General features: G+C 36.4%; 60 protein-coding genes. 19 read left to right on the top strand and 41 right to left on the bottom strand.

The genetic code is table 11. The features are described from left to right. Positions 1-218: 218 nt before the first annotated feature. Entirely contained in the window at positions 219-1490 is a 1272-nt protein-coding gene (gene serS / locus BELBA_RS02685; RefSeq protein WP_014771219.1) for a serine--tRNA ligase, read from the bottom strand. A 96-nt stretch (positions 1491-1586) separates the two neighbouring features. Next, positions 1587-2354, bottom strand: coding sequence for a hypothetical protein (locus BELBA_RS02680; RefSeq protein ID WP_014771218.1), 768 nt, complete (start codon positions 2352-2354; stop codon positions 1587-1589). 75 nt (positions 2355-2429) lie between these two features. On the opposite strand from BELBA_RS02680, the gene BELBA_RS02675 reads away from it, so the two are divergent. Next, entirely contained in the window at positions 2430-3410 is a 981-nt protein-coding gene (locus tag BELBA_RS02675) for an isopenicillin N synthase family dioxygenase (protein WP_014771217.1), read from the top strand. Position 3411: 1 nt separating this feature from the next. Beyond that, positions 3412-4608 (top strand): chromate efflux transporter, encoded by a 1197-nt coding sequence (gene chrA / locus BELBA_RS02670; protein WP_014771216.1) that lies wholly within the window; start codon positions 3412-3414, stop codon positions 4606-4608. 180 nt (positions 4609-4788) lie between these two features. Here the strand turns inward: chrA and BELBA_RS02665 are convergent, their stop codons facing one another. Both BELBA_RS02665 and BELBA_RS02660 read right to left on the bottom strand, forming a co-directional pair. Next, entirely contained in the window at positions 4789-5964 is a 1176-nt protein-coding gene (locus BELBA_RS02665) for an ATP-binding protein (RefSeq protein ID WP_014771215.1), read from the bottom strand. 123 nt (positions 5965-6087) lie between these two features. Continuing rightward, on the bottom strand, positions 6088-6447 hold the full coding sequence (locus BELBA_RS02660) for a flippase-like domain-containing protein (RefSeq protein WP_280956354.1): 360 nt from the start codon (positions 6445-6447) through the stop codon (positions 6088-6090). A 158-nt stretch (positions 6448-6605) separates the two neighbouring features. Between BELBA_RS02660 and tnpC the strand changes: the two genes are divergently transcribed. From tnpC to BELBA_RS19560, 4 genes are all read left to right on the top strand, one after another. Then, on the top strand, positions 6606-8048 hold the full coding sequence (gene tnpC, locus BELBA_RS02655) for an IS66 family transposase (protein WP_245531063.1): 1443 nt from the start codon (positions 6606-6608) through the stop codon (positions 8046-8048). Positions 8049-8420: 372 nt separating this feature from the next. Then, a complete protein-coding gene (gene istA / locus BELBA_RS02650; RefSeq protein WP_014771212.1) occupies positions 8421-9887 on the top strand; it encodes an IS21 family transposase in 1467 nt (488 codons plus the stop codon). A gap of 136 nt (positions 9888-10023) precedes the next feature. After that, positions 10024-10734, top strand: coding sequence for an IS21-like element helper ATPase IstB (istB, locus tag BELBA_RS02645; protein WP_014771211.1), 711 nt, complete (start codon positions 10024-10026; stop codon positions 10732-10734). A gap of 98 nt (positions 10735-10832) precedes the next feature. Then, the gene (locus BELBA_RS19560) at positions 10833-10997 is read left to right on the top strand and encodes a hypothetical protein (protein WP_157466046.1); all 165 of its coding nucleotides are present in this window, start codon (positions 10833-10835) and stop codon (positions 10995-10997) included. Positions 10998-11022: 25 nt separating this feature from the next. Here the strand turns inward: BELBA_RS19560 and BELBA_RS20310 are convergent, their stop codons facing one another. Together BELBA_RS20310 and BELBA_RS02640 are read right to left on the bottom strand one after the other, a co-directional pair. Further along, positions 11023-11154, bottom strand: a complete 132-nt coding sequence (locus tag BELBA_RS20310; protein WP_014771210.1) for a hypothetical protein — start codon at positions 11152-11154, stop codon at positions 11023-11025. 2 nt (positions 11155-11156) lie between these two features. Beyond that, a complete protein-coding gene (locus BELBA_RS02640) occupies positions 11157-12509 on the bottom strand; it encodes an ArnT family glycosyltransferase (protein ID WP_014771209.1) in 1353 nt (450 codons plus the stop codon). A gap of 85 nt (positions 12510-12594) precedes the next feature. On the opposite strand from BELBA_RS02640, the gene BELBA_RS02635 reads away from it, so the two are divergent. Next, positions 12595-14142, top strand: a complete 1548-nt coding sequence (locus tag BELBA_RS02635; protein WP_014771208.1) for an IS1182 family transposase — start codon at positions 12595-12597, stop codon at positions 14140-14142. Between the two features lie 211 nt (positions 14143-14353). Here the strand turns inward: BELBA_RS02635 and hpf are convergent, their stop codons facing one another. From hpf to BELBA_RS02605, 6 genes are all read right to left on the bottom strand, one after another. Next, entirely contained in the window at positions 14354-14659 is a 306-nt protein-coding gene (gene hpf / locus BELBA_RS02630; RefSeq protein ID WP_014771207.1) for a ribosome hibernation-promoting factor, HPF/YfiA family, read from the bottom strand. Between the two features lie 29 nt (positions 14660-14688). Then, positions 14689-15573, bottom strand: coding sequence for a tyrosine-type recombinase/integrase (locus BELBA_RS02625; protein WP_041779196.1), 885 nt, complete (start codon positions 15571-15573; stop codon positions 14689-14691). A 258-nt stretch (positions 15574-15831) separates the two neighbouring features. Next, positions 15832-16026, bottom strand: coding sequence for a 30S ribosomal protein S21 (rpsU, locus tag BELBA_RS02620; RefSeq protein WP_014771205.1), 195 nt, complete (start codon positions 16024-16026; stop codon positions 15832-15834). Positions 16027-16176: 150 nt separating this feature from the next. After that, positions 16177-16422: an ATP synthase F1 subunit epsilon gene (gene atpC, locus BELBA_RS02615; RefSeq protein WP_014771204.1), complete on the bottom strand. Its 246-nt coding sequence runs from the start codon at positions 16420-16422 to the stop codon at positions 16177-16179. Positions 16423-16509: 87 nt separating this feature from the next. Continuing rightward, positions 16510-18012 carry a F0F1 ATP synthase subunit beta gene (gene atpD, locus BELBA_RS02610; protein WP_014771203.1) on the bottom strand — a complete coding sequence of 501 codons (1503 nt, stop codon included), beginning with the start codon at positions 18010-18012 and terminating at the stop codon, positions 16510-16512. Between the two features lie 172 nt (positions 18013-18184). Further along, positions 18185-18679 carry a C40 family peptidase gene (locus tag BELBA_RS02605; RefSeq protein ID WP_014771202.1) on the bottom strand — a complete coding sequence of 165 codons (495 nt, stop codon included), beginning with the start codon at positions 18677-18679 and terminating at the stop codon, positions 18185-18187. Positions 18680-18761: 82 nt separating this feature from the next. Between BELBA_RS02605 and BELBA_RS02600 the strand changes: the two genes are divergently transcribed. Further along, positions 18762-19736, top strand: a complete 975-nt coding sequence (locus tag BELBA_RS02600) for a tetratricopeptide repeat protein (protein ID WP_014771201.1) — start codon at positions 18762-18764, stop codon at positions 19734-19736. Beyond that, the gene (locus tag BELBA_RS02595) at positions 19729-19977 is read left to right on the top strand and encodes a hypothetical protein (RefSeq protein ID WP_014771200.1); all 249 of its coding nucleotides are present in this window, start codon (positions 19729-19731) and stop codon (positions 19975-19977) included. The genes BELBA_RS02600 and BELBA_RS02595 overlap by 8 nt, the downstream gene beginning before the upstream one ends. A 15-nt stretch (positions 19978-19992) precedes the next feature. Here BELBA_RS02595 and coaE read toward each other — a convergent pair whose 3' ends face one another. The 7 genes from coaE to BELBA_RS02560 all read right to left on the bottom strand — a co-directional run bounded on the left by coaE (position 19993) and on the right by BELBA_RS02560 (position 25161). Continuing rightward, a complete protein-coding gene (coaE, locus tag BELBA_RS02590) occupies positions 19993-20598 on the bottom strand; it encodes a dephospho-CoA kinase (protein WP_014771199.1) in 606 nt (201 codons plus the stop codon). Next, positions 20585-21556, bottom strand: coding sequence for a YbbR-like domain-containing protein (locus BELBA_RS02585; RefSeq protein WP_014771198.1), 972 nt, complete (start codon positions 21554-21556; stop codon positions 20585-20587). The genes coaE and BELBA_RS02585 overlap by 14 nt, the downstream gene beginning before the upstream one ends. A gap of 8 nt (positions 21557-21564) precedes the next feature. After that, positions 21565-21882, bottom strand: coding sequence for a preprotein translocase subunit YajC (yajC, locus tag BELBA_RS02580; protein ID WP_014771197.1), 318 nt, complete (start codon positions 21880-21882; stop codon positions 21565-21567). Between the two features lie 2 nt (positions 21883-21884). Further along, on the bottom strand, positions 21885-22418 hold the full coding sequence (locus BELBA_RS02575) for a DUF1573 domain-containing protein (RefSeq protein ID WP_014771196.1): 534 nt from the start codon (positions 22416-22418) through the stop codon (positions 21885-21887). 6 nt (positions 22419-22424) lie between these two features. Beyond that, positions 22425-22727, bottom strand: a complete 303-nt coding sequence (locus tag BELBA_RS02570; RefSeq protein ID WP_014771195.1) for a YtxH domain-containing protein — start codon at positions 22725-22727, stop codon at positions 22425-22427. A gap of 7 nt (positions 22728-22734) precedes the next feature. Next, positions 22735-23919 carry a transcription antitermination factor NusB gene (nusB, locus tag BELBA_RS02565; RefSeq protein ID WP_014771194.1) on the bottom strand — a complete coding sequence of 395 codons (1185 nt, stop codon included), beginning with the start codon at positions 23917-23919 and terminating at the stop codon, positions 22735-22737. Positions 23920-24060: 141 nt separating this feature from the next. After that, on the bottom strand, positions 24061-25161 hold the full coding sequence (locus tag BELBA_RS02560) for a Glu/Leu/Phe/Val family dehydrogenase (protein ID WP_014771193.1): 1101 nt from the start codon (positions 25159-25161) through the stop codon (positions 24061-24063). A gap of 147 nt (positions 25162-25308) precedes the next feature. On the opposite strand from BELBA_RS02560, the gene BELBA_RS02555 reads away from it, so the two are divergent. Then, positions 25309-27099 carry an ABC transporter ATP-binding protein gene (locus BELBA_RS02555; RefSeq protein ID WP_014771192.1) on the top strand — a complete coding sequence of 597 codons (1791 nt, stop codon included), beginning with the start codon at positions 25309-25311 and terminating at the stop codon, positions 27097-27099. Position 27100: 1 nt separating this feature from the next. On the opposite strand, the gene BELBA_RS02550 is transcribed toward BELBA_RS02555, so the two are convergent. After that, positions 27101-27760, bottom strand: coding sequence for a hypothetical protein (locus BELBA_RS02550; RefSeq protein WP_014771191.1), 660 nt, complete (start codon positions 27758-27760; stop codon positions 27101-27103). Between the two features lie 33 nt (positions 27761-27793). On the opposite strand from BELBA_RS02550, the gene BELBA_RS02545 reads away from it, so the two are divergent. Next, positions 27794-28114 carry a hypothetical protein gene (locus tag BELBA_RS02545; RefSeq protein ID WP_014771190.1) on the top strand — a complete coding sequence of 107 codons (321 nt, stop codon included), beginning with the start codon at positions 27794-27796 and terminating at the stop codon, positions 28112-28114. A 16-nt stretch (positions 28115-28130) separates the two neighbouring features. On the opposite strand, the gene BELBA_RS02540 is transcribed toward BELBA_RS02545, so the two are convergent. The 4 genes from BELBA_RS02540 to BELBA_RS02525 are packed head-to-tail and all read right to left on the bottom strand — an operon-like array spanning position 28131 to position 30793. Beyond that, positions 28131-28442: a hypothetical protein gene (locus BELBA_RS02540; RefSeq protein WP_014771189.1), complete on the bottom strand. Its 312-nt coding sequence runs from the start codon at positions 28440-28442 to the stop codon at positions 28131-28133. A 3-nt stretch (positions 28443-28445) separates the two neighbouring features. Continuing rightward, positions 28446-28964 carry a DUF2589 domain-containing protein gene (locus BELBA_RS02535; RefSeq protein ID WP_014771188.1) on the bottom strand — a complete coding sequence of 173 codons (519 nt, stop codon included), beginning with the start codon at positions 28962-28964 and terminating at the stop codon, positions 28446-28448. Positions 28965-28978: 14 nt separating this feature from the next. Continuing rightward, positions 28979-30112, bottom strand: coding sequence for a hypothetical protein (locus BELBA_RS02530; protein ID WP_014771187.1), 1134 nt, complete (start codon positions 30110-30112; stop codon positions 28979-28981). A 27-nt stretch (positions 30113-30139) separates the two neighbouring features. Then, on the bottom strand, positions 30140-30793 hold the full coding sequence (locus tag BELBA_RS02525; protein WP_014771186.1) for a DUF2589 domain-containing protein: 654 nt from the start codon (positions 30791-30793) through the stop codon (positions 30140-30142). A gap of 392 nt (positions 30794-31185) precedes the next feature. Between BELBA_RS02525 and BELBA_RS02520 the strand changes: the two genes are divergently transcribed. Beyond that, positions 31186-33081, top strand: a complete 1896-nt coding sequence (locus BELBA_RS02520; protein ID WP_014771185.1) for an ABC-F family ATP-binding cassette domain-containing protein — start codon at positions 31186-31188, stop codon at positions 33079-33081. A 188-nt stretch (positions 33082-33269) separates the two neighbouring features. On the opposite strand, the gene BELBA_RS02515 is transcribed toward BELBA_RS02520, so the two are convergent. From BELBA_RS02515 to BELBA_RS02490, 6 genes are all read right to left on the bottom strand, one after another. After that, positions 33270-33857: a MarC family protein gene (locus BELBA_RS02515; protein ID WP_014771184.1), complete on the bottom strand. Its 588-nt coding sequence runs from the start codon at positions 33855-33857 to the stop codon at positions 33270-33272. Further along, positions 33858-34913, bottom strand: a complete 1056-nt coding sequence (locus BELBA_RS02510) for an aminotransferase class V-fold PLP-dependent enzyme (RefSeq protein ID WP_014771183.1) — start codon at positions 34911-34913, stop codon at positions 33858-33860. Beyond that, positions 34910-35341, bottom strand: a complete 432-nt coding sequence (aroQ, locus tag BELBA_RS02505) for a type II 3-dehydroquinate dehydratase (RefSeq protein WP_014771182.1) — start codon at positions 35339-35341, stop codon at positions 34910-34912. The genes BELBA_RS02510 and aroQ overlap by 4 nt, the downstream gene beginning before the upstream one ends. Positions 35342-35801: 460 nt before the next feature. Next, positions 35802-37487 carry a DUF262 domain-containing protein gene (locus BELBA_RS02500; protein ID WP_014771181.1) on the bottom strand — a complete coding sequence of 562 codons (1686 nt, stop codon included), beginning with the start codon at positions 37485-37487 and terminating at the stop codon, positions 35802-35804. 678 nt (positions 37488-38165) lie between these two features. After that, positions 38166-38795 (bottom strand): hypothetical protein, encoded by a 630-nt coding sequence (locus BELBA_RS02495; protein ID WP_014771179.1) that lies wholly within the window; start codon positions 38793-38795, stop codon positions 38166-38168. 4 nt (positions 38796-38799) lie between these two features. Further along, complete coding sequence (locus BELBA_RS02490) at positions 38800-39768, bottom strand: hypothetical protein (protein WP_014771178.1); 969 nt, start codon at positions 39766-39768, stop codon at positions 38800-38802. A gap of 92 nt (positions 39769-39860) precedes the next feature. Here BELBA_RS02490 and BELBA_RS02485 point away from each other — a divergent pair, with 92 nt between their 5' ends. The 4 genes from BELBA_RS02485 (at position 39861) to BELBA_RS02470 (ending at position 44434) form a co-directional block, all read left to right on the top strand. Beyond that, entirely contained in the window at positions 39861-40763 is a 903-nt protein-coding gene (locus BELBA_RS02485; protein ID WP_014771177.1) for a helix-turn-helix transcriptional regulator, read from the top strand. Positions 40764-40818: 55 nt separating this feature from the next. Beyond that, on the top strand, positions 40819-41538 hold the full coding sequence (locus BELBA_RS02480; protein ID WP_014771176.1) for a hypothetical protein: 720 nt from the start codon (positions 40819-40821) through the stop codon (positions 41536-41538). A 473-nt stretch (positions 41539-42011) separates the two neighbouring features. Next, the gene (locus BELBA_RS02475; RefSeq protein ID WP_014771174.1) at positions 42012-43073 is read left to right on the top strand and encodes a Fic family protein; all 1062 of its coding nucleotides are present in this window, start codon (positions 42012-42014) and stop codon (positions 43071-43073) included. A 245-nt stretch (positions 43074-43318) separates the two neighbouring features. Continuing rightward, positions 43319-44434 carry a Fic family protein gene (locus tag BELBA_RS02470; RefSeq protein WP_014771173.1) on the top strand — a complete coding sequence of 372 codons (1116 nt, stop codon included), beginning with the start codon at positions 43319-43321 and terminating at the stop codon, positions 44432-44434. 15 nt (positions 44435-44449) lie between these two features. Here the strand turns inward: BELBA_RS02470 and BELBA_RS02465 are convergent, their stop codons facing one another. The 7 genes from BELBA_RS02465 to BELBA_RS02435 all read right to left on the bottom strand — a co-directional run bounded on the left by BELBA_RS02465 (position 44450) and on the right by BELBA_RS02435 (position 48427). Next, positions 44450-45289 (bottom strand): agmatine deiminase family protein, encoded by an 840-nt coding sequence (locus BELBA_RS02465; RefSeq protein ID WP_014771172.1) that lies wholly within the window; start codon positions 45287-45289, stop codon positions 44450-44452. Beyond that, entirely contained in the window at positions 45276-45845 is a 570-nt protein-coding gene (locus BELBA_RS02460) for a hypothetical protein (RefSeq protein ID WP_014771171.1), read from the bottom strand. The genes BELBA_RS02465 and BELBA_RS02460 overlap by 14 nt, the downstream gene beginning before the upstream one ends. Before the next feature lie 148 nt (positions 45846-45993). Further along, on the bottom strand, positions 45994-46485 hold the full coding sequence (locus tag BELBA_RS02455) for a hypothetical protein (protein ID WP_014771170.1): 492 nt from the start codon (positions 46483-46485) through the stop codon (positions 45994-45996). Between the two features lie 67 nt (positions 46486-46552). Further along, a complete protein-coding gene (locus tag BELBA_RS02450; protein WP_014771169.1) occupies positions 46553-47278 on the bottom strand; it encodes a hypothetical protein in 726 nt (241 codons plus the stop codon). A gap of 132 nt (positions 47279-47410) precedes the next feature. Continuing rightward, positions 47411-47704, bottom strand: coding sequence for an STAS-like domain-containing protein (locus tag BELBA_RS02445; RefSeq protein ID WP_014771168.1), 294 nt, complete (start codon positions 47702-47704; stop codon positions 47411-47413). Between the two features lie 5 nt (positions 47705-47709). Continuing rightward, positions 47710-48099, bottom strand: a complete 390-nt coding sequence (locus tag BELBA_RS02440) for a helix-turn-helix domain-containing protein (RefSeq protein WP_014771167.1) — start codon at positions 48097-48099, stop codon at positions 47710-47712. 22 nt (positions 48100-48121) lie between these two features. Then, positions 48122-48427 carry a type II toxin-antitoxin system HigB family toxin gene (locus BELBA_RS02435; protein ID WP_014771166.1) on the bottom strand — a complete coding sequence of 102 codons (306 nt, stop codon included), beginning with the start codon at positions 48425-48427 and terminating at the stop codon, positions 48122-48124. 183 nt (positions 48428-48610) lie between these two features. Here BELBA_RS02435 and BELBA_RS18995 point away from each other — a divergent pair, with 183 nt between their 5' ends. Continuing rightward, the gene (locus BELBA_RS18995; RefSeq protein WP_014771165.1) at positions 48611-49654 is read left to right on the top strand and encodes a YbjQ family protein; all 1044 of its coding nucleotides are present in this window, start codon (positions 48611-48613) and stop codon (positions 49652-49654) included. A gap of 82 nt (positions 49655-49736) precedes the next feature. Here BELBA_RS18995 and BELBA_RS02425 read toward each other — a convergent pair whose 3' ends face one another. Together BELBA_RS02425 and BELBA_RS02420 are read right to left on the bottom strand one after the other, a co-directional pair. Further along, positions 49737-51026, bottom strand: a complete 1290-nt coding sequence (locus tag BELBA_RS02425; protein WP_041779195.1) for a YopA family protein — start codon at positions 51024-51026, stop codon at positions 49737-49739. Positions 51027-51055: 29 nt separating this feature from the next. Further along, a complete protein-coding gene (locus BELBA_RS02420; protein ID WP_014771163.1) occupies positions 51056-54886 on the bottom strand; it encodes a type IIG restriction enzyme/methyltransferase in 3831 nt (1276 codons plus the stop codon). 195 nt (positions 54887-55081) lie between these two features. Here BELBA_RS02420 and BELBA_RS02415 point away from each other — a divergent pair, with 195 nt between their 5' ends. After that, a complete protein-coding gene (locus BELBA_RS02415; RefSeq protein WP_014771162.1) occupies positions 55082-55339 on the top strand; it encodes a hypothetical protein in 258 nt (85 codons plus the stop codon). A gap of 140 nt (positions 55340-55479) precedes the next feature. On the opposite strand, the gene BELBA_RS02410 is transcribed toward BELBA_RS02415, so the two are convergent. Next, positions 55480-55755 carry a helix-turn-helix domain-containing protein gene (locus tag BELBA_RS02410; protein ID WP_014771161.1) on the bottom strand — a complete coding sequence of 92 codons (276 nt, stop codon included), beginning with the start codon at positions 55753-55755 and terminating at the stop codon, positions 55480-55482. Beyond that, on the bottom strand, positions 55752-56177 hold the full coding sequence (locus BELBA_RS02405; protein ID WP_041779194.1) for a helix-turn-helix domain-containing protein: 426 nt from the start codon (positions 56175-56177) through the stop codon (positions 55752-55754). The genes BELBA_RS02410 and BELBA_RS02405 overlap by 4 nt, the downstream gene beginning before the upstream one ends. 216 nt (positions 56178-56393) lie before the next feature. Here BELBA_RS02405 and BELBA_RS02400 point away from each other — a divergent pair, with 216 nt between their 5' ends. Beyond that, positions 56394-56765 (top strand): helix-turn-helix domain-containing protein, encoded by a 372-nt coding sequence (locus BELBA_RS02400; RefSeq protein ID WP_014771159.1) that lies wholly within the window; start codon positions 56394-56396, stop codon positions 56763-56765. Positions 56766-57671 lie beyond the last annotated feature (906 nt).

Here is a 57671-nt window from a genome sequence, read left to right as displayed (position 1 = left end):
GTTATCATGAAAAATGCAAAGACCGATTTATTCCAATAATCCAAATAATATTCTGAATTATAGCTCTATGTTTTTCTGATCAAAAGAAATTACTTCAATGAAATATTTCAAAAAATTTTATGTGTTTAAATTTTAAAATGTCAAAAAAATGAAAAATCCTTAGAAAAGCATCAAGAGTTTTCTAAGGATTTATGTTTTAAATCTGGGAAATTCCAGAGTTAGATCATGTCAAAACCTAAGTAAGGGACCAAGACATTTGGCATTTTTATGCCATGTTCTGTTTGGTTATTTTCTAATATGGAAGCAACAATTCTTGGTAAAGCTAAGGCTGAACCATTTAGAGTATGTGCTAAAATCGTTTTTTTGTCTTCGCCTTTATATCTCAACTTCAATCTGTTTGACTGATAATTTTCAAAGTTGCTTACAGAACTTACTTCTAACCATCTTTCTTGCGCGGCAGAATAGACTTCCATGTCATAAGTCAAAGAAGAAGTAAAGCCCATATCTCCACCACATAGTCTAAGAACACGGTATGGTAGTTCTAATTTTTGAAGTAAACTTTGTACATAATTACTCATGTCTTCCAAAACTTCATAGGAATTATCTGGGTGAACAACTTGCACTATTTCAACTTTGTCAAATTGATGCAGCCTATTCAATCCTCTAACATGTGCCCCCCAGCTTCCAGCCTCTCTTCTAAAACAAGGAGTATAAGCGACGTTCTTGATTGGGAAGTCTTGTTCGTTCAAAATTACGTCTCTATATAAGTTGGTAATTGGGACCTCTGCAGTTGGGATCAAAAAGAGCTTGTCTGCTGTAGCTTCATACATCTGACCTTCCTTGTCTGGAAGTTGACCTGTGCCGTAGCCTGAGTCTTCGTTGACAAGGATCGGAGGCTGTATTTCCGTATAGCCAGCTTTCATCGCCTCGTCCAAGAAGAAATTGATTAAGCCTCTTTGTAATCTTGCACCTCTCCCTTTATATACCGGGAATCCTGCGCCGGCGATTTTCACACCAAGATCAAAGTCGATAATGTCATATTTCTTGATCAATTCCCAATGGGGAAGTTTAGATTCAGGAAGATCAGGAATGCTGCCATGTTCCAATACGATCTCATTATCATCCGCTGATTTTCCTGATGGTACAGAAATATGAGGGACATTTGGGATTGTATATAAAATTTGCCTTAAATCTTCCTCGACGTTATTGTAATTGTCCTCAAGGATTTTGATTTGAGATTTTATCTCAGCAGTTCTTGATTTGATTTTTTCTGCTTCTTCTTTCCTCCCTTCACGCATCAAAGCACCAATTTCTTTCGATATGTTGTTTGATTCTGCTTGTAAATTATCCCTTTCTGTCTGTGTTTCTTTTCTGGTTTTGTCCAATTCCAAAACTTGGTGTAAGGTGGCCTCGGCATGGGTGAAATTCCTCTTTTGAAGACCTTCCAATACGGTCTCAAAATTGTCCCTGATAGTATTTACAAGTAACATATAATGTGTCTTTGAGTCTTAAATTTGATAGCTGCAAAGATAAGGATGTTCTTTAAAAGGCATCTTCCAAATCTTACAAGAAAGCCAAAAAACGATTTATTTTACAATTACTTTTTTTCTAATTGTTGAAAATGGTCCATCAAGTTCATTGCCATTTTGGTGCAAGAGTTTAATAGCAATGCTGTGCTCGCCTTTGGGGAGATTTGCGATCCTAACTGGGGTGACTTGTTCAATTTCGTATTTCATGTCATCTATTGAGATTTCAACTTTCAGTTTGTCTAATTTTAATTCGCCGCCAAGAACCAAAAAATCAATAGTCACTTCTTCTTCTGCGGTGAATTCTTGCCCTTCTGAAGGTAAATTTACAGCAATATAAGGCTCAGCAGAATAGGGGAAAGGTCTAGTTTCTCCAACTCGAAAATCTCTATCCACATAATTCCCAAACTCTTTGAGCATCAACCCTTCTTCATCGACTAGGTATGCAATTGCTCTGTATGTTCCTTCTTTGAGTTCTCTTTGAAATATCGGCATATTATAACCAATTGGATCTCCTGAATTGAGGATTAATTTGAGTTGAAAACCACTCAGCCCTTCACCGTAAGGATAATTCTTTATATTAAATTCGAAGGGGATTTTGCCAGGCTTAAACACTTGATTGCCCAATGGGCTGAACATCTCAATTATTGCATCGGGATAGTCATTCTTTTCTTCATAAAAATAAAAGCTAATCTCGGGCACTGGAGAAGAAATGGAGTCGCTTTTTGTAATTGGGATTTTAACCTCTTCTTTTTTTTCACGTCTCGACTCGCAAGAGCTAAGTGATAATAGAAAAACACAGAAAGTAAAGAGACAGAAGTTTTTCATAGTTTTTAGTGGTATAGCTAAAGATATTTAAATTTAGCGTAAAAAACCGTACCTTTCGAGGTAAATTATATCCGTATGACTGAGATTTTATATGACGAAATTCCATCTTTAGACTTAGCAGATTTCACTTCTGGAGATGTAAATGAAAAGGCAGCTTTTGTAGAAAAGCTAGGTCAAGCCTACAATAATATTGGCTTTGTTGCTATAAAAAACCATGGTTTAAGTAAAGAATTACAAGATAACCTTTATGATATTATTAAGAGATATTTTGCTCTTCCTGATGATGTGAAGGCAAAATATGAAAAACCAGAAATTGGTTATCAGCGTGGCTACACGGGCAAAGGTAAAGAACATGCCAAAGGAAGAAATACAGGAGACCTGAAGGAATTTTACCATGTGGGCCAAGATAGAGCAAGTATCCCTGATTCAGATCCTATCAAAGCCGAATATCCTGATAATATCTGGCCAACAGAGTTGCCCGAGTTTGAAGAAATTGCTTTGGAAGCATTCAAAACATTGGAAGCTGCTGGCAAAAATATGCTAAAGGCCATTGCATTGTATTTGGAATTACCAGAAAATTATTTTGAAGATAAAGTAAAGTATGGGAATTCAATCTTGAGACAAATTCACTATTTCCCAATTGAGAACCCTGATGAAGTTCCTGCAGATGCAGTAAGAGCAGCAGAGCATGGAGATATCAATTTGATTACTTTGCTTATGGGAGCAAGTGCAGATGGACTTCAGGTTTTGAGAAAAGACGGAAAATGGATTCCTATCACAGCACTTCCTGACCAATTGGTTGTAAATGTAGGGGATATGTTGGAGAGATTGACCAATAAAAAATTGAAATCAACCATACATCGTGTGGTCAATCCTCCAAGAGAATTGATGAATACAAGCAGGTTCTCCATTCCATTCTTTATGCACCCAAGGTCTGAGATGGACTTGACTTGTCTGGAAAGTTGTATAGATGAAAGTAATCCAAAGCAATTTACAGATGCAACAGCAGGAGAGTTTTTGGACGAACGTCTTAGAGAATTAGGATTGAAGAAATAAGGTGACAGTAAAGAAAGTAAGATATTATCTTTACCTGAAGGATGTTTTACTACTTTCTGTGACAGCATTTGGTGGCCCACAAGCTTTCCTTGCCATGGTCTTAGAACTCATGGTGAGGAAGCGAGGTTACATTTCTGAACAAGAGCTCTGGGAGCTCAATGCTTTATGTCAGATTCTACCAGGGCCGACTTCTACACAAACTATCTCAGCAATAGGTTATCGAATTGGAGGTCCAAATTTAGCTTATCTGTCACTTTTTTTATGGATTTTGCCTGCTACTATTTTGATGATAGCTGCAGCTTTCTTGATTGACTTTTTACAAGAAAATACACCAGGAGCACTAAACTTTGCCAAATTTATCCAACCCATGGCAATTGGATTCATCATTTACGCTGCGCAAAAGACTATTTTCAAAATGGTCAAAACTACAGAAGCTACAGTTTTGATGATGTTGGCTGCGTTTGTTTCATTCTTTTACAATTCTCCTTATGTATTTCCAATTTTATTGTTGGCAGGAGGATTGGTAACTTCCATGAACTACAGAAATCACCCAAAGGAAAAAGGGGATAAGAAATTAAAAATCGCTTGGGCTAATTTCTATTTATGGGCAGGGATATTGATTTTAGCAGCAGTTTTAGGTGCGATTACCAAAAATCAATCAGTTCTTCTTTTTGAAAATTTCTATCGAAACGGAAGTTTGATTTTTGGAGGAGGGCAAGTGTTGGTGCCTTATTTATTCACTGAATTTGTAGAGTTCAAAGAGTTTCTCACTTCTCAAGAATTCCTTACTGGATATGCAATCTCACAAGGAATGCCAGGACCGACTTTCAGTATCAGTTCGTATGTTGGAGCCTTGTCAATGAGGGAATATGGCGTGATGGGTTTGTTGACAGGTGGGTTTATCGCTGCTGCTGGGATTTTCTTGCCAGGTACATTTTTGATATTCTTTGTAATCCGTTTTTGGGATCAATTGAAAAAATATAGGCCAGTACGTGCAGCATTGGAAGGTGTTAATGCTGTGAGCTGCGGGATGCTAATCGCAGCGGCTTACTTACTGTTTGAGCCATTGGATGCGAACTTGTTCAATGTATTGGCTATTTTAGGTACTTACCTTTTGTTGAATTTCACCAAGCTTTCCTCACCTTTGATCATCATCATTGGAGTAGTAGCTGGGATAGGTTATAATTTGATTTTTTAAATCTTAGTTATTGTTAATTTAAAGATTAATACATTTATTCAGAATAGTTTAGGTAGGAAAAGCTAGATAGATTTGTGCGAGGTCTTTGGTTTCTGACGCCAAACACTAAATGGTTCAATTTAAGAGAAAGAAGGATTCGTGTTGCCGACACTTTTTTTATCCCACCAATCCTAGATCCCTTCAAGCCAATTTATTCACATAATCCATGATATTGGCTAAGGAAGTGGCAGTTGTTTCGTTACTTATGGGAAAGCTTTCGTTGCCGCTGTATACGATAAACTTATCTGTTGCCTTGATGTCTTCGCAAGAAATAATAAATCCTTTTGAGACTTTTGGACTCGAAGTTCTCTTAATTTCAAGAGCAATCACTTTCGTTTTAAATGTGATGACAAGATCGATTTCAGCTCCAGAAAACGTCCTGTAGTGCCAATATTCAGCTCCTTTTGGCAATATGGATAAAATGTTTTCAATGATAAAACCTTCCCAGCTTAATCCCAAAATTGGGTGGCTTAGTAGTTCTTCCATTTCTCCTATATTCAATAATGCATGAACTAAACCTGAATCTCGAATATATACTTTAGGACTTTTCACCAAGCGTTTGCCAACATTGCTAAACCATGGTCTGATACTTCTTAATAGAAGTAAGTCTTCTAATAATTCAATGTAGCTTTTGATTGTTGGAGAGCTAAGATCCATACTACTACCAAGTTGGCTCATATTGAGTTGAGAACCTTGTAGGTGTGCCAACATTGTCCAAAGTCTCCGAAGTCTATTTGCTGGGATAAATTGTGCGATTTGAGGAATATCTCTTTCTAGGTAGGTTGTGATGAAATTATTTCTCCATCTCAAGCTTGCCGGATTTGATCTTGCCAAGAAGCTATCGGGAAACCCTCCTCTCAGCCACAGTCTCTCCAGTGAATTATCTTCTTTTTGGACTTCCAAAAGATTGAGAGCGAAGAGTTCTTCATAAGCGATCCTTCCTGCCAATGATTCTGATGATTGCTTGATCAATTCTAAAGATGCTGATCCCAATATCAAGAATTGTCCATATCGATAGCCTTCTTTTCTTCTTTTGTCAATGACTCCTCGGAGTATTGGGTAAAGTTCAGGCAATCTCTGAATTTCATCTAAAATGATCAATTTGCCTCTGTGAAGGTAGAAATATTGCTCAGGTTCTGCTAGTTTGCTCCTGTCACTTGGACTTTCTAAGTCTAGATAGATAGCATCTTTGTCTAATTTTGCAGCGATTCCCTGAGCAAGCGTAGTTTTTCCTACCTGCCGTGGGCCTAAGATAGATACGGCTGGAAAGTCCTGAAGTAACTCTTCTAGTTCTAACGCAATATTTCTATAAATCATGATTGTAAAAGTAAATATTAAATTTAAATTTTCAATCCTTAAAAATCAAATTTACATTGAAAATTTAAAATGTAATTTTAAATTTTCAATGTTGTATTCTTCTAAAAATAGGTTTAAAACTCTTTAAATGCTTTTTATGGGTTTTTGTTCATTTTCAAAATCAATTTTTAAAAATGCACCAAATAAAGAGCTTATCGCAGAGATCAAAAAGAAGATTAGGCTGAAGGCAACAGCTGCATTTTTATCAATTCCGATGTATTCGTGACTATAGATGAAAACCAACTCTCTTGCACCAACTCCACCAATAGTGAGTGGCAAGACTGCTACGATAGATGATAATAAAAATACAAATTGATACTCGAGGATTTTTTGATCTATTCCTAAAGCGATTAGGATAAAATAAGCTGCTACCATTTGGGCTATTTGTCCGCCGATGGAATAGAGGTTTGCGGCTAAAAAAGAGGGTGTGAATTTTGAAAAAATTAATTTATGGATTAAAAAAAAGGTAACTACTCAGGTACATTATTTACTGACCGATATTCAAGTATTTGGAGTCTTGTTGCCCTCTGTGGTGTATTGATGCGTATTTGTATGTGAATGTACGAAAATCAGCTTTAAAGTTGGTTTATCCACATTTTTTTGTGGGGAAAAACAGCGTGGATTATTGGTATTCATGGGATTATGTGCTGATATTCAGGAAACATTTCTATAGTATATTGGACCACAGGGATACGCTTATTCAGGAACTGATCAAGATGAACCTCCAGCTTATGGAGCAGGTCAAGTCTTTAAAATCTAGGGTATCCGATTTGGAAAATGAGCTTGCCCGTTACCGTAATCCCAAAAACAGCCGCAACAGCTCGGTTCCCCCTTCAAAAGACGAGAACCGCCCCAAAAAAAATCAGAGTCTCCGTCAGGATACAGGGCGCAAAACCGGCGGTCAGCCTGGACACAAAGGCCATACCCTTGAAATGACATCCTCCCCGGACATAATAGAAAACCACATCCCTTTATTCTGTACCTGCTGTGGTGGTGATCTGTCGGCGGTTCCAGCAGAACTGTCCTCCAAAAGACAGGTCCTGGATCTTCCTGTGATTAAAGTGGTATGTACCGAGCATAGAATCTTTTCCAAAAACTGTTCCTGTGGAGAAAAGATCAGTGGGTCATTCCCTGACAATATCAATGCCCCCATACAGTACGGGAGCGGTGTTGAAACCATTGTCGGTTATCTGCATGCCAGACAGTATGTTCCCTATAGAAGGATGAAAGAACTTCTCAGGGACTGCTTCGGTATTAATCTCAGCGAGGGGAGTATCGATAACATTATCGGTAGGTTTGCCCGCAAGTCTGCACCAATATATGCAAAGATAAAGACGGCAGTCTCTAAAAGTCCTGTGATAGGAGCTGACGAGACTGGGGCTAAAGTGGATGGAAACAAACAGTGGGTCTGGACTTATCAGACCGAGGAACTCACCCTGTTAGCTATATCTGAATCACGTGGACTTAAGGCGATGAATACACATTTTCCCGATGGGTTCGGAAAGGCAGTATTGTGCCACGATGCATGGAGGGCATACTTCAACTATTCGGAAAACCTGCACCAGCTCTGTTGTGCACATCTGCTTAGGGAGCTCAACTACATTGTTGAACGCTATAAATCTAAATGGGCTGACAGCCTTAGGGCCCTGTTCAGGGAAGCTATCTCACTGAAGAGAAAACTCAAAAAACTACCAGATCCAGAGAATAGCAGGAGTATTGCTTCCATTGAAGAGAAGATGGATAACCTACTCGCCCAACCTGTAGAGTCAAAACATAAAGAAGCAGTATCCCTACAAAAAAGACTCCTGAAATACAGAAAGTCACTTTTTACTTTTCTCTATCACCAAAAAGTACCACCGGATAACAATGCCTCTGAAAGAGCCATACGCAACATCAAGGTGAAACAAAAAATATCAGGACAGTTCAAATCCAACAATGGAGCTGAAAACTTCTGTGTTATAAGATCCGTCGTGGATACCCTGATCAAACGTTCGGGAAATATCTTAGAAAATCTAAATCATATAGCTAATTTACAACCTGAGTAGTTACAAAAAAAGATTGGATAGGTAATTAGAAGTAGAATAATGGAAATAGTCGAAATTGGTATTGCTGGAATCAAATTGATGTTTATTTCTACAATGAGTAAAAGGCCAAGTAAAATGAAAATTATCGCGACCAATCCTCCTAATCTATCTAAAAGAGAGGCCTGAACAAGCTGTTTGACTGGCGTTTTGAAATGCTTGTGCAAAAAATGATGAAGTTGACCCCCTTCTGACGATTTAAATTGCCCCCCCATCTGGTGATTCAAATTGACCCCCGGCTGGTGATGTAAATTGACCCCCGTCAAAAGTTATTTTTCTGGAATGGAATAAGAGGCTTTTAAGTCCTGTTAGGAGTGCAAACAATTAAGCATTCCCATGGCCAATCGCACTCTTACCATGAACAAGATCAAACAAATTTTACGAGGCCATTTTGAAGGCCATGGCTCCAAGCAGCTCAGCAAATTGACGGGAGTCTCCCGCAATACTGTCAAGTCCTATCTTAAAAGATTTCAGCAAACAGGCCTTTCCTTTGAAGAGGTTAATCAGCTTTCCGATGAAGGTTTAGCTGAATTAATATTAGGTCCACCAGCCCCTGTGCAGCAAAGTGACAGGCTGGAAGTATTACTTCCTTTATTGCCTGGGATCGTTAAGAAGTTGCGAATAAAAGGCATGACACGTCAGCGTCTCTGGGAAGAATACCGACAGAAGCATCCTGACGGTTTTCAGGCCAGCCAGTTCCGCAAACATATTCGGCAATACGTGGGTAAGCAGGGGCTAACGATGCATTTTGAGCACCTAGCCGGAGATAAAGTATTCATCGACTATGCGGGTAAAAAGCTCTATGTCACTGATCCCGATACAGGGGAGCATTTTCCTGTAGAGGTATTTGTGGCTACGCTGGGCTGTACTCAATACACTTATGTGGAAGCCACTTACACCCAGAAGAAACCCGACTTCATCGGAAGCTGCACAAGGATGCTGGAGTTCTTCGGCGGGGTTCCAAGGGTAATCGTGCCTGACAACCTCCGGTCTGCAGTTACCAAAGGCAGCAAATACTCTCCAGTCCTGAACGAGACCTTTGAAACCTTTGCTGAGCATTACAACACCACTATCATTCCGGCAAGACCGCGTCAGCCAAGAGAAAAGTCTCTGGTCGAAGGTGCTGTAAGACTGGTATATCAGCGGATTTATGTAGAACTGCAAGGCAAAGTTTTTTTATCCTTAGAAAGCCTTAATGAAGCACTTGTTCCTTTGGTATCCAACTACAATGACTATGCACTCAGAGGTGAGGAAAGTCGCAGGGAACAGTTTGAGACACTTGAGCGGAACAGTCTGCTGGCACTTCCCGAACTTCCTTATCAGCTGATGAGTGTCAAAGTGTGCACTGTAATGAAAAACACCCACATATGTCTTGGGGAGGATAAACACTACTACAGTGTTCCCCATCAGTATATGGGAAAGAAAGTCAAAGTCCTTTTCAATGATGACCAGGTAGAGATCTTTTACAAGTATCATCCTATAGCCAAACACAAACGCGATAAAAGGAAGCATAAGTACACGACACTAAGGGATCATCTGGCCGGAAACCAGAAGTATGTATCCGATTGGAGTTATGAATTCTTTGTAAGTGAAGGCAATAAGATCAGCAAGGAGGTAGGGAAATTCCTATCCAGCCTGATGGAATCTATTCCCCATCCGGAGCAAGGTTATAGATCCTGCTCCGGAATCCTTCATCTTGCCCGTAAAGTGGGTTCACAGCGGATCACTGGAGCCTGCAAAAGAGCGTCAGAGTATGGTGTTTACACCTATCCTATGATTGAACAGATCCTTTCCAAAATTTAGACGCAATCAGTTTTTCCGATGAACAGCTGGATGAGTCTTCCCAGATGCCCAAACACCACAACATCCGTGGCAACAGATACTTCAGTTAACAAACACCAATTCCAATGATACAAGAAACAATTGAAAAAATGAGAAAATGAAGCTTTACGGCATGTCACGAAGCTTCAGTCATGCCACAGAATCCGGCTCTCTGTCATCCCTTACACCGGATGAACTGATTAGTCTGCTCGTGGAAAACGAATGGGATGACCGTCAAAACCGCAGGATGGATCGAAGCCTTCGTGGTGCACGTTTCCGATACAAAGCCACTGTCGAGGAACTGGATTTTCGTCCCGGGCGTGAACTGGACAAAAATCAACTATTGAGACTCGCAGACGGAGCATACATCCACAAAGGAGAAAACATTCTGATGACAGGAAGTACAGGCACAGGTAAGAGTTATCTTGCCTGTGCCTTGGGCAATCAGGCTTGTAGCAAGGGACACAAAGTCCTTTATGCGAATACGACTAAGTTGCTTACCCAACTGAAAATGGCTAAGGCTGATGGATCTTCTATCAAAGAGATGCTCAAACTCGAAAAACTTGATGTGTTGATACTCGATGACTTTGGGATACAACCCCTGGATGTTCAGAGCAGAATGTTGCTGATGGAGATTATAGAGGACCGACATGGTAAAAAGTCCACCATCATCACTTCGCAGTTACCGGTCAGTGCATGGTATGAAATAATCGGAGATCAAACTCTTGCAGATGCTATTTTGGACAGAATTGTGCACGATGCTCACCGGATAGAACTAAAGGGAGAATCCCTGAGAAGAAAACGTAATATTAATCCCGAAAAACAATAACTTTAACGCGATGTAAGTCCACTATTCCTGACCAAAAAAACTACTTAACTCCGGGGGGTCACTTTGCAGCGCTGATAGGGGGTCACTTTGACCGCTATATGCATCTCTCCAAGTTACCCACAGACAAATATAGTGTGGAATTGGCATCTCTTAACTGGGATCCGAAATTCTTCACTCAGATGTTCAAAGGAATCTGGGATGGAAATGCTGAGGAAGTAAAATTGAAAACTGGCAAGAAATTCTATTGGGCAAAGCCAATCTAGAAAATTTCATTTTTAATAAATCAAATCAATAGCTGTTGGTTTCTACCTCTTCAATATGATTTAGATTCTCAAATACGGCGATGATGTAAGTTTTTACTGTATCTCCTCGGTATATGGTGTAGAACTTTTCTTCGAGCATTTTCCGATCAAAACCCATTTCTACAGCATTTTGAATTTCTTTTTTCTTCTACCTAGATTGATATTGAATGTTTGTGGATTGTCTTGAACATAGAATGCCATCTCAGAAGAAAGATGATAGCTGTCGCTGAAGATAAAAGAGTCTTGAAGCAGCAAGCTGTCTTTTAGAAAGTCAATCCGCTCTCCCATTTCTCTATATCCAGCTAACCGATTCATTGGATCTTTCGATGGTTTGAGGACATTTTTGAACCCGATAGCATCAAAAGGAGCCGGGAAGAAGAGTATTAATAAAAGTGAACCTGTCAATATCCCGGCAATCAATGTGTATTTTCTCCATTTTATAGAGGCGTCATCTAAAAATTGAGCTAGAACAATAGGCAAGGTAAGCATCCCAAATGCCGGCCAATTGACATATACATTTTTGAATATAGCCATTAGAAAAAAGAGCGTCCATACAACTAAGGGTGGAAGAATTAGGAAAAGTGTTCTTGAATCTGTTCTGAGTTTGGCTTTTTTGAAACTCATCCACAGGATAGGAATAAAAAATGGAGAGAGAAAACCAAGTTGACCACCAAGGTACTCACCTATATATTTTAGTGATTGAATTAAAGTGAGACTTTTCTTTTCCCCTTCTACACCGCCTAAAGTGCCTACGTGTTTGAATGTGACAAAATCATTTTGAAAGTTCCAGATAAGAATTGGAAGGAGAGAAAGGCAAGAGACTAAGACATAAAGCCAAGGACCTTTGGTGAAGAATCTTTTTTTGTCAGTTAAAAGAAGGTAAAGTCCTAAAATCGGCAATGTCAAGACCATGATATTTTTAGAAAGAATTCCAAAAACTGTCGCAATCCCTGCAAGAATCCACCACTTCAATCGATCTGATTCTAAAGCTTTCCAGATCAAATACAAACTCAATATCCAGAAAAAATAGAGTGAAGAGTCTGTAGTGTGAAATATCGATCCAAGATGAAAAAAGGGCATGACAGTAAGCATCATGGCTGACCAAAAAGCAATATTTGTTTTTTTGTAGATCGTAAGAGTAAGTTCAAATACCACCCAAGCTGTCAAAAAGCTGAACAGCACAGCATTGAATTTGATGGCGAAATCCGTGTCCCCAAAGATGGTTGTGCTGATAAAGTTATACACAGCAATCATTAGGGGTTTGGAATAATAATTCCAATCTAAATGCTTAGACCAGAGCCAATATTGAGCCTCTTCTGTGAAAATACTGTGGTTAGAAAAGCTAAAGTAAACCAGTTTTAAAACAGCTATCAGGGAAAGGATTATGAGTGTAAGGTTTCTATCAAAAGTAAAGTTCTTCATCTGGGCATATTTACATTGCAAATATGCTAAAAAAAGAAGAGGCTGTCTCATAAGTCTCTTTTTAAAAAAAATGAAAGGCTACCAAATTTCTCGGGTAGCCTTTTTCTTGTTTAACTCAAAATTGTTATTTTGAGGTGTGCAAAAACAAGACTCAAATATAGTCTTTAAAGACTATGATCACAACCAGTTGATGCTCCTTCCCCACAATTTGGGTGACCTTCTTCCATCAGAGCATCCCGTCCGTGTAGTCAGCACGGTCGTAGACAAGATAAACATCCAGCCGATCTTTTCGCAGTACAGCAATATGGGAGCGAGCAGTTACCATCCCCGTATGCTGTTGAAGGTACTAATATACGGTTATCTGGAAAACTGCTATTCCTCCCGTAAGCTTGAGAAAGCTGTCCGTGAAAATATCGGTTTCATGTGGCTCTCGGGCATGCAGCGACCCGACCATAATACCATCAACCGTTTCCGGGGGGAAAAGCTCCGTGAAGTGATCCGGGAGATTTTTTCACAGGTAGTGCTCATGCTTTACGACGAAGGGCTTCTGGACATAAAAGACGTTTATACAGACGGGACTAAAATAGAGGCCAACGCCAACAGGTACACCTTTGTCTGGGGAAAGGCTGTCAAGAAGAGCAGGGAGAGGATTGCAAAGCAGCTTCAGGAGCTCTGGGATTACGCTGCCGAAACGGCAAAGGAAGAACTCGGACAGCCCGAAGAGAAGTTTGAGAATCCCAGTCCCCAAAAAGTACTTGAAACCGTTGAGAAGATCAACACGGCACTACAGGGCAAAGAAGTTGATCCCAAAGTGAGACAGAAGCTCAGGTATGCAGAGAAAAACTGGCCAGGAAAGCTTGCCGAATATGAACAGAAGGAGGAGACCTTACAGGAACGCAACAGCTATTCAAAAACTGATGAAGATGCCACTTTTATGCGGATGAAGGAAGATCACATGAAAAACGGGCAGCTTAAACCCGGCTATAACCTTCAGCTCAGTACCCACGGACACTTTGTGGTCAACTATACCCTGCACCAAAAACCCAACGATACCACCACACTTATCCCACATATGAATGCCTATCGGCAGATGTACGGAGCTTACCCCGAAACACTGACTGCCGATGCGGGGTACGGAAGCGAGGAAAATTATGCCGCCCTCGAGCAGAACGGTACATCAGCTTATGTAAAGTATAATTACTTCCATAAAGAACTCAGAGAAGAAAACAGGAAAAACAGGGAATACAGACTACTTGAAAACCTGTATTACGACAGCCAAAAGGACAGGTATATCTGCCCGATGGGACAGCCAATGGAAAGGAACGGTACCAGAACCAGGACAACAGCGACAGGATACAAACAAGAATACGCAAGATATACGGCATCAAAATGTGTGGGATGTCCTTTGGCTGCTTCCTGCAGGCCGGGAAAGGGAAACAAAACCATTGAAGTCAACAGGGCATTGGAACGGTATAAATCAGAAGCAAAACAAAAGCTGACCTCTCCCGAGGGAATCCAAAAAAGAAAGCAGCGGGCCACAGACGTCGAACCTGTATTCGGACACCTTAAGCAAAACAAGGGGATGAAGAGGTATGTGCTCAGGGGACTGGAAAAGGTGGAAATTGAAACAGGTCTTCATGCAATCGCCCACAACCTTTCCAGAAAGGCAGCAAAAGCAGCATAATTATCATTTTCGGGAAGATTTAAATCAAAAATATAAGAGAAACATCACCAAATCAGATAGAGTAATAAACCATGCTTTTTGACCAGAGTTCAAAAAATAAGAAGCCGATTTGTTGAAAATCGGCCTCTATTGCTAAATTAGGCTGTTTTTAAAATTTAAATTTATTCAAATTTACTTTTGAGACAGCCTCTTTGTCAGAATTTTATGGGTTTTATTGATTTGCTAAGACCACTTTTTCTTTGAATTTTTTGATTTGTCTTCTTAGTCCTTCTATGGCTTCATCTGCTGCGCCTTCGAATGAGTCACTTTGATTTTTGGCAAAGAGTTGTTTTCCTGGCACATTCAGTTTGATTTCCACTATTTTATTTGCGTTTTTTTCGTTTTTGTCGAGTCTCATAAAAACTTCTCCGTCAATAATGCGATCGTAGAAGGTATCAAGCTTGTCTGCTTTTCTTTGAATAAAGTCTGTCAGCTTGCGATCGGCATCGAAGTGAATAGAATGCATTTGAAGTTTCATAACGGTATTTGTTTAAAGTTAAACTTATATTACGCTTTTGGATGTGCTTGATCAAACACAGCCTTAAGTTTTTCCATTGAGTTATGCGTATAAACTTGCGTAGCTGCCAAATTAGCATGGCCAAGCAAGTCTTTGACTGCATTTAAGTCTGCCCCTTTATTTAGCAAATGAGTGGCAAAGGTATGTCTGAGTAAATGAGGACTCCGCTTAGAAGTCTGCGCAAAAAGATCTAAATAGTGTCTTACGATGCGGTATATCTTCATAGGATAGGCGGGTTCTTTTGTATTTGTAACGATAAAATAGTCACTCTCGTCTAGAAAATGAAATGTTTCTTCAAATATTTTTTTATACGAAATTAAATTTTTTTTGAGCCCATTTGTGATGGGTATTATTCTTTCTTTTTTCCTTTTTCCAAGTACTTTCACATGGTCTTCAATTAGATTAATATCCCTCCATCTCAAGCTTAGTAATTCTGAAAGTCGAACTCCCGTCAGGTATAAGAATTCCATGACCATCCTATCTCTTTGACCATCAAAATCTGGTGTATAAATATCTTGATCCATGATTTTTTCAATGGATTCTTCTTGAACGAATTCAGGTAGCCTTTTAGGGGTTTTGAGTATTCGAAGCTTGTAAGTTGGATCTTTAGAAATCTCTCCTGAGCGCAATAAAAATTTATAAAAAGACCTCAGTGTGGCTATTTTTCTATTGACAGTGCTGGGACTTAACTCTTGCTCCACTAAATCAACAATCCAAGCTCGCAATTCAGCATGCCCAACAAAACTGATATCTTTAGCATCAAATGATTGAGCACAAAACTCTTCAAACTGTTCTAAATCTTTTTGGTAAGCAAGCACAGTGTGTTGACTTGCTCGCTTTTCATATGTTAAGAAATTGATAAAAGATGCAATCATGTAATGGCTTTCGTGCACATCAATTTAATTATTTTAAATGGAATATGGTAAAGATGTAGCAGAAATAGAATTGAAATATTTTAAAATTAAATAGTGAAGCAAGATATAAGAAACTCATGGTCTTCTTCTATGTTCTTTTCTTCTCACTTGTGTTGAGGAATGATCAAATAAAAAATATTAAGCCAAAAAAAGCGCATCCACTTTCGGTAGATGCGCCAATTGAGTGTATCTCAAAAAGATAGCAAACAATAAATAATATTATTTTGCTTCTTCAGTTTGTAACATTTGTTTGTAAGCAGCTTTAATTCTCTGCTCTCTGTTTTTAACAGAAGGTTTTACAAAATGCTGTCTTGCTCTAAGTTCTCTTACAGCACCAGTTTTATCGAACTTCTTTTTAAAACGCTTAAGCGCTTTCTCGATAGATTCGTTTTCTTTTACGTTGACTATGATCATATGTTTACACCTCCTTTCAGGGTTGCAAAGGTAGGGAATATTATTTGGTTAAAAAATAATTGTTCATTAATGTTTATACTCTTTACCAAAAAAGAAAAAGCTCGATGTACATCGAGCTTTTTCTCAAAAGTTTTGATCTATCAGTAAGTATTACGATATCACTTTTTCAGCAAGTAGTACGATATTGTTGTCTTTTACTTCTACAACACCACCATCTACGATCATGCTTTGCTTGCCTTCTTTGGTTGTAAAGGAAACTGCTCCTTTAGCCAAAGCAGAAACCAATGGGGCGTGATTTTTCAAAACCTGAAAAGCACCATTTGCTCCTGGAAAGCTTGCTTCAGAGACTTCTCCCTGAAATACTTTTTTATCTGGTGTTACTATCTCTAGTTGCATTTTTGTTTTAGTTATTGAGTGAATAGTTATTGGTTTATTAGTAAGGTAGTTCGCAAAGACTGATAACTAATAACTGATTTCTTTCACTTATTTTACTTCAGCAAGCATTTTTTCACCTTTTGCGATAGCATCATCAATGCTGCCTACCAAGTTGAACGCTGCTTCCGGTAAGTGATCTAATTCACCATCCATGATCATATTGAAGCCTTTGATGGTATCTTTGATATCTACCAAAACTCCTTTTAGACCTGTAAATTGCTCTGCTACGTGGAATGGCTGAGACAAGAATCTCTGTACCCTTCTAGCTCTATGCACGACCAATTTATCTTCTTCAGAAAGTTCTTCCATACCCAAGATGGCGATGATATCCTGAAGTTCTTTATATCTCTGTAAAATCTCTTTAACTCTTTGAGTACATCCGTAGTGCTCCTCTCCAAGAATTTCTGGAGAAAGGATTCTAGAAGTTGAATCCAAAGGATCCACAGCAGGATAGATACCCAATTCTGCAATCTTTCTAGAAAGTACAGTGGTAGCATCCAAGTGAGCGAAGGTAGTCGCTGGGGCTGGATCGGTCAAATCATCTGCAGGAACATATACTGCTTGTACTGAGGTGATAGAGCCATTTTTAGTAGAAGTAATTCTCTCTTGCATGGTACCCATTTCAGTTGCCAATGTTGGTTGATAACCCACGGCAGATGGCATACGCCCAAGAAGTGCAGATACTTCAGAACCAGCTTGTGTAAATCTAAAGATGTTGTCAATAAAGAATAGGATATCTTTACCTGCTCCATCGCCTTCGCCATCTCTATAGTATTCAGCCAAAGTCAATCCTGTCAAGGCTACTCTAGCACGAGCCCCAGGAGGTTCGTTCATTTGGCCGAAGACGAAAGTTGCTTTAGATTCTTCTAATTTTTTCAAATCTACTTTTGAAAGATCCCATCCACCTTCTGTTTCTAAGGAGTGTACGAAATCATCTCCATATGTAACAATGCCAGACTCGATCATTTCTCTCAAAAGGTCATTTCCTTCACGAGTTCTTTCACCTACACCAGCGAATACTGAAAGACCTGAATATGCTTTTGCGATGTTGTTGATCAATTCTTGGATCAATACAGTTTTACCTACACCAGCACCACCAAAAAGACCAATCTTACCACCTTTTGCATAAGGCTCAATCAAGTCAATCACTTTGATACCCGTATAAAGTACCTCTGTAGCAGTTGAAAGATCTTCAAACTTAGGAGCTGATCTGTGAATCGGGAGTCTCTTGCCAGCAGGTAGCTGTGGAAGACCATCGATAGCCTCTCCAACTACGTTGAAAAGACGACCTTTGATACCTTCACCCGTCGGTACAGAGATAGGAGCACCTAAGTCGGTTGCTACCATGCCTCTTACCATACCTTCTGAAGAATCCATCGCAATAGTTCTTACTCTGTCTTCACCCAAGTGCTGCTGAACTTCCAAGATCACTTTTTGACCGTTTTCTTTGGTTATTTCAAGTGCATCAAGGATATTAGGTAATTTACCTCCTTCAAAAGAGATATCCACTACTGGACCAATTACCTGCGTTATTTTACCAAGATTTGCCATTTTTATGTATTGATGTAAAAAGGGAATGACGCTTTATTAATTCGAGTGCAAAATTAATTATAAAAGCTTAATACCAAAGGATGTTTGGAAATTAAATCGTGTATTGTTGGGCTTTTTATTGGAACTTCTTATTTCTAGAAGTTTAATTACCATTTGTTTTGAGAATTATTGCTCAGAATACTCTTCTCCCAAATAAATATGCTTTTGACCAATAGCTGTTGTTCAGATTGTCTTCTGTGACTCCTAATGATGTAGATGAGTGGATAAACCAAATTTGCCCTCTTGAATTAGCTGTTACAATTCCCGCATGTGTCACTTGCCTTTTTTTTCTTCCAGTAGCAAAAAATACAACATCTCCTTTTTCTAGATTTCTCTCAGCTATTTTTTTGCCGATTTTGCTTTGTTGCTCTGATGTTCGCGGCATCGTAACCCCCACACTTGAAAATGCATGAAAAATCAAAGCGCTACAATCAATCCCCGAACGTGTTGTACCTCCATACCGGTAGGGAGTTCCTCGATATGACTTGGCTGTTTCTACTACTTGATTGATGTTTTGTCTTCTGATTTTCTTTGTAGAAGAGCAGGAGGATAAGTGAAAAAGTGAAAAAATCGAAATAAAGAGGAATAGACTTCTAATCTTGTAAAATTTTCTTGGTTTTATCTTCATTTTCACTAGAAACTAATTAAATTCAAGTATACGTACCAATATTAATGTTTCAAAGTTTTAATGAATAAGAAAATCCACAGCTATGAATTTGAAATCTGGTTTTTTTGTACTCCTCCTCTTAATTTTTGTTGCATGTAGTGGCCGCGACGAGAATATACAAAAATCAAGAAATAATTTTATCGTTCCTGAGGAAAAAGTCTTCCAAGCTACAAGCCTTCTAGGAGACTCTTTGTTCACAATTGTAGATTCGGTATCGCAAAAGGATCAACTCGTCAAATTACAAGATGCTGAAGATGCATATTCAGATAATTCTACACTAGAGAATTTGATCTGGATTGGTAGGAGAGAAGCATATCTGAGTAGGTATGATTTGGCAATCAGAACATTTACCAAAGCTATTTCTGAGCATCCTGATGCCTATGAACCATATCGTCATCGAGGACACCGATATATTTCAATTAGAAAATTTGATAAGGCCATTGAAGATTTCAATACTGCATCCCAACTTATGGAGGGAGTAGAAATTCAGATTGAAGAAGATGGTATGCCCAATAAATTGAATATTCCCTTATCCAATATTCAGTTTAATGTTTGGTACCATTTGGGGCTTGCGCACTACCTCAAAGCCGATTGGGAAAATGCTCTAAAAGCGTATCAAGAGTGTTTGAAAGTATCTAATAACGACGACCTGATTGTGGCAACATTAGATTGGTATTACATGACGCTCCAAAAACTTGGTCGTGATTCAGAGGCTCGGGAATTGCTCAAATCGATCAAGGTAAATATGGAAATCATAGAAAATGATGCCTATTTCAAAAGGTTGTTGTTGTACAAAGGGAAATTGACTCCTGAAGCCCTGCTTTCAGTTGAAATGACAAGTGATGAACAAAAACTACAATATGTCACGCAAGGTTATGGTTTGGGTAATTATTACCTTTCTCAAGGTGATACTTCTCAAGCCAAATCTATATTTCAAAATGTGATAAAAACTGGATATTGGTCTGCATTTGGGTATATTGCATCAGAAATGGAATTAGCAAAATTATTGAATGAGTAGAGAAGATTTCAAAAAGCTTACCTTACAAAGCAAAATTCAAAAACTGTATCTGGATGGAACCTTCGTCGTGGCCATTAGGTATTACACACATAAGGTCAATTTATACCTTTTGGGAAATGACTATGTGGAGGTTTTCTATAATCATAAACAAGATAGAATTGATAAGATTGATTTTTTGAATCGAGAGCATACCAGAATGAAATTCTATCTTGATCAAATCCATATCAATGTGGAATGCTAATATCAATCAGTCTTTCTAGACTAATTTCAAAAGACTTTCATGTAGCTTAAGTACCTGAGGAATCAAAAGTTTATTGTCCGTATTTTTTATAATAAAATCACTATTGGAAGTTTTTTCTTCATCAGGCATTTGCTGATCAATGATTGCATGGATTTGCTCCTCCGACCGATGAGGATCTCGCATCAGGACTCTATTGATTCGGACTTTGATAGGAGAGGTGACCGTTATTATTTTGTCAAGCTCTTTGTAAGAACCTGTTTCAAAAAGTAAAGCAGCTTCTTTGAGAACATAAGGTGCGTTTTGTGAACTTGACCATGCTTCAAAATCTTTTTTTACTGCCGGATGAACAAGATTATTGATGATCTTAGTTTTTTCAGGAGAGCCAAAGACTTCAGTGGATAAGAATTTCCTATTTAGTTTTCCATTTTCAAAAAAAGATTCCTCACCAAAAGCTGCTTTGATTCCTGCAATGAGATTTTCATTGTTTTCCATCAGCCACTTTGCTCTATCATCTGCATAATAAATGGGTATTCCAAGAATCGAAAAAATCCTAGCTACTGTGGACTTTCCAGAGCCAATTCCCCCAGTAATGCCTATTAAAATCGGCTTATTTTTCGTCATATTTTAACCTAAATACAGAGGGTTCTACTCTGATATTTTCTAAAATTGTCGGCCTCGGTCTGACAAGCACTTCGATTGTGCTGTCTTGTTTATTTCTATTGGCATAATTTAATACTGCCTCGAAATCTATGCTTTTTAGCTCTTCGACTTTTCTTTCATCAATTAAATAATACATCATAATATTATTTGGCTCTTGAAGCAAAGAGACATTTTCTGGAAAATTAGTTTTGCTAATCTTTAACCTCTTATTTCCTTCTAAAAATTGTACGACATCAAATTTTACCAAAACGCTTTCCTCCTCTATTGTCAAGAAGTCTGTCAGTTCCTCAGGGATCGTAATAGGAATGATTTTGTTGAAATTTGAATTGATCTTATTCTCTGATAAAGCAACTTTTATTTTTCCATCTAGTTTTTCTAGCGCTGATGTCGGCCCCTTGATATCGATGATTTCTGGATCAATCACAAAGCCATTGGCAAGCCTAAAGTTATTTGCTAGTGTATTTTGAGTAGTGTCTATTTCGACTTTTATTTTTCTTGTGACAATTTTGTCGATTTTGAATTTGATCGTATCAGAAACCATAGAAACCAAAGTAGTTGGACTGATATTCTCTGCCAAGCTTCTTCTAATTTCTGAAGTCAAAATGTAATTCTTAGTAGCAGGATTGTTTATCTCAATCAGAAAAGGACTGTCATTGAAATTGAAATATTTCCTTAACAAATCCCAGCCATTGCCATTGATTTCGATTTTGATTTTTGCGGGTAACTCCTGCACTGCCATAAATTCTTCCTTGTCATAAATGATCTCAATAGGATAATCTACAACAGTATTATAATTGTCCTTATTCAGGGCATTCAAAAACCAGAAAGTGGCAGCCGCTAGAAAACATAGGGCTACCACTTTCATATTTGCAACCTTTCTAGGGTTGTCTGTAGAAAAGAATTTTTTTAGTTTCGTCAAGGGACAAATTATTTTGTTCCGTTTGCTCTTTTGGTAAAGTCCAACGAGATAGCGGACTTTTCAACTTTGATTTTTAATCCTTTGTCGAGTTCAAGTGTAATTGTATCTCCTTCGATAGCATAGATTTTTCCATGTATTCCACCGATTGTCACCACGTTGTCACCTTTTTTAACTTCTTCAAGGAAATTTTTAGATTCTTTTTGTTTTTTCTGTTGTGGCCTGATCATGAAGAAATACATGATCAATATGATCGAACCAAATAAGAATACCTGACCCATGATGCCTCCACCAGCACCTTCTGCTTGCAATAAAATAAAATTGTTCATAATTACTTTTTAACAGGGCCAAATTGACCTGCGGCGCTTGCTGTTGATTTTGGTGTTACATTTCCTTTTAGTCTCAATCTATTGACATTTGGACTCGTATTAGCTTGAATACTTACTGTTGGCGCTTGTGTACCTGGCTTACCAGTAGAGTTAAATGCAACTTTTACAAATCCTGTTTCACCTGGCTTAACTGGCGTTTTAGTATAATCAGGAGTAGTACAACCACAAGAGGCAGTTACATTTGAAATTACTAAAGGTGCTTGGCCTTCATTGACAAAATTAAAGACATGTTCCACTATTTTTCCTTCGGCAATAGTACCAAAATCATACTCCACTTCTTCAAAGCTGAATACTCCTAAAGTAGAAGGATCTATTGCAGTACTAGTTTGTACATTTGCAGGAACTGCCGTTGCATTTTCCATTTGGGCGATTTTTTGCTCTAAAGCAGCAATCTTTTCTGATTGGTCATTATTGCTACAGCTGGAAACTGTCATCGTTCCGACTAGTAATAACGCTGATAAATTTAAGTATTTCATAATGAATTAATTAGCTTCTTGATTTATTTGTTCAATAAGTTTATTTACATCGCTGAGAAGATTTTCAGCTTTATTTTTTGCTTCTGAGATAACTTTATTTCCTTCTGTTTTTGCTTCGTTCAAAGGCATATTTTTACCTTCTTTAAGGTCTTGGATAAGCTCCTCTAGCTCTTCTCTATACCGTGACAATTGATAGGATAATTTGTCCCTTGTGTTTTTTCCTGAATCAGGGGCAAACAGAACCCCCAAAGCTGCGCCTATTCCGGCTCCAGCTAAAAATGCGATCCATCCACTACTGCTTTTGCTCATATTTTTATTATTTATTATCTAAAAGACCTCTTCCACTTTTCTTAATTTCACCATTTTCTATCATTTCTTTTGATAAAACATCCAAAAGCCCATTTACGAACTGTTTGCTTTTTGGTGTACTATAAGTTTTAGAAATATCTATATACTCGTTGATTGTTACTTTTACTGGAATACTTGGAAAATTTTTCATTTCAGTGATTGCCATAGACATGATAATCTTATCTGTAAATGCAATTCTTTCAATATCCCAGTTTTGGGTTTTTTTAGCAATTAATTCTTTGTTCAAATCTTCATTTTCGATGCTCAAGTTAAAGATATTTTGGAAGAATTCCTTATCATCTTCCCAGTTCATGGCAATTTCAGGAAGTAATTCCACTCCTTCTTCTAGCTGTTCATACACGTTTCTGATCACCTTGCTCGCTAGACTTCGTACGATAGATTTGTTTTCAGTCCAATTCATGTCTTTTTCAGAAAAGAAGTTGAGGATTGTATCATTCTTGAAAATGATTTTCTTCAAGATCGATTCCAAAATTTTATAATCATCTTCTCTGCTTGGCTGACTTATTTTGATGTACTCTTGGTAAGGTTCAGAAGGCTTTATATAGTCTCTAAACCATTCTTTGATTTCTAACTCTAAATCATCCAACTTAGCATCATAGCGAATTATTGCTGTTTCGAATTCTGCAAGACTCTTTAACTTATTTAAAATAACATTCTTGGCTAGGTTAAGTTCACTGCTGCTTCCAGTGATTTGATCAGAAGAGATTTTCTTTTTTCTTTCCGCCTCTTTTTCTACATGCTCACCAAAGGCAACCAAAAGTAGCATTGAATTCAAGTAAAGTTGTGGAATCATCTCAGCAGAACTGATCATGTTTTTCAGTAAAAATTCATAATCCTTTTCATTTGACCTATGGTAAACATTGATCGCCTTAATCGCCTCGGATTTGATCTTGGTGCTGACCTCTTCTTGAGATACAAGAGATTTGTTTTTCAGGTTTTTGGAAAAAAGTGAGACAGCAATTTCAGCATCTTTTTTAAGCTGAGGCTTGTCTTGAACTTCCATGCTGTTCAAATCAGGAAGAAAGGCCTCTTTTATTTGATCTTTTGCAAGATTGAAATTTGAGGCTTTACATTGCTCGTAAGCATAGAGATTTTGAAAAGCCTTAACTCGGAGTATTCTTCTGTTTAACATACCTGATTTTAAAGAACGTAAATATAAATATTTTCGACGAAGGTTTTGAAATGGATTCGTCAAATGCCATTATTTGATACTAAATCACCTGAATTACTTAGATTGACTAAATAATCCAGGTGATAAATTTTATTTATAAGATCAATACGGGAGTTTTACTCTTCCCATAGCTTCGATTCTGTTCCAAGCCATTTCAATAGCTGCTTGCTGAGATGGAATATTCTCTACTGCTGATTTGTCTAAGATAGAAGTAGTGATATCATATATTTTCTCAGCATGCTTGTAAGTAGATTCTCTGTTGTACCCACCCATAAATTCTGCGCAAACATTGATCAATCCACCTGAATTGATAAGAAAATCTGGTGCATAGATGATACCTTTTTCTAGAAGTATCTTTCCGTGCTTTTCTTCATCTTTCAGCTGATTGTTTGCACCGCCAGCAATCACACTACATTTTAATCTATCGATGGTGTCATCATTGATTGTAGCACCAAGGGCACATGGAGAATAAATATCCATATCAAAATCATAAACCGTATTAGGGTCTATGGCCGTAGCTCCTGTAGCTTTTGCTACTTCAATTACTTTGTCTTCGTAAATGTCAGTTATAAATACTTCTGCATTTTCTTTGGTAAGATGAGAGACTAGGTATTTTCCAACTTGGCCAATTCCTTGTACAAGAATTCGCTTACCTTCTAAAGAATCTGATCCAAATGCTCTTTTTGCAGCTGATTTCATCCCTAAGTAAGTTCCATATGCGGTAACTGGAGATGGATCTCCTCCGCCCCCTCTTACTTCTGGAAGACCTGTCACGTATTTTGTTTCCATAGCGATATACTCCATATCGCTTGTTTTCATATTGACATCTTCAGCTGTGATGTACCTACCTCCTAAACTATCCACGAATCTACCGAACCTTCTTAGAAATGCTTCGCTTTTCAATTTCGGATCTCCAATAATGACCGCTTTTCCACCACCCAAATTCAAGCCTGAAATGGCTGCTTTAAATGTCATTCCTCTTGAAAGCCTCAAAACATCTGTTATGGCCTCTTCTTCTGAAGTGTAATTCCACATTCTTGTTCCTCCCAATGCTGGGCCAAGGACGGTGTTGTGAATACCAATTATTGCCTTCAGTCCTGTTGGTTCATCATAACAGATGACCAATTGCTCATGGCCTAGGGAAGTGATCTGTCCATAGATGGATCCTTCTCTTATTTTTTCACCAGTATTAATATCTAGCATTTGAACTTGGAATTTTTAATTGTGTTATATTTGGGATTGTTGTGAAGTAAATTCATCGATGCAAAATTATATATTTTTCTCGGGCTTTACCAATGCAATTAATAGAGTTAAATAAAACTAATCAAGAGATTTAAAAGTTTTTATTTTGTGAAACCACTTTGGCGCTTAAATAAGTATTTGTTAAAATACAAGGGTTACCTCCTATTAGGAATCTTATTTACTATCATTTCAAATATTTTTGTAATAATTCCTGCCCAATTGGTAAGAATTGCAATAGATTATGTCGTAGAAAGTTTTACTTTTTATCAAGTATTTAGTGAGGGTGAATTGAGTGTTGAAGCAAGGTCTGCCTTTCTCAAATTCATTTTTATCTTTGGTGTCTTGATTCTTGTAATGGCCTTGCTCAGAGGTTTTTTCCTTTTCCTTATCCGACAGACCATCATCATCATGTCTAGATTGGTCGAATTCGATATGAAAAACGAAATTTTTGATCATTATCAAAAACTTCCACTAAGTTTTTATCGCCGAAATAGTACGGGAGATTTGATGGCAAGAATTACTGAGGATGTCAGTAGGGTTCGCATGTATTTAGGCCCTGCTATCATGTATGGCCTCAATCTGGTTGTCTTGTTTCCACTCGTCATTGGGTACATGTTGAGTGTCAATGTAGAATTAACCATTTATTCATTACTGCCACTTCCAGTCTTGTCTATCAGTATATATTTTGTCAATAATCTAATCAACGAACGCTCCGAGAAAATCCAAAGAAGCTTGTCTGGTCTGAGTACTTTTGTTCAAGAGGCATTCTCTGGAATTCGTGTTTTGAAAGCTTTTGTAAGAGAAGATGATAGTGCCAATGACTTTAGAAAAGCAAGTGAAGATTATAAGGACAAGTCTATTAGGTTGACTTTGGTACAATCTCTTTTTTACCCTTTGATTTTGGCTTTGATTGGGATCAGTACCATCCTGACTGTATATATGGGCGGAATGCAAGTTATTGATGGTACCATTGGTTATGGTGTGATTGCAGAATTTATTCTTTATGTCAATATGCTAACATGGCCTGTGACTTCTTTGGGCTGGGTGACGAGTATAATACAAAGAGCAGCAGCTTCGCAGCAAAGAATCAATGAATTCCTAGATGAAAAAAATGACATCATCAGCACAGAGAATCTTGATGTTCTGATCAAAGGTGACATACGAGTGAAAAATGTATCTTTTGTTTATCCTGATTCTGGAATCAAAGCCTTACAAGATGTTTCTTTTAGTATCAATTCTGGTGAATCCTTAGCAATTATTGGGACCACTGGGTCTGGGAAATCAACAATTGCGAATTTGCTCATGCGCATGTATGATGTTTCTTCCGGTCAAATCGATATAGACGGTCGAAATATTCAAGTCTATGATACAGCATCTCTGAGAAAACAGATAGGATTTGTTCCTCAGGATGTCTTCCTTTTTAGTGATTCAATCGCTAACAATATTGGCTTTGGCTTAGATGAATTTAAGGCAGAGCAGATCGAAAAAGCTGCAAAAGATGCCGATGTTTATGAAAATATCATTGATTTCCCTAAAGGCTTCGAAACCAAGTTAGGGGAACGGGGTATTACACTTTCTGGGGGGCAAAAGCAAAGGGTTTCTATAGCTCGGGCTATTGCTAAAGAGCCAAGCATTTTACTTTTGGATGATTGTCTATCAGCTGTAGATACTAAAACAGAAAATGCAATTCTCAACTCCTTGAAAAAAATCATGGTTAATAGAACTTCTATCATCATATCTCATAGAGTATCCTCAGCGAAATTGGCAGACAAAATTATTGTTTTAGATGATGGGAAACTGGTGGAGCAAGGAACACATGATTATCTTATGGATAAAAAGGGTGTTTATGCTGAGCTTTATGAAAAGCAAACACAAAATAATGAGGCTATAGAAGAATAAATTATTCTCTATTCTTGGCGAAAAAATCGAAACCGATTTTCTTTGGATTACCCATGCTTGAGGTATGTTCTAATTTTTGATGATAGCTGATTAACATGATATCATTAAAATTCGGAGCAAGCAAATCATTGTTTAAAGCAGAAAGAAGAAGGTTTTCGATAAGTTTCTTGTTTTTTTCTTTAGTGATAGGATTTTCTTTTAACTCGGGAAATTCAAATACAATTTTCCTATCCCCCTCCAAGAAAAAATGATTTTCTCTGTTGATTAGGATTCTAGTAATCAAATAACCCGGATCATCCAGTCTTCCATAAGTCAGGGTGTCTGCTAAAAAGTTGTAAACTAAGATTTGACCAAAATACCTTAAGGTAACATCATCTTTGAGATACTTTGATTTACTGATATAAGCATCATCTGATAACCTCACAATATTACTCTGAAGAATAAAAACCAAAACATCCCCACCAACTCTAAAAAGAAACTCGTAATCATTGATTTTTTCTATTTTTACAGGGATCGGAACTTCGTGAGATTCTTTTTGAAGTGCTACTGCCACTTCTCTACATGTTTTTTCTAATTCTGTGAAAAATGAAGATACCTGCTCAAATAACTTTTGCTTGAGAAGACTTGTCGTTTCTATTTTGTTAATAATTTCAGATAACATTCGTAAATTGAGTTTAATTCTAAATCAAATATCATGACAGCTAAAAAGAATAGTTTCGACGAGGTAGAAAATCTCCTTCAAGATATCGGTACTAAAATAGAACAATTAATTGAAAAAGCTGCGGATTTAAGCGGAGAGGCAAAAGATGAGATTGAGAAAAAAATCAAAGAACTAAAAGATAAAGAAACCACACTTCAGGCCGAATTTAAAAAAGGAAAGGCAAGGGCAGAAAAGTTTTATCAAGAAAAGAAAACGGAAGTGGAACCAAATCTAAAGAAGTCCCAAAAGCATTTTAAAAATGCATTCAAACAGTTAGGGGATGCTTTTAGCGTGCTTTTTAGTGGGAAAAAATAAATTGTTTATCCTATCTTTAAATTGATTGGTTTCGGATAGAAGAAGCCTTCTGAATGCCAGATTGAAGTTTTTCAAGTGCATGAAGTGCGCCCTCAGACTTTTCTTTGTCTATTTCTAATTCTAAATCGCAATTCGGACACGTGACTCCGTTTGATGTGAGCAGCGTCTGTATACTTATAGGAATTCGTGTACTACACTCTGGACATTTTAGACCAGGGTTTTTAGAAATCGATATTGAAGGAGTAGCATTATTTTCTACCTTAACTGGTTTTTTAGCAGTAAATAGTGATTGAAACCAATTATTGATTTTCTTTAAATAATTTGGCATGACTTATTTTTGGTTTGCTTCAAGAATATTTAAAAGTTGAATGACTCCAATAGTTGGTTCGGATTGTGCTAGCTTGATTTTCACATTCATATTAGCTTCTGTATTCGAAGTGGTTTGTGGTTTTCCGGCTTGAGGTTTTTTTCCGAAAATTGCTTTTAAAGGTGTTGCTTTTGCTAGCTGTGATTTCTTTAAATTAGAAGAAGAGTCCTTTGTATCTGGTTGTGATAAGACTAAGTCAAATTCAATTTCCGCTTCAGCTATTTTCAGCATTGGGATCGGAACGATGGTCAATAGCGGGACCTCAATTGAGGTGACTACCTCTTCATTTCCGCCAATATTTCTAGAATAATTGAAAGTAATATTTCTAACATTGCCATATTCCAGATCAGATGCATCCGAAGGTTTGGTAAAGCCTACTTCTTTAATGAAATCAGCTGTTGCTCTTGCAGCAATAGCTTCAGCTTGAACAATTGCAGCCATTGGGGCGCCTAGTAAATCTGAAATAAATCTTGGAGATATCATCGGTTAAAGAAAGTTTAGAAGTTTGAAGGTGAATCGCTTTCATTGATCATTGCAAAATCTTTGGCGCTGAGGTTGAATTTCAAAGTCAGGACGCTTTCTGGCTTAGCTTTAGAAATCTTTTCGGCATCCACAGCGATTTTTAATGTTGTGATTTTACTTTGGTCTAGGATGTTTTGAATTCCATTTTGAAAGTCCAATGATTTTTTACTCAAGAGATTTTTACTGACATTGAATAGTGTTTCATCTACTTTTTCTTGGACTGCATTACTTGTGTTTCTTGCTTCTTGTGGTGAGATTTTTTTACCAAGAACCCAAGAATTAGCGATCGGAGCATTTTTGACTGCTACAGCTTTTTTAGCAATAGAACTATCGAATAGCGCTTTGGGATTGAATCTGCTATTGGGGTCAGCTTTTGCAAGTATTTCCAACTGTTTATTACCAGAGACCAGTTTGGCAGTGTTGACCGTACCGGATGATTTGCTCTCACTTATCTTCAGCTGATTTTTTGAAATTTGTTCAATCAATCCTTTGGCTTCTGTGATGGCTTCTCTTTCATTGGTGAATTCATTTTTAAGTTTGAATTCAGTTTGTCCTTTTTCGTCCAAAGAAATCAAACTGTAAGTTCCTTTCAAGGTAGGAATTGAGGCAAATGAACCTACAATATTGGCTCTTGGAACCACTTCTTTAATTTCTGTTTGGATTGATTGAAAGCTTTTTGAAATCGTGTTTTGAACATTGGGAGTACTCAAATTGATACTTTTCAAACTTCCAGTTAGCATTTCAGCAATATTTGATTCCCAGTTTTGATCTGGATAGCCTTCTAGCTCTTGATAGAGTTCGTTGGATTTTGCTTCATTGGAGATGGCCTTTCTCAGCTCTTGTGCTGTACTGACAGAAAAGTTTTGGATAAAGTCATTCAGCCTCTGCTGAGACTGATTGGTGTTTTCTACCTTTTCTTCTACATTTTCGATCACATATTTCAGTTCAACCTCCAAATTGTCGATACCCACTCGCGGAATGGGAAAATATTGCAGAATTTCGTCTGAGATATATCTGTTTGCAATTTCTCTTGAAGTCATATCTGCCCGTGCCTTGGCTGTGTTGATATCGCTAAAAATCGAAGATAAAATTCTATCTAGTTGACTCATTATATCATGAATTAAAAGTGAGAAATGTTAAGGAGTAGTCACTGGCTTTTCTAAAATCGCATTTTCCATGATGTGTAGAATTTTAGCAAGGCCAGCAGGCATTTCATCTTGCACAGCTTTCAAATTTATATCAATAGTGTATTGTGTTGAGTTATTTGTTTTAGAGTTGCTTGTTTCGCTTTTGTTATGGCGAGTAGAAACCTTGGCATTTAACCCAAACTTGACAGGAGATAAAAAGCTTCCCGCCTTGAAATCAATAGAAGTATCAGTTGCTACACTGCTATTGTTTGCAGAGCCTCTGGAGTATTCTTGCTGTTCGGTGATGTTCGCAGTGAATTGAATAGTCATTTCTTCAATTCTGATATAGGGAATGGGGACAATGGTCAGAATTGGTACAGTTAGGTTAACTTCTTCTTCTCCGTCTCCATTAGTTCCGCCTTCCCCTGCTACAGATTTTCTTCTGTACTTGAAGGTTACATTTCTGACTTCACCCATATCACCATTTGCATCTGATGCTTCTCCAGCCGAAGGTGTACTGTCTTCTCTAGTAAATCCAACTTCCTTGATGAAATTGACTGTGGCCTGTGCGGCTAAAGATTGCGCCTGAATGGCTGCTGTCATTGGCCCACCAATGACTCTTCCGAATGGTAATGACCTTAAGGTTCTGTTTGCATAACTCATAATAGTATTGTTTAAAGATTAAATAAAAATTAAAATAATAAAAACCATTATTATAAACACTTTAATATTAGAAAGTTGTGAAAAAATAAATGAAAAGGAAAAAATAATTGTCAAAAAAATATTTGAATACTATCATTTTACTTGCTTTAAGATGGGTGCTTGAGATTGATACAAATTCACTTTACTTAGATGTAAAAAGTATTAAAAATGGCTCAGTTCGCTCTTATTAAAATCTAAGGTGACTTTAAGAGTCAGGATAGATTGTTAGTTTTCGATTTAAACTTCTTTAAATAAAGAGGTGATATTTTTTTAAAATTTTAATAAGTCATCACTTTCTGAGCTGATTTGGGAATTTTAATTTTTCCAATCTTTTATTCCCTTATCTTTGCGCCATGAATTACCTATCAGTAGAAAACCTTAGCAAGTCTTTTGGCGAGCGCAAACTTTTTCAAAACATTTCTTTTGGCTTAGATCAAGGTCAAAAGGTGGCCTTAGTGGGAATCAATGGAGCAGGAAAATCCACTTTGATGAAAATCATCATGGGATTAGAAGTCCCAGATTCAGGCCAAGTAGCTATCAATCAAAACGTCAAAGTGGCATACGTTCATCAAAATCCTGTTTTTTCTGGTGAGTTGAGCATTTATCAAACGATTTTTGACGGCAGTAGCAATGCCACTCTCAAAGTGATTGAAGATTACCATAAAGCCATGTTGGATTCTGAAAATGGGAAAGATAATTCTGACCTTTTGCAGACTATTTTTGAAAAAATGGATCAGCTAGAGGCTTGGGATTTTGAGTATCAGGTAAAGGAAGTTTTGGGGAAATTAGGTTTGCATGATACAGATATTTCGGTAGGGAATCTAAGTGGGGGCCAAAGAAAACGTGTTGCTCTGGCAAAAGCAATTTTAGAAAAACCAGACTTACTCTTACTTGATGAACCCACCAACCACCTCGATTTAGAAACAATAGAATGGCTTGAGGAATATCTCTCAAAAGCCAATCTTGCACTTTTTATGGTTACTCACGATAGGTATTTCCTAGAGAAAGTGACCAACCAAATCCTTGAGTTGGACAATGGGAGTATCCATCGCTACATGGGAAATTATGGTTATTTCTTAGAAAAAAAGGCTGAGCGCAGAGAAATCGAAGCCACTGAATTGGATAAAGCGAAAAGCTTGTATAAAAAAGAGTTGGACTGGATCAGAAGGCAGCCAAAAGCGAGAAGCACCAAAGCAAAATATAGAGTCGATGCTTTCGAAGAAACAAAGGAGAAAGCATTTAATAAAAGAGAAGAAAGAGAAATAGAACTTTCTGTAACTTCTCAAAGACTTGGAAATAAAATCATTGAAATCGAGAAACTCAACAAATCTTTTGATGACAAAAAAATTGTTGAAGATTTTAGTTATACCTTCAAGAAAGGGGATAAAATAGGAATTGTGGGCCCAAATGGAGCAGGAAAAACCACTTTCTTAAATATGATTACTGGTGCGCTTGAGCCTGATAGCGGAAAGGTTGCAATAGGTCAAACAACTGCTTTTGGATATTACAGACAAGAAGAAGATTCATTTGATGAGGAAAAAAGACTACTCGACATCGTCAAAGAAGTCGCAGAAGTGGTGACTGTCGCTGGGGGAGCAACCATTACGGTTGCGCAGTTTTTGAATAAATTTGGTTTTCCGCCCAAGCAACAGCATACACCAATCGCCAAACTCAGTGGAGGAGAAAGAAGAAGGTTACAACTCTTGATGATTTTGATCAAAAGTCCAAATTTCCTGATTCTCGATGAACCTACCAATGATTTGGATATTGTGACATTGAATACTTTGGAAGAATTTTTGGATAATTTTCCAGGTTGCTTGATCATTGTATCTCACGATAGGTATTTTATGGACAGATTGGTGGAGCACCTTTTTGTTTTTGAAGGAGAAGGTCAGATCAAAGATTTCCCTGGAAACTATACTGATTTTAGAGAGTGGGAAAAAGAGGAAAAACTAATCCAAAAGGAAGATAAGCCAGTCAAAGAAGATAAAAAAGAACAAGCTACGAGCCCAACAAATGATTCAGAGCCAAAAGCTACTTTTAAGGAAAAAAAGGAGTTTGAGGAATTGACGAGAAAAATTGAAGCTTTGAATTCAGAAAAAGCCAAAGTGGTAGAATTGATCAGCGCCGGGACCGAAGACCATCAAAAACTCGTGGATTGGTCCAATAAAATCCAAGAAATTGATTCAGAAGTAGAGTCTTTAGAGTTGAGATGGCTAGAATTGAGTGAGTTGGACGGGATTGAGTAGGAGAGGTATTGTTCACTTGTAGATGTTTTTGTGTGAATTCCAGTTCGAGATTTCTCCTTTTAGTCAAAATGTGAGGTAAATTCGAAATGACTTGTATGTCACCTCGACCCTAGGGTTGGTATCAATCTATGAAATATAAGTTATTGTAAAAAAGGCTCTGAAATTCAACATTTCAGAGCCTCGTTTTTTTAGATCATTTCTCCCGAAAACAGCGCACTTTTGAAGATTTTGATGGCAATGGATAAAAGAATAATCCCAAAGATCCTTCTCAATACATCCAAACCTGTCTTTCCAAGTTTCCGCTCCAGCCAAGTTGTACTTTTCAATACTACATAAACGATGATCAGGTTAATGATAATCCCTATCCCGATGTTGATTTGAGCAAACTCAGCTTTCAATGTCAAGATGGTAGTCAAGGTTCCTGCACCTGCGATCAAAGGGAATGCGATTGGTACAATCGATGCCCCGCCACTTGCTTCAGGATCAGGTTTAAAAAGCTCAATTCCCAAAATCATCTCCGCTCCCAAAGCAAAAATGATCAAAGCTCCAGCTATCGCAAAATCTTCGACTCCAATTCCAAAAAGGTTAAGGATAGATTTTCCTAGGAAAAGAAATAAAATCATCAAAACCCCAGCAGCCAATGTCGCTTTTTCAGATTCTATATGTCCGACTTTTTTCCTCAAGTTGATCACAATGGGGATGGACCCCAGTATATCAATGACTGAAAAGAGGATCAAAGTCACAGATAAGATCTCCTTTAAATCAAAAGTTCCCATTTAATATTGTTTTAGAAAGTTGATCAATTTATCAAACTCAGCATCCGTTATAGCCGGGAAATTCGCAATCCTAAAACTAGTTGTTTTCAAAGGACCATATCCACCTCCCATTTGCATACCTTCTCTTTCAGCTGCTTTTTTGACTGAAGTGATGAATTCTTCCGAACCTGAAATGGCCAAAACAGTAGAGCTCCGACTTGCTTCATTTTCTATCAAGAGCTTTAATTTGCTCGTCATGGCGACTGTATATTCCAGTTTTTGCATGCGCTCCTTGATCTGCTCGTCTACATGTTGGATTTCTGGCATGTCTCTCAAGACTCTATTCAATAAATAGATTCCTAAGACATTTGGTGTATAATGCGTTTGATAAATTTCTGCATTTTCTAGCATAAAGTTCAAACTATTATAGTGTCCCCGCTCTCCTTTGTCTCTGATCTTTTCTATCGCTTTTGGAGAAAGGAGTAAGACTCCAAGTCCCGCAGGCAAACCAAAACATTTCTGAACGGAAGCATACCATATATCTGCTAAGCTAAAATCCAACTCAATACCACCCATAGAAGAGGTTGTGTCTACAGCAATCATCTTCTCGGGAAACTTATCCGCTATTGCAGCTATCGTTTCATTCTTTACCTGAGTGGCATTAGAAGTCTCGTTTTGCGTTATGGCAATCACATCAAACTCGTTCCCAATCTGGAGATTTTCCACATCAATGGTTTCATTTGCATCGATTTTCAAAGCTTCAGTTTTGGCATTAATATGCTTGGCATATTCAAACCATTTCTTACCAAAAGAACCTGAGAAAATATGAAAACCAGCTTCCTGCACGATAGATTGGGTGATAATCTCCCAGTTTTCCGTAGCGGAGGAAGTGAAAAGCAACTTGTATCCCTCAGGAACATGCAGTTTTTCCTGCATCAATGTTTCTGTTTCTTTATATAGATTCATGAAAGCCGAACTTCTATGGCTTGCACTTAGTATTCCTGACTCATATGCTTCTTGGAGATATTTGGGCAAGGCGTCATAAACCTTAGATGGCCCAGGAGAAAATGTAATCATAGGTTTGTAGAGGTTCTGAGAAAATATTGCAATCCAAGTTCATACCCCATAAGACCTAAGCCAGAAATCATCCCAACACATTCTTTACTGATGATACTCTTGTGTCTGAATTCTTCTCTTTTGTAGATATTTGAAATATGAACTTCCAAAACTGGAGTGCTCACCCCAGCTATAGCGTCTGAAATAGCAACTGAAGTATGTGTATAACCACCTGCATTCAGTAGAATAGCGTCACATTCAAAACCCACTTCGTGGATTTTGTTGATAATTTCGCCTTCCACATTGCTTTGAAAATAGCTCAGATCGATTTCTGCAAACTTGTTTTTCAAAATAGAAAAATAATCCTCAAAAGATTGATTTCCATATATTTCAGGCTCTCTTTTTCCGAGAAGGTTAAGATTAGGCCCATTGATAATGATGATTTTCAAAATGCGATTTGATTAGTGGTTATCTATAAAGAACAAAGTTATTTGATTAATAAGAGATAACACAAAAAATATTGAATAAACAGTTAATTCATTCAAATTAAAAAAACATCCACATCATTTCAAGGCGTAAAAAAAACCAAGCATTTCTGCTTGGCTTCATAGTAGCGGGAACAGGACTTATTCAAAGAAATTAAAATCAATAAGTTACAGCTTTAGGGGGACAAAATAGGGGGCAGAAGTCAATGGTTTCATGAATTTGAATTGATTGGAATCAAATTGAAATAACTGGTTAGTATTAACCAAATTAATTTTAATCTTACTATTACCAAAATCGCTTGTGAAGTGAATAGCGATAAATTAAATAGGTAGAAACCAGCAGACTTCGGAACGCAAAACTTCGATTTCAATTTTAGCTATTTTTAAGCCAAGTGCTGATTTTCCGCTACGTTTCCTGATGTAGTCATACAGTTGTCATTAGAAATTGAACTATTTTTTCTTTCCTTTTCTGTATTAAATCTCTCGTCCAAATTGGATTGTCCTTCGTCAATTCTTGAATTTCTCTTTGTTGCTCTAAATGTGTGTAACTCGCTCTTTTGTCCGCAAATGGCCTGTTACCTACTGAACAGTTATGAGATTTTGAAAGGAGTAAATAGTTTCCTAAACAGTTGATGTGTTGATTTATAAATTCTTCATCATAAGTGTCGTAACCTGTTTCTGGATTTTCTGTCTGTGGTGCAATATGCTCCAATTCTGGACTTGTTATTTTATCAAATCTTGTCGGTGAGTAACCACTTTTCCCTTGTGATTCAAGATGGTTTTCGTATTTCCAAAGTAAGAATTTTGCTGTCGAGTGATTAATGCCGCCTTGTAATGCTTTTTCTAATTCATTGTTACCCCAATATGACCACCACCAATCTTGTGTAGTTTTCATCCAATCAATTCTAATAATTATTGGTGAAATGTCAGGATTCTCAGAAGTGAATTTTTGGTAAACATCATTAAGTCGTGATGTTATATCTGCTCTTGTTCCTATTAGTCTGTGTCTTATTACTAATGATTCAAGACTTGAACAAAGTTGTGATATGTCAATTTTGGAAAGTCCGAATTTGTAAGCCTTTATGATAAATGGAATAGAAATACCAATGCCACCAAGTGAAATGAGTGAATGAATTTCAAGATTTTCTCTTTGGTCTTTGCCAAAGAACGACGTTAAATGCTCAAAACTTATCGCAAGTGAACGAGTAAAATCCTTGATAAATGAAATTGAATTTTCTTCCGAAAGAAGTTTATTGATTTTCTCAATTGCGTTTGACTCCCAAAGAGAATTGAAATGAACTCTTAATGTGTAAACCAAAACATCATCTTCGTTTATATTGTATTCGATTGATGAAATTGATTTATAAATCTTTTCAAATCTTGATTTAATTTCATCAATTAATGTTTCCTTTTCTTCGCCACCGTAAAGATGAACATTAAACATAAATTGAGCCTTTATAATCTCCAAATTTGAAGGTTTTTTACCCCTGTTGTTTTGGAATATAAACATTTGAATTGCTTCTGATTCGTCTGTAACTGGGTGTGTTGTGCAAGATGCACTTTGAACAGTTTCAAGAATTTTTAAAAGATATGCTTCATCTTTATTTATAAGTTTTTGAGCAAAAAAGTCAAAAGCAGTTACAATTCGTTTTGCTGATTCTGTTTCAAGTCCGTTTTTATCCTTTTTGGATTTGTCAATTACATAGTCTTTGAAAAGCTGGTTATCATAATCAACTGTTGCAAAGCGATAAGTTGAATTTCTTTTAATGATGTCTTCAAATGTTTCTTGTTCGGTTTCATTTAAAGGTCTGATTTGCTTAATTCGAGCGAACAAAGCCGAAAGAAAAATGACAATTGTTGTAAGTCGCTGTTGACCGTCAATTACTCCGAATTTATTAACTTCCTTTTCTTCAAATAAAAAGTGTCCGAAATAGTATTTTGATTTTGTTGTGCTTCGATTGTAGTCTTCCAAGTCAGACAGAAATGTGTTTACTTGTTTAGGCGTTTTACTACTTTCAAATTCTGTGTCCCAAGAATAAGCACGTTGATAAGTAGGAACAAAAATTCTGTTCCCTGCTAACATTTGTTTGATTGATGTTGATGCTTCCATTGTCGAATGTTAAAGATGTCTATTTTTGATCTCAGTTATGTGTAATTATCATTTTTCTTTCCCCAAAAGCAATTGCTTCAGGGGAAGAAAAATTTAATATGATGACACATTCTTGCATTCCTTGCACTTTTTGCAGAGTATGCCCATACTGGTTAGATTAAGGGTTTTTAAAAGGGGAACACTGCAAGGTTCCTGCAAGTAGTGCAATAATTTTTTGATATTAATTACTTTTTAGTCGTTTAAAGTGCTGGGCTGTGCTTTCCCTTATTACTTCCATCGGGATGTCGATGACACGAACCACTTGTAAGATGTAAAATACTATGTGATTTTGATCCACAAAATTTACATGTGTACTGTGATTTTTCACTCCCTTCATAGAGCTTATGATTACTTTTATTTGAACCTAATGGAGATTTATGACATTTGCCACTAGTCAAGTGTGCTACACTATGAGATTTTAATCCACAATATTCACAATAGAAATTTGACATGATTTTATATTTATTTTAGAAATTTTATTTTTTAAAATCCTAGAAGTAAGTCTGGAGCATCGCTAAAAACGAATCTTACGACATTATCTCCAGAATTCATTATAAATCTAACGCTTAATCATTTCTCAAACAATACCAACTACAGGGTATTTTTAACTGAATTGATTCTTTATCATACTTCATATCACTACAACATGATACGCAATACCCCTAACATCCAATCATCAGCATATTCAAAAGCAGAGCGAATAGAAACATTACCTTTCTGCTTTCTTATCTGTTCAAAATCCAAAACTTTCTGATTGCCCTGAATGCTGCTAGCAGTTTTTATTGAAGCTTTTCTCCAAAAACCCCCTTCAAATTCAAAGGGCAGTGAACACAAGCCTTCTGTTTTGAAACCTTTAGAGTCTAAGTAATTTGTGATTGGCGAGTACATGAAAGTTCCTGTAAACTTTCCCAGTCCAGCAATAAGAATTACCCTTCCTTTTAAGCTATCCAGTCTTTGTTTGATTTGATCTGACAGCTCCAGCTGCATTGGTATTTCCTTTTTTAAAAACCTGAACCCACCATAATAATCATAAGCTGAATTAGGAGGTGCAAATTGGATAAACTCACAATTCATCTTTGATATACGGGGCCTTTTATCAGTGATAAAGGTGATGCTATCAACTTTCAGATTATCACTACTTCGTCCGATCAGTTTTGAAGCAGCAGTCCCTAAGGCTACTAAATGGATTTCTTCTTTTTGAGTATAACTCAAAATAGAAGGAGCAACCGCCAATATTGGCAGTGACTTTACAAAATCTCTTCTTTTCATATTATCAAATATTCTTGTGATTCACATTGATTTTCCAGCCTGCCTTATAGGCAATTTCTATTGTTTCTATCTTTTCTGTTCTCTTCAAAATCATCCTAGGGATTTGATAAAAAACAGGATTAAAGAAATTCTCAGCTTCTACCTTTAGTTGGCTAAAGGATAATTCCCTATGAAGCGTATAGATACTAAAATAGTCGATGGCCAAGTAGCTGATATGAATAGGGAATTCAGATTTTTGAGAAAAATATTTTTCAAGATATCTATGTAGTTTTAATAGTTTGAAGGAGAATTTCAGCCTCTTAGGTTTATTTTCAGAGCAGAATAATAAATCATCCTTCCTGATGTAGTCATGTTGCAGAGGATATTCCAGGTCTTCTGGTATATAGGCTAACTTTAGCTCTTTTAGAGTTTCTATTTTATTTTCCCATAAAAACTTAAAGGTTAATCGGGTCCTTTGAGCATCCCATGATTCAAAAGGACTCAATATACTTATCCAAAGTGTTTGGCGTGAATCAGATGGTGGTAGCGAGAAAGAGAAGTCAAACGCTTTTCTCTCTTTCAAAAATTCACCCAACCGTTTCTGTTTTACATCTAAATAAGAAATCTCAGAAGGAAGCTCCAAAAAATAATCATAAAAAAAGTCCGTGAGTATGATTTGTGGGAGCTTTGAATAGTTCCGCTGTAAATTCTCGATTTGGTTATAAATGCCAAACCCATTTATATCTTGGTTATCCAAAAGCAAAAAGGAATCAGACTGCATTCCCATCAAGCTTAAAAAATCCATCATCAGCTCTTTTGTTTTTTCTTTAGTTTCAAATGCAATCAAATGAATTATTTGAGCTTCCTGATCATCTAAATCCCCTAAGAAAAATGGCTTTACTTTCTGTATAAATGATTCTATAAACAGACCGTATTTGGGATAAAGCTTTTGCAATGCCAAAGCTGTAAATGTCAGGTGTTCTGATTTATTCATAATCCAAAGATCAAATGAACCTCTGCCAAAATATGTCTTGATAAAAAATAACTCCGACGTATTTTGGCGAAGCTTATGCTTATCTTTAGAGCATGAGCAAGTTAGATTCTTTAATAAGACAGGCTGAAATCATCAAATTAGCCAGAAGAAAGGCGTTTGACTGGGAAACCCTAGAAAATCACTTAGCAAGGAAAGAAGAAGACCTTGACAGAGAATTGATCATTTCGAAGCGTACATTCAACCGAGATTTAGCTGAGATCAATGAGTTTTTTGGCATCTCTATCAATTTTGATTTCAAATCCGGCCAATATGCCATCGATACCGAAGAAAGCAGCGAACAAAACATACAGCTCTTAGAAGTTTTTGATACCCTTCAACTCTTTGGTAAAAGAGGAAAAGTACCTCCTTATATTTTTATGGAGCAGAAAGTAGCTAAAGGCACAGAGCACTTTTCTACCATCATGAATGCCATAGAACACAGCAAAAAGATTCAAATTACCTATGGTAAATATTGGAAATGGGAAACAGAAGAAAGAATTCTAAAACCACTAGCCCTGAAGGAATTCAAACAGCGTTGGTACTTGCTGACTTTAGACGAAAAGGATCAATTCAAAGTATTTGCGCTAGATCGGGTTCACGAGATAAGCTTAAACAAAGAAAGATTTAAAGTTAATCGGCAGATTGATTTTGAGGTCTATTTTCAGGATCTGTTTGGTATTATCAATACTCCTGGTAACCCTGTTGAAGAAGTAGTCCTAACTTTCACAGAATTCAAAGGCCGCTATATCAAATCTCTACCATGGCATGAAAGTCAAGAGATCTTGGTAGATGATGACCAAATTCTAACCATCCGTCTCCGTGTCAAAATCGAATATGAATTGATCGCTGAAATACTTTCCCATGGTGACGAGGTCAGAGTTGATGCTCCAGAGAAATTAAAGGAGATAGTGAGAGTGAAGGGGGGGGATATAGCTGAGGGAATACTATTCAAATAACTCAATATCTTAAAGTCTCAAAAAAAGTAAATTCTATTCAACCAAACTTAGAAATATGACAATTACCGAAAAAGAGAACGAGTTGTTTCAACGATGGAGAAGCCACTCTAATGCTGATGAAACAACATTTTTTGTTCAAGATGGAGCCTTGGACGCTGACGCATACATTAACTCAAGTATCAAAATATGTTCAATTCTCAAAGAAGTGCCATTTGATAAAACTGCTTCTAAAGGATACAATTTTGGTAAAGGTTTTCAGAAAAAGATAAAAGAAAAAGGTCCGGAGGCATTTCTAAAGAATAAGGGGACTTTAAGTGTTTTAGCTAAAAGGATAAGCCTGATACGAGAGATTTTTGAGGAAAAAAATAATAAAGATGCTATTTCATCACTAAGCGAGTCTGCTTATGTAAATATTAAAAAGTATAGAGGCACCAAAACTTCTTCAATTAAGGATCTAGAAATGGTAGCAACTAAAGACAAGGATTTTTTAATGGAACAAATCGAAGGGATTTTAAGTCCTGACATTTTGCTCTGTGGTAAAACGAGACATTACCTTGGTTTCATTTATGGTGGAGATATCCAACTAATTATGGAAGATCAAAATAGAAAAACCAGACTGTTTCATCTTTACCGAGAAGGAAGTGCTAGAAGATTGATAATTGAAATGTACCATCCTAGTCATAGGACTTCTGAGAATGAATTATTAGATAGGCTCAAGGATATTTTACTGCGTTACAAAAAATCTGAAATTTGTCTTTTCGACAAAACATCTTAAAATCATAAATCACGAGGTGAATATTTGCACTGATTTATTTTAGAAATACCATTTCACTTCCCCTGAAGCTAAGGTTTCAGGGGAAATGAGAACTTAAAATGAGGCTACTTTTTTGCATTCTTTGCACTTCTTGCAGTATGTGACCATACGGCTTGGAAATGCTGATTTTGAGTTAATTTTACTGCAAAATTTCTGCAAAGAGTGCAAAATCATCTATGATTCACTCTTCTTTAAGACTACCCACTAAACCATAAAGAAATTATTCCATATTCCGATATGGAATAAAACTACCATGAGCCGATTAACTCTTTTAATCGGCTCAAAATACCATTTAGTTCAAGTAAGTAATGGTAGCAAGAATAAAAAGAACAAGAAATTCTTAATATTTAGCGAATACAATGTAAAAGAATTTCAATTTTCTTTACATTAGTGTTTCACAAGATAAAGAAAAATTAAAAATCTTTACAATACCCATGACCTGGCAACCTACATCACTTCCTTACAGCAAAGAACTTGAAACCAAACAAGTACTCAAAGCCCTCAACCAGGCACATCGTGCACTGGCAGAGCTCAAGGGCGTAGCTCGAAGTATTCCTAGGCAGGATATATTGATCAATTCATTATCCATACAAGAGGCTAAAGATAGTTCTGAGGTGGAAAATATAGTTACTACACATGATGAACTCTACCGATCTTCACTTGGACCTGATTACTATGTGTCTCCACAAGCCAAAGAAGTGAAAAACTATATATCTGCTCTCAAAAGGGGTTTTGACATTGTCACCAAACATGGCATTCTTACATCCAATCACATCATAGAAATACAAACTGTATTGGAAGGGAACAATGCAGGTTTTCGAAAACTATCAGGAACAGCACTCAAAAATCAGCAGACGGGAGAAGTGGTTTACACACCACCGCAGGAATATGATGAGATTGTAACGTTAATGCAGAACTTGGAGCTATTCATCAACGATCCTGAGATGAGTGAAGTAGACCCAATTATCAAAATGGCAGTTATTCACTTTCAGTTCGAAAGCATACATCCATTTTATGATGGCAATGGCCGCACAGGAAGAATCATCAATATCCTCTACTTGGTTCTCCAAGGTTTACTTGACTTGCCCATACTGTACCTGAGCCATTTTATTATACAAAATAAGAGCGAATACTACATGCACTTGCAAGAAGTAAGAAAAACAGGGGAATGGGAAGATTGGCTTTTATACATGATTCAAGGGGTGGAGCAAACTGCGCTAAGCACCATGCACAAAGTGGAAGAAATAAAAAGAGCTATGATGGTGTTGAAAAATGTCCTCCGAGAAAATTATAAATTTTACAGTCAGGATTTGCTCAACCACCTTTTCCATCATCCCTACACCAAAATAGAATATTTACAAGAGGCCCTTCGCATCAGTCGACCTACCGCTGCGGGATATCTCAATCAATTAGCCAAAGATGGCGTCTTGATCAAAAAAGTAAGCAAACCCAATTATTACATTAACCCATATCTGACCAAGGCATTGACGCCCTAAATGAATATAGACATAATGGTTTAGGCAAATTAGCGATTGAAAGAAAAGCCAGAGTAGATTGCTAAGAAAGAAATTAGATAGAATTTAAATGAAAGTATAAATAAAATCTATGCTTCATTTCATGAAAATAGAGAAGCAATTATTCCATATTCCGATATGGAATAAAACTACGCTGAGCCGATTAATCCTTTTAATCGGCTCAAAAAATATCTATATTTGAGCCGATTGAATAAAATAATTGGCTCATGACCTACAACTGGCAGCATCAAAATTGGCCTAATTTCCATTATGATTTGGAGATCTTACAGCCTTTATTTCTAGAATTTTCCTTGGAATGGGCTGAATTGAGTGGGATGGAAAAAGGACTCTCTACAGATTTAGAGGAAGAAACGGTCATCAATATCATGGTTTCTGAAGCCATAAAATCCTCTGCCATTGAGGGTGAGTTTTACAGCCGAGAGGATGTCATGTCTTCAATCAAGAATAAACTTGGACTAAACAAAACACCTGCTAGAGTAAAAGATCGCTATTCGGCTGGGATTGCTGAGTTGATGGTAGAGGTAAGAACTAGCTTTCAATTGCCGCTAAGTACAGAGATGCTAAAAAATTGGCACAAAATCCTCTTTGTTCATTCCAAGAATTTACTGGTTGGCGATTGGAGAGAAGGAAAGGAACCCATGCAGGTCGTTTCTGGATCCATAGGAAGAGAAATAGTGCATTTTGAAGCTCCACCATCAGATAAGGTGGCCAAAGAAATGGAATTGATGGTTAACTGGTATAACCAGGCTAACTTTCCCCCAATCAATGCTATCGGTTCAGCTTTGTTGAAATCAGCCATCGTGCATCTTTATTTTGAATCCATACATCCATTTGAAGATGGTAACGGAAGAATCGGCAGGGCCCTTGCAGAAAAAGCCTTATCACAATTTCTAGGAAAACCCGTCTTAATGAGTATATCAAAAATCATTGAAGCGGATAAAAATGCGTATTACCAAGCTTTGAAAGATGCGCAAAGGGGCTTGGAAATTACCGATTGGATAGCCTACTTTATTAAAGTAATCATCACCGCTCAACGGGATTCAAAAGCTTTGGTAGAATTTCTTTTGGGGAAAGTGAAGTACTTTGATAAATATAAAAACTATATGGACGACAGACAGACCAAAGTCATTGAAAGAATGTTTGAAGCAGGGCCAGAAGGTTTCCAAGGTGGAATGAGTGCTAAAAAATACATGTCCATCACTCAGGTTTCCAAAGCCACCGCAACAAGAGACCTGCAATACCTTAACGAAAATGGACTTCTGATCCAGTCAGGAGCGGGTAGATCTGTGAGGTACGAGTTGAATTTACTAAATGTGAAATAATCTTTCCGTATTAATCTACCTCTTAATATTCCAAGTCAGGCAATTTATGATTCCTGTGTCCTGTGCCGGTTCATTGCTTAAGATTGTAATGAGTTGTTTCTCAGGAAAGATTTCTTTTGCCTTTTCAATTGCCTCGTCGTCTGTTACCTTATTAAAAATTGGTAAGATTAAGTAGTTTTCTAATTCAAGAAAGTTCAAATAAAGTCCTGCCGCATCATCCAAGTCTTCATTGTCATATATCTCATAGGGGAAAATACGCCATTTGAGACCTGAGTTATGTAATGCACTCAAAAAGTCGATATAGTCCTCCTGTTCTTCTTTGCTAAAATCATTTATTAAAACAGTGTCACTAGCAATAAACCTAGCCATCCCATCAGCATGGCCTAGCCAATCCCCTTTTTCTACTGGAACAAAAAATAGGTCATTTATTTCAAGTAGATTTTTTAGCTGTTCAATAAGTTCAAGTTCTGGAATTTGTCGGTTTTCAATAAAGATTTTGCTTGTCATCAATACCTTATCGTTCCACCTAGATACATTTCCTCCATCTAGAATTATATCAGATTTAACAGTCTCGATACCAATTGCATGACAGATAGAATCAACATCTGAGATTGACAGAGCTTTAATTTTGCTAGAGATTAAATAATCAGGTTTATAAGTGAATCTTACAAATTTGCTCTCTGAAACTTGAATTGGCATATAATCAACAGCCCAAACATCCTTAGTATTTGGAAGAACTCCATATGGGATATTTTCTTGCCCTAGTTTCAAAATAAATTCTCTAGCAAAATCAGGATACTTTTTGGGAAGAGAATCTGCTATGAAGACAAAATTTGTTTGGTTATCTGTTATCATATTTTAAGGAATCAATTTTATAGGTATCCCAACGTTTTGAATTGACATTATCTGAGATTAAATCAATAGAAAATCGATATGAAAAATTTAAGTTTGATAGGTTTGATGATTTTGTTCCATTTGAAGGGTTGGCTTTCATTATCTTTAACTCTTCCTTCATTTGCTCTTTTGAAAGTTTGTATTGAAGTGTTTTATAAGGAGAGGAATTTGTATCAATAACCATCAAGATATACCCATCGATTCTTTCTTGGTAATCTCTTAATCCAACGAAGTTTGCAAGTTTATTTGATGTTGTTAAAATCGAAGTTTTAAATTCATAATACTTACCAGAAATGGAAAAATCCCCATTATCTTCAGATGGATTAACTTTTTCAAAATCGTTAAACTCAATAATTCGATTTTGAATTCTTGTTCCAAAAGACTTAGGAGATAAGAACTGCATAATTTTTATAAAGTCTTCCCAATTTAAGTCAAAACCATACCTTAAGTCTTTGGTTGAGTTTAATTTTATTTCACGTAATGTTTTTAATGCTATTTCTATTTCTTGGCTTGTCATCTTTTTTAAAATTTGTAATGAAGAGTGAATCCGATTAAAAGTAAAACTTCGAGTAATTTCAAACAGGTTCTTTTAATCAATTCCATAATTATAGTGTTCTGAAAATAAGGAAAATTGATTTGGTGAAGATTTTTAAAAGTCTAATTGTTTATAGTAACAATTCATTAAGACATCTTGTAATAGCCTCCCTAATATCGTCAGCTTCAGTAGAGCCTTGCCCCTCTGCTGTACAAGAGCATACAAGAGAGTTTGCTTTTGAAGACACAAATTGAATTGTTACTTCCAGGGCATATCCACCTAATCCAGTTTTTCGTTTGCCACTTTCACCGTAATTAATAATTAAAGTTTCATTTGATAATTCAGGCTTCAATTCAGGTAATCTAATCATTCCTCTTTTTGTCAAGTTGCCTGTTATTACATCACTTGGATTAACAGTTTTACTTGATGAGTAATATTGACCATTAACTGTAGCACCAGAACTTGAAGTTAAACTGTTTGTTGGGGTGATAAAAAAGTATTGGTAATTCTCAATTACATCATTTTTGATACTTGTTGGTGGCTTCAGTGATCCACAACCTATTAGAAAAATACTTGTTACCATCATTCCAAAGTACCCCAATACTATTGATCGTTTTTTCATGTTTATGTTCTTTGGTTCTTTTAATATTTAAAATCAAGTACTTATTATGGTTGAATAAGTAGATACATTACCTCAACTCCCCCTTCTCTTGATCAAAGAAAAAATCATTGTCCATTGGCTTCCAATATTTACTGATATTAGCCATATGCTGAATAGGTTTTTTAAAAGCTGAAACAGGGATGATATAAAGTGCATCAGGGGAGGAAGGAATTCCACCAACACCTAAGGCAATAAAGGTTGGCATCTTAGTCCGAGTTTCAAAGGCCTGATATCGCTCCAATTGCCCATCATTCGCAAAGCGAATAAAATCTCCTTTTACATTACTTCTCCATTTACACTCTACAGCAACAGGGAAGCGTTTATTTCCTAACTTTAACTCCAATTGTAAGTCAGGGTCTAAGGTAGTTTCTGCATACCTGCCTTCAACATATTTATCTCCTGCCCATTGTTTGATAACAAAGTAGTCTTTATTGAACTTCATGACGATGAATTTTTCAAAATCTAATCCTGCTTTGACATTTACATCGATCAACTCAGTTTCAGGTTCATCTATTGATGCTTTCAGATCTTCTTTAATTTTTTTAATGATAGGTTCAGGATCTTTACCTTCTTGAAGGGCTGTATCTCGAATTAGATTTTCTTCTTTTGAAGTGAAATTTGAATCCTTTATCGCAGCTGCAATAGCATTCTCAAGACTTTTCTGATCTATTGTAGAAGAGTTCTCTTGACCAAGCATCCAAATTCCTGAACCTATGGCAACAACTCCAAAAATAATTAATGCTATGGCTAACATGCGTGTCATATTTTTTTAGGACTGATTTAAAAAACTCAAATTAAGAAAATTTTGAAGTTTTAAGAACCAAAACCATATCAATGGAAGTAAAAAAAGGAATATCGAATAAATAAGAGGCTTCGCCCTCTTATTTTAATGTTTAGTACTATCTGATTTAAACCCTTGAATATAATACTTTAGCATTTGCGCTTGCGTTGGTGTCAGCTCTCTAGGTTTGACCAAACTTAGAAATTCTTGCAAGCCAATTTCTTCAATTAGAGCCCCAAAAGAAGAGTTTAAAAATGATGAAGAAGGCGCAGATGCGTCTTTAAAAGAAACTTCAATGGTTTCACCTTTTTTTAATACCTCTTTAAGATGGAGATAAAAATCATGTCCAGCTTGATTGGTAAAGGTCTCCTTGACGATATGTGCAACTCTAATCAACATATAAATTATTTCACCATCTCCTGACTGCCATTCAATTCATAAGGCTGAATTAACACCTCTACTGGCAATCCTAAAAGTTCGTGAAGGTTTCTGATCATGTCTATAGTCAAAGCTCGTTTACGGTTGAGTACAAGGCTTACAGTAGTCTTACTGCCAATAGCAGGGATCAAGTCTTTGTCTTTAAGCCCTTTCATTTCCATGGCTTCTTTGATAGCAGTGATAGGCTCAGGTAAAGCGATAGAATAGTGCTCTTTTTCATACTTGTCTATCAGCGTCACCAATAGCTCTGCTTCCATTCCTTCAGGACTATCTGGATTGTCATCAAATATTAAAGAGAGTCTCTTTAAAGCATTTTCATATTCCTGCTCCGTGGTGATGATTTTATCCCATTTCATATCTACGATTTGATTTTACGATTTAAAACTGGTCAACTGTATTGGCATCAACTTTATCATATTCGGTATGTGTGCCAATAAATTTGATAAATACCCACTGCCTTACATAACTAATCTGTACGATTAGCCTGTATTTATTTCTTGCGATATTGAATACCACACGATTGTTTTTGACCGGGTCTGCATCAGGAAAGTCTTTGACTACATCCATTGACTTTTGCCAATCAGCTCCTTTTGTAATGGATATCCATGTTTCAAGACTGGCCTTCGCATCGGGATGCTTTTCATAGAATTTTACCAGATTTCTTAAAGCAATGATGTTTTTCAATGATTTATATTTTTACAACGGTTGAAGATAGGTAAAAGTTTTCAATATGAAAACTTTTATCTGATTTAGATATGAAATTTAAGAATTCAGAATAAAACTTTTCTTTTCAATAGAAATTAGGTCAAACTTGATAAATATCCAAAATCAATAAGTATTTTTAGGTACATCAAATAATTTTAAATAATGAGATCAGCAATTCTAGTTTCCTCAACTGAAAGACTTGAAGGTTATGAAATTGAAAAGTATTTTGAATTGATTTCTACAAATGTTGTCTTAGGTACAAACTTCTTTTCAGATATAGGAGCATCATTTACTGACTTTTTTGGAGGGAACTCCGAAATATATCAAAGCAAACTCGAAAAAATTTACAAAGTGGCTATTGATAAGTTGAAAAATAAAGCAGCAACGTTTAATGCTAATGGAATCATTGGAGTAAGAATAGATTTTGATGAGATTTCAGGAGGCGGTAAATCAATGTTTATGATCTCTGTATCTGGTACTGCCGTGAAATTGAAACTTTTAAAGAAAGTTGATTTAGTAAAAGAGAATAATTCGTCTTTTACATCAGATGAACTTGATGTGATGTCTAGAAAGATAGCCACCAAACTAAAAGTAGATCAAAATCAAACTCTAGGTAGCAGTGACTGGGAATTTTTAATTGAGAATTCATTAGAAGATCTTATTCCAAATTTGGTGGAATCATATTTTAAACTGGTTAAGGATTACCCATACTCAGACCAATTAAAAATTTATAAAGGTTATCTAACTGTATTGCTGAGACAGAGCACTCCAGAATTAGTTGAGAATACACTTTATGGAATGTATGCTTCAAACCCTGAAATTATTTCACAATTAATTATTGAATGTGAGGTGTTCTCACCTTCCTTAACAATCGATTTAATTGAATCAGGAAAAATTCATTATGCTATAGCAATTCTTGAAGCCAAAAAGAGTTTTTATACAGCTGATGATTATACTAAAATGGTTGAAATCTTAGTCCTGTTAACCTCTTTACCTGATACGGGTAAAATTGAGGTAGTAAAAGGAATGTTGGGTTCGAAAGAAAAATTCATTTGTGACAAAGGTCATCAAAGCCCACCGGATTTAGTTTATTGCACTGAATGCGGTCGTAACATAAAAGGTGTTACCAAAGGAGAAGAAATAGCCATAAATCAATTCTCAATGAAAATTGAGGCTTTAGAGGAGTTATTCAAAACTAAAACCTAGTGGTTATTCTTTTACATGATTTTATTCATTTAATTGGATTGGATTTAATAATTCACATCAATATTACATAGTAATCATACGATTATTTTACAGCCAATTCTTTTGAAAGATTGAATATTGAAACTTGATTTTCAGCAGGATATGCAGAACCTTTAATTCTAGATCTAATTATTCCTTTGTAACCTATAATCCTGAGTAAAAGAACCTCTAAATAAAATATTCCAGTATTCAGTAAAGGCCATGTTTTACCTTTGAGTTTTTCCAAATCTTTCTTTTTAGATTCTGAATAATGAACATATGCATTTCTTATTAAAGGAAATACATAAGCAAAATCTTCAGACTTATTTAGATCGAATTCTTTGAAAGTTTTTCTGTATTCCTTAGGGAATTCTGTTGATAAACTGAAATGAAAGAGAAGACTTCTAATTTTATTACTTGCGTAATTTTTTTCTTTGTCAGATTCACCAAAAGCTTTAATTTCTCCTTTCTCTAAAACTAGCCAACTATATAGAGTTTCAAAGCTGTTTTGTAAAAAAATGATCGAGCCGTTAGTGTAACCAGAGTTATTTAAAGCTTCTAAATACCAATGGATCACAAAATCCATTTTTTCAAAATCACTTTCAGTTTCCGTGACATTTAAAAATTTATTCCATAGTGAGCAAAATTCATCATCAAAGCGGAAAGGTAACCAGGATTGAACATATTTATGATGATCAGTAATGTATGGTGAATAGTCTTCCCAAATTATTTTTTCATCACTTGAATATGCTTTCAAAAATAGTGGTGCAACTCTCCGACCATTTAAAAAAGATAAAAATATTTTAAGCCTCTTAACAATGAAATTGACTCTATTTAGTGGAGTGACTTTGTTGAACTTTATCCTGCAATTGTTAGAGATAATATAACCTCCTTCGCTCTTAATTGCTTTTTTACTTTTTTCATCAAGAATGTTTTGAATCTCTATTGAGTGATCAGTAGAAATAAAACTTATATGTCCTAACCTTGAACCTTTAGGACTTTTCTGGTATGATAACCCAAAATATTCTCTAAAATTAACTAGATTAAAGTCTATGTATTTTATATTTTTCTTACTTTGAATAAAAATTAATTTTTCATTAATGCTTCCATTAATGTTAATAGTTTCGCCATAAAATTTATTTTCTATAAAAAATTTCACCTTTTTGTTTTGACTCCCAATTGTAATTGATATTTCATTTTTATCAAATATTGCCTTCAAATCAGAGCAATCAAGGATTTCAAATCTTAATTGATGCCTTGGAACCCATTTGACAAAGATTTTTCCATTAAAAAGATGAGTACCAAAATGAAATTCTCCTTGGTATATCAATATTTCTTGATTTGGGTATTCCATAATTATGGTAGAAACTATTCCTTTCTTTCTCACCCTTCACCCCCTTCCACTATCCTAATCTCCTCCTCTGTCAACCCATAAAGTTCATAAACCAATTGATCGATTTGGTTTTCTAATTCTTTAATGTCGGCTGAATTATCAGCTTGTTTCAATTCTAAAATTTGTTGAATTAGATTACATATATTTTTAAAAACTGTTTCATTGTAATTGGGCATTGGCAATATTTCTAAATGCCCCCTTTTGACTTGTGCCAATGCCTCACCAACTTCATTGTTTATTATGTTTTGATAATACCAATTCAATAAATTTGAGTTTAATAAAGCTAAAAGCACGTACTCAGAAAACTCGTTGTTTGTGGAAATAATTGTATAAAGATTATCCCTTACAACAAATTGACGATTATCAATAGTGGATATCAGAGAACTTCCTGTTTGACGAATAACAATCTTAATGGGTGCATCATAGTTAGCAGAATATCTGGGTTCAGCTAACCAATCTCCAAAACTGATATAATAATTATCATTCCAGGTTATTACGTATTTGTTTATCAAGCTGCCTCGAAGCAATGGTCTAAAAGTATGATCCTTTTTGAATGACTGAACGAATGGTTTCTCTTGCATTGTTTTTTCGTCCTGCTTCGGCTTACCTTTTCCTTTTTGAAATGGCTTTGTTCCCTGAGTAATTTTCGCAACATTATCAAGTTTTAGAAGAGTAGAAAACTTAAAATCAATCTTTGAAGCAAAGTCTGTTAAATAAATGTTTATGTGACTATGATAATTTTCGGCAAGTAATTTATTTGAAAAGTGATTTTCAATTTTATCTCCGTTCTTGTCAATTATTTGGACAGACATTGAGCTTATTGAATCTACTAATTTTACTGCACTTACAATTATGGTATCAACTACAGCTTCTTCAAATACAGGAAAGCTGTATGCTCTTACATTATAAGTGTTGAAACAAGTAAAAAGTAGTTTTCTGATATTTGGTGTTTTTAAATTGAGTAACCAAGTATTAGGAACAATGAAACATAATTGCGAAAATTCTTTGAGCAAATGAAATGAAAGCTCAAAAAATGTCATATAAATATCAAACTGATAATCAGAATACTGATAATTATTTTTTATGAATTCTTTTTCTGATTCATTAAATAATGCACCGTAAGGCGGATTCCCAATCACCACATCAAAACCCACAAAATCCCCCGATTCATTCAATACCTCAGGAAACTCAAACCTCCATTCAAAGGCATTTTCATAGATCTTATTGCTTTTGATCTCTTCGATCTCGGTAGAGAGCTTTTCCAGTTCGGCTTCTATCTTTTCTACTTTCTTTTTTCGCTCCTTTTTCTCTTTGGCTGATACCTCAAATAAACCAGTTTGCATGGTAAGGTTATAAAGCTCACCACCAAGTTTCGCTTTACGCTTGATCTTAGGGTCATTGTTGGCTATCTCAGAGCGAAAGTCAGACTTGATCTCTGCAATCAGTCGTTCCATCTCTCTCTTCTCTTCCTTGCTTTGGGCATTTCGATAAGTCGTCACCGCCATGCGATAGCTGTCTATGGAAAACTTACTTTTCTTCAGCGCCTCACTCAGATCTGCATCTATCGCAAAGCGACTGACCAGAGAGTTTCCACATTTGATATTGATATCGATGTTTGGCAGGGTTTCCAATGCTCTAAGACCTGTCAGGTTTTCAAAACCTGCCAGGTCTTGCTTGTAGTAAGCATTCTTCAACAACTCAATCCACAATCTCAATCGACAAATCTTTACCGAGTTGGGGTTGATATCTACTCCAAACAGACAATTTTCTATAATCGCCTGTTTTTCATGAAACAGGGTCTCTTGAATGCGTTGGCTTTCTTTGTTAGATGGATTGTATTCAAAGAGCTCACCCTCTTCGTCAGTCACGATCAGTTCATCATTGACTACTTCTACTTGATATTCTTTCAACCGCTTGCCATTTCGGTCTTGCAGGATTTTCAAGTCATTTTTCACCGCAATCATTTCATTGAGTGCAGATACCAAAAAGTGTCCAGAACCTACGGCAGGATCACAGATTTTGATACTATTGACGATTTCATTGGCTTGTTTCCGGTCTTCTATTTGATCATAGATTTGATCTAGACTTTCTGAAAGTTCTAAATCTTCTGAAATTTTAAATCCTGATTCTTTAAACTTCTGAACCACAGCCCTCCGAATCGTCTCCCTACACATATACATGGTAATGAAACCCGGAGTAAAGAAAGAGCCATCTTTGTAGCCATTGATCTTCTCGAAAATCAATCCTAGAACAGAAGCATTGATCAGCGTTTTATTGTCCTCCTGAATATCTTCGGAACCTTCGGAACTGAAATCATAAGCATTCAAGAACTCAAAGAGGTATTCTAGGGTAGACAGTTTGCCTGTTCTTTTCTTCCCCTGCTCGTTTTTCAGTACAGTAGAAGAAATGATCGGAATCAATTTATCATCCCTCAGATTACTGATAAACAAAGTTGAATGCTCAATATCAGTTGGCTCAAAAAGCGATGAATTGAGGTAAGGGACTTTCTCGAAAAGTGCTTTGACATCTGGGTTTCTATCCTCAAATTTCCTTGCCAACACCTGGAAGAAAAGGCTGTTTAGATCATCATAGTTTTTGATTTTGTCAAGACTAAGAAAGGAGTAAGACTTGTCTCCTTTATGATAAGTAAAGAGTTGCGCTTCCAACAGCTTAAGAAACAGAATTCGGTTGATCCAAGTGATAGAAAGCTCAAGGGCTACATTGAAAAGTCGTTCTTGATGGGTCTTCCCAAACTGAGATGGCTGAGACAATCGACTGATTTTATCCAAACTATCCAACTGAATGATCGCATCTTCCAGAATACTCCCTGTATTTCTCTCACCTTCCTTATTTCTACCAATCAGCTTTTTACCACCTTCTTTGGTTTCTGTTAGGCCGATAATATGTAATAATTCGCTGTAAAACCGCTTATCGAGGTTATTACTGTCATTGGAAAATGGCAGCTTAAGCATGTGTTCTGGTGAAAGCAGCTTGAAAAGTGCAATCAGCTTTACATCATCTTTTTTGTCCGCATTTCTAAGCGGTTTATCATAATTCCTTAAGTCAAAATACGTGAAAGGCAATTCACCTTCCAGATTATTGATCTCACGGGATGCAATTTCCTTGTAGAAAAAATCCGTAGTATTTCCCGATAACCTACCTTCTTCAAAAGCCTTAAAATCCTTCACCAAAGTCTTGTTCTGCGCAAAAGCTTTCTCAAAAACTGAAGCATCAAACACAAACCATTCATAGATATTGGTCACCACAAGGTGTTTGACTTCAAGGTTGTTTTGGGTGATTCTTTCCCTTAGAAAGTACAAGATCAATTCCTGAAAGGATTTGACATTGAGATTCACCCTCATCCCCGAAGTCGACGCCGAAATCGGGGGTTTCTCCCCCTCTCCTTCAGGGAGAGGGGGTTGGGGGGTGAGGGTTTTATCACCAAGGGAGGGCCGGGGGGTGAGGGTAATGTCCGCTTGTGACGACTGAGGCCGCGCTTTCAGAAAACTAATCATCTCACTTTTGTTGGTAGGTTTCTTGGTTTCCAATATCACCCCAACCGGACTTTTGGCATCTTTTCCGTTATGGATAACCATGTCATTTCTACCCTTGGTGTTGATAGAAAAATCTGGTTCGTAGTACGTTCTTTTAAGAAAGTCAGAGACGAGGTTCTTATGAAACTCCTCTGATTCCGATTCATTGATTTGATCAAATAGTCTGATTAAATTCCCTTTAAAGACCTCAATTTGGGTTCTTACGGGTTTTACTTTTAAAAAAGCTTTGTTTAAGGCTTGCCTAGGTTTAAGAAATTTGTGGTTCATTTTCCCGAATTAGCGTTGAAAAATTTCATTCAACAATTTGCTTGTTTTTGGTCGGATTTGCAATAAAATTTAATTGGCACTTTAGTTTTTTGATGATAATTGACATTGTTTGACTGAATTTATTAAAAAAGCAGCCTTTGAAATTGAAAAGATAATGATAATATTATTGACTTATAAATGTTAATAATATAGACAATGGATGTTTTTGAGATTTTAGCGGAACTGGAAAGGAGGGAGGAGCAGATTGAAATCAAGCTTAAAAAGATCTTAGAGGCTAATTTAAATCCTTTTCCAGGTGAAAGGATACAGAAAGCGAAGCTGTTACTTAAGCTTATCTATGAATTCAAGAAGCATATTCAAGCAGATGAATTTATCCAAGCCGGAATGAAGCTCCGTGATTTGGAAATTGAAGGATTGATGATTCTTGTAGAAAAATCACCTTCTTTGAAATGATATTCATTAAAAAGAAAAAAGAGGTTCAGTTATTTTTGATATAGAATCATAAAGTTTATCATAGACCAGAATCAATTGATCACAATTGGGCAATGTGCTTCTGAATATTACTAGTCAAATTATAGTCCTTAATTTACAACTTAAATTTTATCTTCTTTTGATTCAATATAATTTTCCGCATAGATCGTTCTACTGTAGCTTCCAATATTATAGTTTATGCTTTCAGCAAGTTCTAATAAATGACTTGGATTGATTTCATATAGATCACCGAGCTTTGCAGCCTGTAAAATATCTAATTTCCTGATACCATTTTCTATCTCCAAATATTCTGAATCAGTAAGGTCTGCTTTGGCAGCCACCAAGTCAATATCATACTTAAACTCTTCACGTAATTTTTTTAAAAGTGTATATTTCATTGTATTGGTTTATCAATTCTATTCATATTTTTAATTATCAAAAATAGCTCTTCTTTGTCTTTTTTTAAAGATTCTAATTCTTTAATTAAATTACCAATTTGGATATCTTTCTCCTTAATTATTCTTTCGTAAAATTCAGAATTATCATTTTTGCCTTCGTGGTATTTATTTGTCGATATAATGGACCTACTGTATTCACCTGTATTATAATTTATTATTGGTAAATCTTCTGATAAAAAGTAATCAGGTTTGACATGGTAAAACTCTGCTAATTGTTGTATTCTCTCTAAGGTCAACTTAGTTTTTCCTGACTCTAAATTAGAATATGTTTTCTGATTAATATCCAAAACATTGGCCACATATTCTTGAGAGAAGTCTCTTGACTCTCTTAATATTCGAATAATTTTCTGTGCTTTGACCATATTAGAAATATTTCGACTAAAATTCACTGTTAAATACTCAATTAGTAAAATACTTAACTCTCTCTATCCAATTTTTTTTAAAAATTTGTACAACACTCTTCTAAGTTAAATATACTAAGTATTCTTCAAAACTAAAGCATATCAGCAAGATTAGTGGGGCTTAATTTATGCGGCTTTAAAATAAATAGAGATGGAGAAAATTTATAGGTAAACTTTATGATCCTGGACAATCAAACAGTAGGAAAAAATATCTCTCTCTTCCGTAAATTGAGACAGAAAAAAGCCTTTGAAGTAGCCTTTCATTTAGGTTTAAAGGAAGCGGCATATACCAAATATGAAAGAGGGGAGACAAAAATCACCATTGACTTCATCCAAAATATCTCTGAGTTTCTAAAAGTAGATCCACTTCACTTGCTAGTATCTAACCCTGAACAACTTCTCGAAAACCTATATCAAAGCTCCTCAAATTCCAGTTTCAAGTTAGATTTAAGTAAAATTGAAGACCACAATAAAACCCTGAATCAAATACTACAATCCATTCTAACCCTAAATGAATCCATCAAAGAAATTTTAATAGCTAACAAATAAAATTCAATTGTTGTCATTTGCTTCCACCATTACCCTAAGTTATTCAGTTAACCCAATTAACCATTTAAACCTCCACCTCCCTAGTACCAACGTAGTAGCAGTCTAGTATCAACGTTGGGGTAACGTAGGGGATACGTAGACCCCATGACTAGACCCCGTAATTTTAATTCTTTAAAAAAGAACATTTAATCTTTAATTTAATACAATTTTAATCTTTTCCCGATCTTCCCTCACAATTCATGGTATCTTAAAAGACGGCTCTAATCTTGTTTCAATAAAAACCTTTCAATTTTAATCAAACCGTCTGATGCGGGCGGGACGACGGAGATCCGGGCCGGCGATGGCCTTGAGCGTGGATAGGATATCTCCGTCTTGACTTTTTGGTTACTTTTTGTGTCAAGACAAAAAGTAAGAGAAAACAATATATTCATCTCAAAACAGATTCTCTCACTCCTCAAAATCAACCCTTCACCCTTCTAATTTTACAAGAACCCTATCGTCCCGAGAGCCACCTCTTCTTCCTAACATATCCACCGCCGGGACTCACGGTCAGATGTGCGCATTCCTTTACCATGCACGGCGGCGCATTACAAAAAGTGGTGACTATAAAGGATTTTCTGCGCCTTGTACATGGCTATTCAATGTTAAGCCCGCTTCGGGGCTTCCTTCCTTGTTTTTTTTCATCACTCAGACTTTATCCTTTCACACCCTTTCCTCTGTGATCCTCCGTGCCTCCTCTGAGCAACTCGGTGTAATAAAAGGACTTTGCTCTTTAAACTTTTTCCTTCAATTAGCCAATTACTTAAATTATATCATTGTGACTCTTGGAGCTCTTCGTGTCAATCTATAGCGCTTCAGCGCCATAATTTATAATCCCTCCAAATCGAATTTCCGAACATCAAATAC

The sequence above is a fragment of the Belliella baltica DSM 15883 genome, from assembly GCF_000265405.1.
GTDB lineage: Bacteria > Bacteroidota > Bacteroidia > Cytophagales > Cyclobacteriaceae > Belliella > Belliella baltica.
The sequence above is the reverse complement of the archived record's forward strand: the minus strand, read 5'-3'. Positions and strand labels throughout refer to the sequence as shown.

What these genes read in the sequence shown, in the direction of transcription:
- serS (WP_014771219.1), bottom strand. Translation starts at nt 1,490, where the DNA reads ATGTTACTTGTAAATACTATCAGGGACAATTTTGAGACCGTATTGGAA.
- BELBA_RS02680 (WP_014771218.1), bottom strand. Translation starts at nt 2,354, where the DNA reads ATGAAAAACTTCTGTCTCTTTACTTTCTGTGTTTTTCTATTATCACTT.
- BELBA_RS02675 (WP_014771217.1), top strand. Translation starts at nt 2,430, where the DNA reads ATGACTGAGATTTTATATGACGAAATTCCATCTTTAGACTTAGCAGAT.
- BELBA_RS02665 (WP_014771215.1), bottom strand. Translation starts at nt 5,964, where the DNA reads ATGATTTATAGAAATATTGCGTTAGAACTAGAAGAGTTACTTCAGGAC.
- istA (WP_014771212.1), top strand. Translation starts at nt 8,421, where the DNA reads ATGGCCAATCGCACTCTTACCATGAACAAGATCAAACAAATTTTACGA.
- istB (WP_014771211.1), top strand. Translation starts at nt 10,024, where the DNA reads ATGAAGCTTTACGGCATGTCACGAAGCTTCAGTCATGCCACAGAATCC.
- BELBA_RS19560 (WP_157466046.1), top strand. Translation starts at nt 10,833, where the DNA reads ATGCATCTCTCCAAGTTACCCACAGACAAATATAGTGTGGAATTGGCA.
- BELBA_RS20310 (WP_014771210.1), bottom strand. Translation starts at nt 11,154, where the DNA reads ATGGGTTTTGATCGGAAAATGCTCGAAGAAAAGTTCTACACCATATAC.
- BELBA_RS02640 (WP_014771209.1), bottom strand. Translation starts at nt 12,509, where the DNA reads ATGAGACAGCCTCTTCTTTTTTTAGCATATTTGCAATGTAAATATGCC.
- hpf (WP_014771207.1), bottom strand. Translation starts at nt 14,659, where the DNA reads ATGAAACTTCAAATGCATTCTATTCACTTCGATGCCGATCGCAAGCTG.
- BELBA_RS02625 (WP_041779196.1), bottom strand. Translation starts at nt 15,573, where the DNA reads ATGATTGCATCTTTTATCAATTTCTTAACATATGAAAAGCGAGCAAGT.
- rpsU (WP_014771205.1), bottom strand. Translation starts at nt 16,026, where the DNA reads ATGATCATAGTCAACGTAAAAGAAAACGAATCTATCGAGAAAGCGCTT.
- atpC (WP_014771204.1), bottom strand. Translation starts at nt 16,422, where the DNA reads ATGCAACTAGAGATAGTAACACCAGATAAAAAAGTATTTCAGGGAGAA.
- atpD (WP_014771203.1), bottom strand. Translation starts at nt 18,012, where the DNA reads ATGGCAAATCTTGGTAAAATAACGCAGGTAATTGGTCCAGTAGTGGAT.
- BELBA_RS02605 (WP_014771202.1), bottom strand. Translation starts at nt 18,679, where the DNA reads ATGAAGATAAAACCAAGAAAATTTTACAAGATTAGAAGTCTATTCCTC.
- BELBA_RS02600 (WP_014771201.1), top strand. Translation starts at nt 18,762, where the DNA reads ATGAATTTGAAATCTGGTTTTTTTGTACTCCTCCTCTTAATTTTTGTT.
- BELBA_RS02595 (WP_014771200.1), top strand. Translation starts at nt 19,729, where the DNA reads ATGAGTAGAGAAGATTTCAAAAAGCTTACCTTACAAAGCAAAATTCAA.
- coaE (WP_014771199.1), bottom strand. Translation starts at nt 20,598, where the DNA reads ATGACGAAAAATAAGCCGATTTTAATAGGCATTACTGGGGGAATTGGC.
- yajC (WP_014771197.1), bottom strand. Translation starts at nt 21,882, where the DNA reads ATGAACAATTTTATTTTATTGCAAGCAGAAGGTGCTGGTGGAGGCATC.
- BELBA_RS02575 (WP_014771196.1), bottom strand. Translation starts at nt 22,418, where the DNA reads ATGAAATACTTAAATTTATCAGCGTTATTACTAGTCGGAACGATGACA.
- BELBA_RS02570 (WP_014771195.1), bottom strand. Translation starts at nt 22,727, where the DNA reads ATGAGCAAAAGCAGTAGTGGATGGATCGCATTTTTAGCTGGAGCCGGA.
- nusB (WP_014771194.1), bottom strand. Translation starts at nt 23,919, where the DNA reads ATGTTAAACAGAAGAATACTCCGAGTTAAGGCTTTTCAAAATCTCTAT.
- BELBA_RS02560 (WP_014771193.1), bottom strand. Translation starts at nt 25,161, where the DNA reads ATGCTAGATATTAATACTGGTGAAAAAATAAGAGAAGGATCCATCTAT.
- BELBA_RS02550 (WP_014771191.1), bottom strand. Translation starts at nt 27,760, where the DNA reads ATGTTATCTGAAATTATTAACAAAATAGAAACGACAAGTCTTCTCAAG.
- BELBA_RS02545 (WP_014771190.1), top strand. Translation starts at nt 27,794, where the DNA reads ATGACAGCTAAAAAGAATAGTTTCGACGAGGTAGAAAATCTCCTTCAA.
- BELBA_RS02540 (WP_014771189.1), bottom strand. Translation starts at nt 28,442, where the DNA reads ATGCCAAATTATTTAAAGAAAATCAATAATTGGTTTCAATCACTATTT.
- BELBA_RS02535 (WP_014771188.1), bottom strand. Translation starts at nt 28,964, where the DNA reads ATGATATCTCCAAGATTTATTTCAGATTTACTAGGCGCCCCAATGGCT.
- BELBA_RS02530 (WP_014771187.1), bottom strand. Translation starts at nt 30,112, where the DNA reads ATGAGTCAACTAGATAGAATTTTATCTTCGATTTTTAGCGATATCAAC.
- BELBA_RS02525 (WP_014771186.1), bottom strand. Translation starts at nt 30,793, where the DNA reads ATGAGTTATGCAAACAGAACCTTAAGGTCATTACCATTCGGAAGAGTC.
- BELBA_RS02520 (WP_014771185.1), top strand. Translation starts at nt 31,186, where the DNA reads ATGAATTACCTATCAGTAGAAAACCTTAGCAAGTCTTTTGGCGAGCGC.
- BELBA_RS02515 (WP_014771184.1), bottom strand. Translation starts at nt 33,857, where the DNA reads ATGGGAACTTTTGATTTAAAGGAGATCTTATCTGTGACTTTGATCCTC.
- BELBA_RS02510 (WP_014771183.1), bottom strand. Translation starts at nt 34,913, where the DNA reads ATGATTACATTTTCTCCTGGGCCATCTAAGGTTTATGACGCCTTGCCC.
- BELBA_RS02500 (WP_014771181.1), bottom strand. Translation starts at nt 37,487, where the DNA reads ATGGAAGCATCAACATCAATCAAACAAATGTTAGCAGGGAACAGAATT.
- BELBA_RS02495 (WP_014771179.1), bottom strand. Translation starts at nt 38,795, where the DNA reads ATGAAAAGAAGAGATTTTGTAAAGTCACTGCCAATATTGGCGGTTGCT.
- BELBA_RS02490 (WP_014771178.1), bottom strand. Translation starts at nt 39,768, where the DNA reads ATGAATAAATCAGAACACCTGACATTTACAGCTTTGGCATTGCAAAAG.
- BELBA_RS02485 (WP_014771177.1), top strand. Translation starts at nt 39,861, where the DNA reads ATGAGCAAGTTAGATTCTTTAATAAGACAGGCTGAAATCATCAAATTA.
- BELBA_RS02480 (WP_014771176.1), top strand. Translation starts at nt 40,819, where the DNA reads ATGACAATTACCGAAAAAGAGAACGAGTTGTTTCAACGATGGAGAAGC.
- BELBA_RS02475 (WP_014771174.1), top strand. Translation starts at nt 42,012, where the DNA reads ATGACCTGGCAACCTACATCACTTCCTTACAGCAAAGAACTTGAAACC.
- BELBA_RS02470 (WP_014771173.1), top strand. Translation starts at nt 43,319, where the DNA reads ATGACCTACAACTGGCAGCATCAAAATTGGCCTAATTTCCATTATGAT.
- BELBA_RS02465 (WP_014771172.1), bottom strand. Translation starts at nt 45,289, where the DNA reads ATGATAACAGATAACCAAACAAATTTTGTCTTCATAGCAGATTCTCTT.
- BELBA_RS02460 (WP_014771171.1), bottom strand. Translation starts at nt 45,845, where the DNA reads ATGACAAGCCAAGAAATAGAAATAGCATTAAAAACATTACGTGAAATA.
- BELBA_RS02455 (WP_014771170.1), bottom strand. Translation starts at nt 46,485, where the DNA reads ATGAAAAAACGATCAATAGTATTGGGGTACTTTGGAATGATGGTAACA.
- BELBA_RS02450 (WP_014771169.1), bottom strand. Translation starts at nt 47,278, where the DNA reads ATGTTAGCCATAGCATTAATTATTTTTGGAGTTGTTGCCATAGGTTCA.
- BELBA_RS02445 (WP_014771168.1), bottom strand. Translation starts at nt 47,704, where the DNA reads ATGTTGATTAGAGTTGCACATATCGTCAAGGAGACCTTTACCAATCAA.
- BELBA_RS02440 (WP_014771167.1), bottom strand. Translation starts at nt 48,099, where the DNA reads ATGAAATGGGATAAAATCATCACCACGGAGCAGGAATATGAAAATGCT.
- BELBA_RS18995 (WP_014771165.1), top strand. Translation starts at nt 48,611, where the DNA reads ATGAGATCAGCAATTCTAGTTTCCTCAACTGAAAGACTTGAAGGTTAT.
- BELBA_RS02425 (WP_041779195.1), bottom strand. Translation starts at nt 51,026, where the DNA reads ATGGAATACCCAAATCAAGAAATATTGATATACCAAGGAGAATTTCAT.
- BELBA_RS02420 (WP_014771163.1), bottom strand. Translation starts at nt 54,886, where the DNA reads ATGAACCACAAATTTCTTAAACCTAGGCAAGCCTTAAACAAAGCTTTT.
- BELBA_RS02415 (WP_014771162.1), top strand. Translation starts at nt 55,082, where the DNA reads ATGGATGTTTTTGAGATTTTAGCGGAACTGGAAAGGAGGGAGGAGCAG.
- BELBA_RS02410 (WP_014771161.1), bottom strand. Translation starts at nt 55,755, where the DNA reads ATGAAATATACACTTTTAAAAAAATTACGTGAAGAGTTTAAGTATGAT.
- BELBA_RS02405 (WP_041779194.1), bottom strand. Translation starts at nt 56,177, where the DNA reads ATGGTCAAAGCACAGAAAATTATTCGAATATTAAGAGAGTCAAGAGAC.
- BELBA_RS02400 (WP_014771159.1), top strand. Translation starts at nt 56,394, where the DNA reads ATGATCCTGGACAATCAAACAGTAGGAAAAAATATCTCTCTCTTCCGT.